At 69.3% G+C, this 57,671-nt stretch carries 50 protein-coding genes; 33 read left to right on the plus strand and 17 right to left on the minus strand.

Annotation, left to right across the window (positions count from 1 at the left end; translation table 11 throughout):
* Nucleotides 1-110: 110 nt before the first annotated feature.
* Nucleotides 111-563 (minus strand): YraN family protein, encoded by a 453-nt coding sequence (locus tag JHY01_RS21035; protein ID WP_205327660.1) that lies wholly within the window; start codon nucleotides 561-563, stop codon nucleotides 111-113.
* The gene (locus JHY01_RS21040) at nucleotides 560-1,114 is read right to left on the minus strand and encodes a M23 family metallopeptidase (protein ID WP_205327661.1); all 555 of its coding nucleotides are present in this window, start codon (nucleotides 1,112-1,114) and stop codon (nucleotides 560-562) included. The genes JHY01_RS21035 and JHY01_RS21040 overlap by 4 nt, the downstream gene beginning before the upstream one ends.
* 443 nt (nucleotides 1,115-1,557) lie before the next feature.
* Between JHY01_RS21040 and rpsB the strand changes: the two genes are divergently transcribed.
* The 7 genes from rpsB (at nucleotide 1,558) to JHY01_RS21075 (ending at nucleotide 9,232) form a co-directional block, all read left to right on the plus strand.
* Nucleotides 1,558-2,406: a 30S ribosomal protein S2 gene (gene rpsB / locus JHY01_RS21045; RefSeq protein ID WP_205327662.1), complete on the plus strand. Its 849-nt coding sequence runs from the start codon at nucleotides 1,558-1,560 to the stop codon at nucleotides 2,404-2,406.
* An 11-nt stretch (nucleotides 2,407-2,417) separates the two neighbouring features.
* Entirely contained in the window at nucleotides 2,418-3,230 is an 813-nt protein-coding gene (gene tsf / locus JHY01_RS21050) for a translation elongation factor Ts (RefSeq protein ID WP_205327663.1), read from the plus strand.
* Nucleotides 3,231-3,440: 210 nt separating this feature from the next.
* Nucleotides 3,441-4,163, plus strand: a complete 723-nt coding sequence (gene pyrH, locus JHY01_RS21055) for a UMP kinase (protein ID WP_240193061.1) — start codon at nucleotides 3,441-3,443, stop codon at nucleotides 4,161-4,163.
* Nucleotides 4,164-4,288: 125 nt separating this feature from the next.
* Nucleotides 4,289-4,846, plus strand: coding sequence for a ribosome recycling factor (gene frr / locus JHY01_RS21060; RefSeq protein WP_205327665.1), 558 nt, complete (start codon nucleotides 4,289-4,291; stop codon nucleotides 4,844-4,846).
* Complete coding sequence (locus JHY01_RS21065) at nucleotides 4,846-5,772, plus strand: phosphatidate cytidylyltransferase (protein WP_205327666.1); 927 nt, start codon at nucleotides 4,846-4,848, stop codon at nucleotides 5,770-5,772. Before frr ends, JHY01_RS21065 begins: the two co-directional genes overlap by 1 nt.
* A gap of 100 nt (nucleotides 5,773-5,872) precedes the next feature.
* Nucleotides 5,873-7,021 (plus strand): 23S rRNA (adenine(2503)-C(2))-methyltransferase RlmN, encoded by a 1,149-nt coding sequence (gene rlmN / locus JHY01_RS21070; RefSeq protein WP_205327667.1) that lies wholly within the window; start codon nucleotides 5,873-5,875, stop codon nucleotides 7,019-7,021.
* A gap of 21 nt (nucleotides 7,022-7,042) precedes the next feature.
* Nucleotides 7,043-9,232 (plus strand): DivIVA domain-containing protein, encoded by a 2,190-nt coding sequence (locus JHY01_RS21075; protein WP_205327668.1) that lies wholly within the window; start codon nucleotides 7,043-7,045, stop codon nucleotides 9,230-9,232.
* A gap of 89 nt (nucleotides 9,233-9,321) precedes the next feature.
* On the opposite strand, the gene JHY01_RS21080 is transcribed toward JHY01_RS21075, so the two are convergent.
* Nucleotides 9,322-9,540: a hypothetical protein gene (locus tag JHY01_RS21080; RefSeq protein WP_205327669.1), complete on the minus strand. Its 219-nt coding sequence runs from the start codon at nucleotides 9,538-9,540 to the stop codon at nucleotides 9,322-9,324.
* 129 nt (nucleotides 9,541-9,669) lie between these two features.
* On the opposite strand from JHY01_RS21080, the gene JHY01_RS21085 reads away from it, so the two are divergent.
* A complete protein-coding gene (locus JHY01_RS21085; RefSeq protein ID WP_205327670.1) occupies nucleotides 9,670-11,226 on the plus strand; it encodes a Rieske 2Fe-2S domain-containing protein in 1,557 nt (518 codons plus the stop codon).
* 1,781 nt (nucleotides 11,227-13,007) lie between these two features.
* Here JHY01_RS21085 and JHY01_RS21090 read toward each other — a convergent pair.
* Entirely contained in the window at nucleotides 13,008-13,775 is a 768-nt protein-coding gene (locus tag JHY01_RS21090) for a TetR/AcrR family transcriptional regulator (protein WP_205327671.1), read from the minus strand.
* A 156-nt stretch (nucleotides 13,776-13,931) separates the two neighbouring features.
* Here JHY01_RS21090 and JHY01_RS21095 point away from each other — a divergent pair, with 156 nt between their 5' ends.
* The 10 genes from JHY01_RS21095 (at nucleotide 13,932) to map (ending at nucleotide 26,406) form a co-directional block, all read left to right on the plus strand.
* Nucleotides 13,932-16,097 (plus strand): MMPL family transporter, encoded by a 2,166-nt coding sequence (locus tag JHY01_RS21095; protein WP_205327672.1) that lies wholly within the window; start codon nucleotides 13,932-13,934, stop codon nucleotides 16,095-16,097.
* A gap of 220 nt (nucleotides 16,098-16,317) precedes the next feature.
* Complete coding sequence (locus JHY01_RS21100; protein WP_374199561.1) at nucleotides 16,318-17,319, plus strand: carbohydrate ABC transporter permease; 1,002 nt, start codon at nucleotides 16,318-16,320, stop codon at nucleotides 17,317-17,319.
* Complete coding sequence (locus JHY01_RS21105) at nucleotides 17,303-18,196, plus strand: carbohydrate ABC transporter permease (protein WP_374199562.1); 894 nt, start codon at nucleotides 17,303-17,305, stop codon at nucleotides 18,194-18,196. The genes JHY01_RS21100 and JHY01_RS21105 overlap by 17 nt, the downstream gene beginning before the upstream one ends.
* 42 nt (nucleotides 18,197-18,238) lie before the next feature.
* On the plus strand, nucleotides 18,239-19,549 hold the full coding sequence (locus JHY01_RS21110) for an ABC transporter substrate-binding protein (protein ID WP_205327675.1): 1,311 nt from the start codon (nucleotides 18,239-18,241) through the stop codon (nucleotides 19,547-19,549).
* 189 nt (nucleotides 19,550-19,738) lie between these two features.
* On the plus strand, nucleotides 19,739-20,584 hold the full coding sequence (gene purU / locus JHY01_RS21115; RefSeq protein WP_205327676.1) for a formyltetrahydrofolate deformylase: 846 nt from the start codon (nucleotides 19,739-19,741) through the stop codon (nucleotides 20,582-20,584).
* Between the two features lie 36 nt (nucleotides 20,585-20,620).
* The gene (gene dxr, locus JHY01_RS21120) at nucleotides 20,621-21,805 is read left to right on the plus strand and encodes a 1-deoxy-D-xylulose-5-phosphate reductoisomerase (protein ID WP_374199563.1); all 1,185 of its coding nucleotides are present in this window, start codon (nucleotides 20,621-20,623) and stop codon (nucleotides 21,803-21,805) included.
* A gap of 15 nt (nucleotides 21,806-21,820) precedes the next feature.
* Nucleotides 21,821-23,083, plus strand: a complete 1,263-nt coding sequence (locus JHY01_RS21125; RefSeq protein WP_205327738.1) for a site-2 protease family protein — start codon at nucleotides 21,821-21,823, stop codon at nucleotides 23,081-23,083.
* A 28-nt stretch (nucleotides 23,084-23,111) separates the two neighbouring features.
* Nucleotides 23,112-24,293: a flavodoxin-dependent (E)-4-hydroxy-3-methylbut-2-enyl-diphosphate synthase gene (gene ispG, locus JHY01_RS21130; RefSeq protein WP_205327678.1), complete on the plus strand. Its 1,182-nt coding sequence runs from the start codon at nucleotides 23,112-23,114 to the stop codon at nucleotides 24,291-24,293.
* Between the two features lie 237 nt (nucleotides 24,294-24,530).
* A complete protein-coding gene (locus JHY01_RS21135) occupies nucleotides 24,531-25,061 on the plus strand; it encodes a hypothetical protein (RefSeq protein ID WP_205327679.1) in 531 nt (176 codons plus the stop codon).
* Nucleotides 25,062-25,509: 448 nt separating this feature from the next.
* Nucleotides 25,510-26,406 carry a type I methionyl aminopeptidase gene (gene map, locus JHY01_RS21140; protein ID WP_205327680.1) on the plus strand — a complete coding sequence of 299 codons (897 nt, stop codon included), beginning with the start codon at nucleotides 25,510-25,512 and terminating at the stop codon, nucleotides 26,404-26,406.
* 145 nt (nucleotides 26,407-26,551) lie between these two features.
* On the opposite strand, the gene JHY01_RS21145 is transcribed toward map, so the two are convergent.
* The 5 genes from JHY01_RS21145 to JHY01_RS21165 form a co-directional block, all read right to left on the minus strand.
* Nucleotides 26,552-29,368, minus strand: a complete 2,817-nt coding sequence (locus JHY01_RS21145; RefSeq protein WP_205327681.1) for an ABC transporter permease — start codon at nucleotides 29,366-29,368, stop codon at nucleotides 26,552-26,554.
* 13 nt (nucleotides 29,369-29,381) lie between these two features.
* A complete protein-coding gene (locus JHY01_RS21150; RefSeq protein ID WP_205327682.1) occupies nucleotides 29,382-30,104 on the minus strand; it encodes an ABC transporter ATP-binding protein in 723 nt (240 codons plus the stop codon).
* Nucleotides 30,105-30,125: 21 nt separating this feature from the next.
* Nucleotides 30,126-30,719, minus strand: a complete 594-nt coding sequence (locus JHY01_RS21155) for a PadR family transcriptional regulator (RefSeq protein WP_205327683.1) — start codon at nucleotides 30,717-30,719, stop codon at nucleotides 30,126-30,128.
* A 113-nt stretch (nucleotides 30,720-30,832) separates the two neighbouring features.
* Nucleotides 30,833-31,246, minus strand: coding sequence for a DUF4439 domain-containing protein (locus JHY01_RS21160; RefSeq protein ID WP_205327684.1), 414 nt, complete (start codon nucleotides 31,244-31,246; stop codon nucleotides 30,833-30,835).
* A complete protein-coding gene (locus tag JHY01_RS21165; protein WP_205327685.1) occupies nucleotides 31,243-31,638 on the minus strand; it encodes a hypothetical protein in 396 nt (131 codons plus the stop codon). Before JHY01_RS21165 ends, JHY01_RS21160 begins: the two co-directional genes overlap by 4 nt.
* Before the next feature lie 84 nt (nucleotides 31,639-31,722).
* Here JHY01_RS21165 and rimP point away from each other — a divergent pair, with 84 nt between their 5' ends.
* From rimP to JHY01_RS21190, 5 genes are all read left to right on the plus strand, one after another.
* Complete coding sequence (gene rimP / locus JHY01_RS21170; RefSeq protein ID WP_205327686.1) at nucleotides 31,723-32,184, plus strand: ribosome maturation factor RimP; 462 nt, start codon at nucleotides 31,723-31,725, stop codon at nucleotides 32,182-32,184.
* Between the two features lie 74 nt (nucleotides 32,185-32,258).
* Nucleotides 32,259-33,293, plus strand: a complete 1,035-nt coding sequence (gene nusA / locus JHY01_RS21175) for a transcription termination factor NusA (RefSeq protein ID WP_205327687.1) — start codon at nucleotides 32,259-32,261, stop codon at nucleotides 33,291-33,293.
* Nucleotide 33,294: 1 nt separating this feature from the next.
* Nucleotides 33,295-33,642, plus strand: a complete 348-nt coding sequence (locus tag JHY01_RS21180; protein WP_374199564.1) for a YlxR family protein — start codon at nucleotides 33,295-33,297, stop codon at nucleotides 33,640-33,642.
* A gap of 80 nt (nucleotides 33,643-33,722) precedes the next feature.
* Complete coding sequence (gene infB, locus JHY01_RS21185; RefSeq protein ID WP_205327688.1) at nucleotides 33,723-36,653, plus strand: translation initiation factor IF-2; 2,931 nt, start codon at nucleotides 33,723-33,725, stop codon at nucleotides 36,651-36,653.
* Entirely contained in the window at nucleotides 36,654-38,102 is a 1,449-nt protein-coding gene (locus JHY01_RS21190) for a methyltransferase (RefSeq protein ID WP_205327689.1), read from the plus strand.
* A gap of 106 nt (nucleotides 38,103-38,208) precedes the next feature.
* Here JHY01_RS21190 and JHY01_RS21195 read toward each other — a convergent pair whose 3' ends face one another.
* The 3 genes from JHY01_RS21195 to JHY01_RS21205 form a co-directional block, all read right to left on the minus strand.
* Complete coding sequence (locus tag JHY01_RS21195) at nucleotides 38,209-38,856, minus strand: response regulator transcription factor (protein ID WP_205327690.1); 648 nt, start codon at nucleotides 38,854-38,856, stop codon at nucleotides 38,209-38,211.
* Nucleotides 38,847-40,112 (minus strand): sensor histidine kinase, encoded by a 1,266-nt coding sequence (locus JHY01_RS21200; protein ID WP_205327691.1) that lies wholly within the window; start codon nucleotides 40,110-40,112, stop codon nucleotides 38,847-38,849. Before JHY01_RS21200 ends, JHY01_RS21195 begins: the two co-directional genes overlap by 10 nt.
* A 91-nt stretch (nucleotides 40,113-40,203) precedes the next feature.
* Nucleotides 40,204-40,734 carry a DUF6069 family protein gene (locus tag JHY01_RS21205; protein ID WP_205327692.1) on the minus strand — a complete coding sequence of 177 codons (531 nt, stop codon included), beginning with the start codon at nucleotides 40,732-40,734 and terminating at the stop codon, nucleotides 40,204-40,206.
* Nucleotides 40,735-40,889: 155 nt separating this feature from the next.
* Here JHY01_RS21205 and JHY01_RS21210 point away from each other — a divergent pair, with 155 nt between their 5' ends.
* The 4 genes from JHY01_RS21210 to truB all read left to right on the plus strand — a co-directional run bounded on the left by JHY01_RS21210 (nucleotide 40,890) and on the right by truB (nucleotide 44,284).
* On the plus strand, nucleotides 40,890-41,186 hold the full coding sequence (locus tag JHY01_RS21210; protein WP_205327693.1) for a DUF503 domain-containing protein: 297 nt from the start codon (nucleotides 40,890-40,892) through the stop codon (nucleotides 41,184-41,186).
* A 168-nt stretch (nucleotides 41,187-41,354) separates the two neighbouring features.
* Nucleotides 41,355-41,801, plus strand: coding sequence for a 30S ribosome-binding factor RbfA (gene rbfA, locus JHY01_RS21215; RefSeq protein WP_205327694.1), 447 nt, complete (start codon nucleotides 41,355-41,357; stop codon nucleotides 41,799-41,801).
* Nucleotides 41,798-43,123, plus strand: coding sequence for an MATE family efflux transporter (locus tag JHY01_RS21220; protein ID WP_205327695.1), 1,326 nt, complete (start codon nucleotides 41,798-41,800; stop codon nucleotides 43,121-43,123). Before rbfA ends, JHY01_RS21220 begins: the two co-directional genes overlap by 4 nt.
* 228 nt (nucleotides 43,124-43,351) lie before the next feature.
* A complete protein-coding gene (gene truB / locus JHY01_RS21225; protein WP_307814515.1) occupies nucleotides 43,352-44,284 on the plus strand; it encodes a tRNA pseudouridine(55) synthase TruB in 933 nt (310 codons plus the stop codon).
* Between the two features lie 167 nt (nucleotides 44,285-44,451).
* On the opposite strand, the gene JHY01_RS21230 is transcribed toward truB, so the two are convergent.
* Entirely contained in the window at nucleotides 44,452-45,264 is an 813-nt protein-coding gene (locus JHY01_RS21230; RefSeq protein ID WP_205327696.1) for a helix-turn-helix domain-containing protein, read from the minus strand.
* Nucleotides 45,265-45,448: 184 nt separating this feature from the next.
* Here JHY01_RS21230 and JHY01_RS21235 point away from each other — a divergent pair, with 184 nt between their 5' ends.
* A complete protein-coding gene (locus JHY01_RS21235) occupies nucleotides 45,449-46,096 on the plus strand; it encodes a disulfide bond formation protein DsbA (protein WP_205327697.1) in 648 nt (215 codons plus the stop codon).
* Nucleotides 46,097-46,207: 111 nt separating this feature from the next.
* Here the strand turns inward: JHY01_RS21235 and JHY01_RS21240 are convergent, their stop codons facing one another.
* Nucleotides 46,208-46,720 carry a DUF3145 domain-containing protein gene (locus tag JHY01_RS21240; RefSeq protein ID WP_205327698.1) on the minus strand — a complete coding sequence of 171 codons (513 nt, stop codon included), beginning with the start codon at nucleotides 46,718-46,720 and terminating at the stop codon, nucleotides 46,208-46,210.
* A 394-nt stretch (nucleotides 46,721-47,114) separates the two neighbouring features.
* Between JHY01_RS21240 and JHY01_RS21245 the strand changes: the two genes are divergently transcribed.
* Nucleotides 47,115-47,462, plus strand: coding sequence for a hypothetical protein (locus JHY01_RS21245; protein WP_205327699.1), 348 nt, complete (start codon nucleotides 47,115-47,117; stop codon nucleotides 47,460-47,462).
* A 209-nt stretch (nucleotides 47,463-47,671) separates the two neighbouring features.
* Here JHY01_RS21245 and JHY01_RS21250 read toward each other — a convergent pair whose 3' ends face one another.
* From JHY01_RS21250 to JHY01_RS21260, 3 genes are all read right to left on the minus strand, one after another.
* Nucleotides 47,672-49,486, minus strand: coding sequence for a protein kinase (locus JHY01_RS21250; protein WP_205327700.1), 1,815 nt, complete (start codon nucleotides 49,484-49,486; stop codon nucleotides 47,672-47,674).
* A gap of 67 nt (nucleotides 49,487-49,553) precedes the next feature.
* Entirely contained in the window at nucleotides 49,554-52,148 is a 2,595-nt protein-coding gene (gene otsB / locus JHY01_RS21255) for a trehalose-phosphatase (RefSeq protein ID WP_205327701.1), read from the minus strand.
* A gap of 65 nt (nucleotides 52,149-52,213) precedes the next feature.
* Nucleotides 52,214-53,644, minus strand: coding sequence for a trehalose-6-phosphate synthase (locus tag JHY01_RS21260; RefSeq protein ID WP_205327702.1), 1,431 nt, complete (start codon nucleotides 53,642-53,644; stop codon nucleotides 52,214-52,216).
* Between the two features lie 162 nt (nucleotides 53,645-53,806).
* On the opposite strand from JHY01_RS21260, the gene ettA reads away from it, so the two are divergent.
* The 4 genes from ettA (at nucleotide 53,807) to JHY01_RS21280 (ending at nucleotide 57,600) form a co-directional block, all read left to right on the plus strand.
* Nucleotides 53,807-55,486, plus strand: coding sequence for an energy-dependent translational throttle protein EttA (gene ettA, locus JHY01_RS21265; RefSeq protein ID WP_205327703.1), 1,680 nt, complete (start codon nucleotides 53,807-53,809; stop codon nucleotides 55,484-55,486).
* Nucleotides 55,487-55,488: 2 nt separating this feature from the next.
* Complete coding sequence (locus JHY01_RS21270) at nucleotides 55,489-55,890, plus strand: thioesterase family protein (RefSeq protein ID WP_307814516.1); 402 nt, start codon at nucleotides 55,489-55,491, stop codon at nucleotides 55,888-55,890.
* 7 nt (nucleotides 55,891-55,897) lie between these two features.
* A complete protein-coding gene (locus JHY01_RS21275; protein WP_205327704.1) occupies nucleotides 55,898-56,461 on the plus strand; it encodes a hypothetical protein in 564 nt (187 codons plus the stop codon).
* Between the two features lie 341 nt (nucleotides 56,462-56,802).
* On the plus strand, nucleotides 56,803-57,600 hold the full coding sequence (locus JHY01_RS21280; protein ID WP_205327705.1) for a YbjN domain-containing protein: 798 nt from the start codon (nucleotides 56,803-56,805) through the stop codon (nucleotides 57,598-57,600).
* Nucleotides 57,601-57,671: the final 71 nt, after the last annotated feature.

Raw genomic sequence — 57,671 nt, forward strand, 5'->3', positions numbered from 1 at the left:
AGAAAACGATCCGACAAGCTCAACCCGGCGGAAGCCTCCCACAGCGCCAAATCGAAGGCGACGATAGCCCAGAGGATGAAGATCCGACTCCCTAGCTCACCGAGACACGTCTAATGCCGGGATAACGTCGGTAACCCATGGCGGTTCCCCCGGTGGTGTTCGAGTGCGAGGCGCTGGCGGCCGGTGGCGGTGAGGGCGAGTCGGTCGATCCGCCAGGGCTGGTCGGTGCGGCAGTGCTGTTTGAGCCAGGCTCGGGCGAGCCGCTCGATTCGGTGGAGCTTCTCGCCGTCCACTGCGCCGAGCGGGCCTCCGTACCGGTGGGATCGGCGGGTCTTGACCTCGCAGAAGACGACCGTGTCGGCGGAGCGGGCGATGAGGTCGAGTTCGCCGAGGCGGTGCCGCCAGTTGCGGGCGAGGATCTGCATCCGGTCGCGTCGGAGGTGTGCTGCGGCGAGCCGCTCGCCGAGACGACCGAGCTGGTGGGGGCTGAGCCGTCTCAGGTTCACGGTGGGTTCGGTGCGCGGCGGTGCGGGCGCGAGCGCGGTCGGCGCGGATCGGTTCATCGGCGGGCCTCCGGCCTGCCGGGGCGGGGGAGGAGGCGGACCTTGCCCATGCCGAAGAGCAGCATCGGGTCGAGGTAGAGCGGGCCGCGTTTGAGTCCGAGGTGGAGGCACGTGTGGCCGGGGCAGGAGGCGTGGCCGGTCTGGAGGCGACCGATCGTCTGGCCGGCGGTGACGGTCTCGCCGGCGGCCACGAGCGGTTGGACCGGTTCGTAGGTGGTGCGGAGTCCGTTGTCGTGGACGATGCTGACGACGCCTCGTCCGGCGAGGTCGTCGGCGAAGACGACCGTACCGGGGCCTGCGGCGGTGACGGGGAGGTCCGCTCCCGCGGCGAGGTCGACGCCCCGGTGACCCGCCAGCCACGGTTCGGGCGGAGGGTCGAAGCGGGTGAGGAGGTCGAGGGCGCCGACCGGAGAGCGCCAGGGGCCGGATGCGGGGGTGTGCGGGGCGCCGGCCGGTTCGGCTCTGGTGATGGTGGGTGTGAGGATCGCGGCGGCGGCCAGGAGCGATGCGGTTATGAGACTGACGATCATTGCGTTGTGTAGTTGTCGCATGACTCAATGCTGACGCTGGTGCCCGGTTTCGGCAACAGAAAGTTCTCCGGCTGTGGATAACGCTGTTCGCGTGGTCCTCACCTGCTCGGACGCTTCATCATGTATCGAATTTCTTGAGTCTTTCGGCGTGCGCGGCCCGCCCTGGCCGTCCATTGCGTCTGTCACTGCGGTCCACCGCGTTCGTGGTGCGCGGGCGGGCCTGAGTACACTGATCGGAGCGGTACGGAGCCTTTGTGCGCCGAACCGACTTCGCGCGCTCACCGCGGCCCGACCTCCATCGCACGTCCTTCAGGGGCGCACTGCGATGGGCGCGGTCCGGCCCTAGCGATCTCCCAGGTCCGGGACTTCCCGGTTGCAGATCGTCGGAGGCGAGCGCCAGGCGCGGGACGCCCGGACTTCGGGCGCCTCCCGCGAATGAACCAGGGAACGAAAGGAACACAACCGTGTCGGTTGTCACTATGCGCCAGCTCCTCGAGAGCGGCGTGCACTTCGGTCACCAGACCCGTCGCTGGAACCCGAAGATGAAGCGGTTCATCCTCACCGACCGCAACGGCATCTACATCATCGACCTGCGCCAGTCGGTCGACTTCGCGGTCAAGGCTCACGACTTCGTCAAGAACGTCGTCGCCGAGGGCGGCGAGGTCCTGTTCGTGGGCACCAAGAAGCAGGCCCAGGAAGCCGTGGCCGAGCAGGCCCAGCGCGTCGGGATGCCCTTCGTGAACCACCGCTGGCTCGGCGGCATGCTCACCAACTTCCAGACGATCCAGAAGCGCCTCATGCGCCTCAAGGAACTCGAGATCATCGAGGCCAACGGTGCGGCCAACCGCACCAAGAAGGAAATGCTCCAGCTCATGCGCGAGAAGGACAAGCTCGAGCGCACGCTCGGCGGCCTCCGCGACATGGAGAAGACCCCGGCCGCGATCTGGATCGTGGACACCAAGAAAGAGCACATCGCCGTCGACGAGGCCCGCAAGCTCGGCATTCCGATCGTCGCGATCCTCGACACCAACTGCGACCCCGACGAGGTCGACTTCCCGATCCCCGGCAACGACGACGCCATCCGCTCCGTCGCCCTGCTGACCAAGGTCATCGCCGACGGTGTCGCCGAAGGCCTGCTGGCCCGCTCCGGCGGCCAGGTCGAGAAGGGCGAGGGCGAGCCGCTCGCCGACTGGGAGAAGGAACTTCTCTCCACCGACGCCGCCGAAGCCGCCGTCGAGGCCGCAGAGACCACCGAAGAGTCCGTGAAGGTCGTCGAGCCGTCCGGCGAGAAGACCGTCGAAGACGAGAAGTAAGAAGGGGAGCAATGGCCAACTTCACGATGGCTGACGTCAAGAAGCTCCGGGAAGCCACCGGCTCCGGGATGATGGACGTCAAGAAGGCCCTCGAAGCGGCTGACGGCGACTACGACGCCGCCCTTGAGGCCCTGCGCATCAAGGGTGCCAAGGACGTCGGCAAGCGCGCCGAGCGCACCACGGCCCAGGGCCTGGTGGCGCAGTCCGGCAACACGCTGCTCGAGCTGCTGTGCGAGACCGACTTCGTCGCCAAGAACGGCGCGTTCATCGAACTCGCCCAGACGCTGGTCGAGCTGGCCGACGAGGTCCGCCCCGCGGACTCCGAGGCGTTCGCCAAGGCCGAGCTGAACGGCAAGTCCGTCGCCGAGGTCGTCGCCGAGGAGTCGGTGAAGCTCGGCGAGAAGATCGCCCTCGGGCGCGTCGGCTCGCTCGAAGGCGATGTCGCGGTCTACATGCACCGCAAGGCCGCCGACCTCCCGCCGGCCGTCGGCATCATCGTCTCGTACACCGGTGACGCCGAGGCCGCCCGCCAGGTCGGTATGCAGGCCGCCGCGATGCGTCCGAAGTACCTCACCAGCGACGAGGTCCCGGCTGAGATCATCGAGGCCGAGAAGCGCGTCGCGCTCGAGACCGCCAAGGAAGAGGGCAAGCCCGAGCGCGCCTGGGACAAGATCGTGGAAGGCAAGGTCAACGCCTACTTCCGTGACTTCGCCCTGCTCTCGCAGACCTCGGTCCTCGACAACAAGAAGACCGTGTCCCAGGTGCTCGCCGAGGCGGGCACCGAGGTCACCGGATTCATCCGCTACGAAGTCGGCCTGGAGTAGCGAGTAGCCCGCACGCGCGGACTACACTGGCTCCAGCCGTGAGCAAGGAAGGGGCGGCGGCTCAGGCCGCCGCCCCGTTCCATGCCCGGGGAAAGCAGCCCCGGAACGCATCGCCGCCGCCGAGAGCGGCCGAAGCGAGCCGGGCCGGGCGCGGGCAGTACGGTCAACGGCAGCGCAGCCACCGAGCACACAGCAGAGCAGGGGAGTGCCATGAGTCAAGACACGTATCGCCGGGTCGTGCTGAAACTGTCCGGTGAGGCCTTCGGCGGCGGCGCCGTCGGCGTCGACCCCGATGTCGTCCAAGCGGTCGCGCGGCAGATCGCGGCCGGTGTGGCCGCGGGGGTCCAGGTCGCGATCGTCGTCGGCGGCGGCAACTTCTTCCGCGGCGCCGAACTCCAGCGCCGCGGCATGGACCGCGCCCGCGCCGACTACATGGGCATGCTCGGCACCGTCATGAACTGCCTCGCCCTCCAGGACTTCCTGGAGAAGGAAGGCGTCGACACCCGCGTCCAGACCGCCATCGCCATGGCCCAGGTCGCCGAGGCCTACCTGCCGCTGCGCGCCATCCGCCACCTCGAGAAGGGCCGGGTCGTCATCTTCGGCGCCGGCGCCGGGATGCCCTACTTCTCCACCGACACCGTCGCCGCCCAGCGCGCCCTCGAGATCGGCGCCCAGGTCGTCCTCGTCAGCAAGAACGGCGTCGACGCGGTCTACACCGCCGACCCGCGCACCGACCCCAACGCGCAGCGACTCGACGACATCACCTTCGATGAGGCCCTCAAGCGCGAGCTCATGGTCGTCGACCAGGCCGCCTTCAGCCTCTGCAAGGACAACGCCCTGCCGATGCTCGTCTTCGGCGCCGACGACGACGGCAACCTCCGCCGCGCCATCGTCGGCGAACAGCTCGGCACCCTCATCCACGCCGCCGACTGATCCGCGCGGACGCCGGCCGCCCCCACGAAACCGGCCGCGTCCAATGACATCCACGCCACCGAGCCACGCCGCCGGGACGGTACGGTCAGAAGTGCTGTCAGGCCGCGAGAGAATGTGAGAAAGCCGTGATTGACGACACCCTCCTCGAAGCCGAGGAGAAGATGGAGCGGGCCATCGAGCACGCCAAGGAGGAATTCGCCGCCATCCGCACCGGCCGCGCCTCCTCTTCCATGTTCAACCGGATCACCGTCGATTACTACGGTGCGCCGACCCCCATCCCGCAGGTCGCCTCCATCGCGATCCCCGAGCCGCGCATGGTGATCGTCAAGCCCTTCGACGCCTCCCAGATGAAGGACATCGAGGACGCGATCCGCAACTCGAACCTCGGCGTCAACCCCTCCAACGAGGGCACCCAGCTCCGCCTGAACCTGCCTCCCATGACCGAGGAGCGCCGCCGGGAGATGATCAAGGTGGCCAAGACCAAGGGCGAGGACGCCAAGATCGCCATCCGCAACGTCCGCCGCAAGGCCAAGGACGAGATCGGCAAGGCCGTCAAGGACGGCGAGGTCTCTGAGGACGAGGGCCACTCGGCCGAGAAGGAACTCGACGACCTCACCGGCCGTTTCGTCAAGAACGTGGACGAGCTCATGAGCTCCAAAGAGTCCGAGCTGCTCGAGATCTGATGAACGCCCTTCCCGACGGTTCGCCCGGCCGTCGCCCCCACCCGTCGCCGGACGGGCGAGGGCCCGGCGCCGCCGAGACCGACCACGAGGACCGGGGGCCCAAGGCCGGCCGCAACCTGCCCGTCGCCATCGGCGCCGGCCTCGGCATGGCCGCGGTCGTCCTGGCCTCGCTCCTGATCTGGCCGCCCGCCTTCCTCGGCGTCGCCGTCATCGCCGTCGCCGTCGCCTGCTGGGAGACCGGCGCCGCGATGCGCAAGGGCGGCAGGAACGTCCCGGTGATCCCGCTGGCCGCCGCCGGCGCGCTCATCGTGGTCCTCGCCTGGTTCGGCGGCGCCACCGGACTGCTGCTCGGCACCGCCGTCGGCGTGGCCGCCCTGTTCGTGTGGCGCCTCTCCGAAGGCGCCACCGGCTACCGCACCGACACGGCGGCCGCCGCGCTCCTGCTCGTCCAGGTCCCGTTCCTGGCCGGGTTCATCATGCTGCTGGCGACCGCCGAGAACGACGCCGCACGATGGATCGACGGCGCCGCCGCGCAGGTCATCATCGCGCTGTTCACCGTCGTCTGCTCCGACACCGGCGGCTACACCGCGGGTGTCCTGTTCGGCCGCCACCAGATGACCCCGCGCATCAGCCCCAAGAAGTCCTGGGAGGGCCTCGGCGGGTCCGTCGTGGTCGCCGCCCTGGGCGGTTCGGTCACCCTTTGGTGGTTCTTCGACGTGCCACTGTTGTTGGGCGTGGCGTTCGGCGTGTGCGTGGCACTGGCCGCTACGTTGGGGGACCTGTCCGTCTCGCTGTTGAAGCGTGATCTCGGTATCAAGGACATGAGCAATCTCATTCCCGGGCACGGCGGCATCATGGACCGGCTCGACTCGATCCTCATGGTCGCCCCGGTGGCTTACGTGTGGTTCCGTTACCTGCTCGGGTGATGTGTCCTGATTGGTGTATCCGTTGAAGGAGGACCCGGGGTGAATTCCATGATCCGGGGTTGGCGGGTTCCGGTCCTGTCATGCGAGACTAGGTCGTGACATGTCTGTAGCACTCACGTTGACCGAACCGCGCCCCCGCAAGGCTGCGCCGCGACACCTCGCCGACCTCGATCTGGCCGGGTGCCAGTCCGTTCTCTCCGAGATCGGGCAGCCCGCCTTCCGCGCCAAGCAACTGCGCCAGCAGTACTTCGGCCGCCACGTCGGCGACGCGTCCCTCATGACCGACCTGCCCGCCGCTTCGCGCGGGGCCATCGGCGAGGCGCTGCTCCCGCAGCTGCTCAGCCCGGTCCGCGTCGACTCGTGCGATGACGGGAAGACCGTCAAGGCGGTGTGGCGCCTCTACGACGGCGCGCTGGTCGAGTCGGTCATCATGGCCTACCCCGACCGCGTGACCGCGTGCGTGTCCTCACAGGCCGGCTGCGGCATGGCCTGCCCGTTCTGCGCCACCGGCCAGGGCGGCCTCGACCGCAACCTCACCACCGCCGAGATCGTCGACCAAGTGGTCGCCGCCGCGCGGATCGCCGAGGAGCGCGGCCTGGGACGGCTCTCGAACATCGTGTTCATGGGCATGGGCGAGCCGCTCGCGAACTGGGCCCGCCTCAAGAGCGCCCTGCGCCTCATCACCGAGCCGGTGCCCGACGGGATCGGGCTCTCCGCCCGCAACATCACCGTCTCCACCGTCGGCCTCGTGCCCACCATCAAGAAGCTCTCGGAGGAGGGGCTGCCGGTGACGCTGGCGGTCTCGCTCCACGCCCCCGACGACGAGTTGCGCGACGAGCTCGTCCCCATCAACACCCGCTGGAAGGTCGCCGAAGTGCTCGACGCGGCCTGGGAGTACGCTCGGGTGACGAAACGTCGTGTTTCGATCGAGTACGCGATGATCAGGGACGTCAACGACCAGCCTTGGCGGGCGGACCTCCTCGGGAAGCTGCTCGCGGGCAAGCTCGTGCACGTCAACCTGATTCCATTGAACCCGACTCCGGGAAGCCGCTGGGACGCCAGTCCCAAGCCGGTCGAGGCGGAGTTCGTACGGCGGCTGCGGGCCGCGGGTGTGTCCACGACGGTGCGCGATACGCGCGGCCAAGAGATCGACGGCGCCTGCGGGCAGCTGGCCGCTTCGGTCCGGGAGGCCGGCACGCCCGGCCGCGCCGGAGCGAAGCCGCTCGGCGCCTCTGGCACCGAGGATTAGGCGGAGAAGGGTGGCTGGGTAGTGGCGAGTCATGGTGACCGGTTCCGGCGCCGGGCGTTGAGCCGGGGCTACAAGGTCGACGAGGTCGACGCGTTCCTCGACCGTGTCGAGGCGACCCTCGCCGGGGAGCCGGTGGGCAGCCCCGTGTCGGCCGACGAGGTCGACGACGTCGTCTTCAGAGTCCGCTTCGGCGGCTACGACGAGTGGCAGGTGGACGTCTACCTCGACCGGGTCGCGCGCCAACTCGCCGAGCTCGAGGAGCGCGGCGTCCTCGGCACCGCCCCCGCCCCCGACTACGGGAAGGCCGAGGTCAACTCGGCGCCCGCCCCGCCGATGCAGGCGACCCCGGGCGCGCGACGCGCCCCCGAACCCCAGGCGACGCAGGTCATCCCCGCTGCGACCCAGGCGATTCCCGCGCACGAGGTGATGGCCGCCCGCGAGATGGCGTCCCCGCCCCCCGCCCCCGAACCCGTCGGCCGCGGACGCGGCGCCGCGCGCGCCGCTGCGGCCCCGCCCGACAGCGAGGGCTTCGGCGACCTGCGCGGCGGTGACGACGAGGGCTTCGGTTTCCTCGCCGGTCCCCCCGACGACGACTACGACGACCCGTTCGCCAAGCGCGGCGGAGCGAACCGCGGTGCGGGCCAGGACTTCGGCCGCGGCGGCCCGAACGACTTCGGCCCCGGTCAAGGCGAGTTCGGTCCCGGCCAGGGCGAATTCGGACGCGGCGGCCAAGGCGAGTTCGGTCCGGGCCAGAGCGACTTCGGGCGCGGGCAGGGCGAATTCGGTCCGCCCCGCGACGACTTCGCCCAAGGTGACTTCGGTCCGGGCCAAGGCGAGTTCGGCGGCCAGCGAGGCCCCAACGGCGGCAGCGGCTTCGGCCCGCGCGGCGGGACTCCCGAACCGGGCGGCTTCGGCAACGAGTACGGTGCCCCCCGCGGGCCCGAGCCCGTGCGCGGCGACTTCGCCCCGCCCACGCAGGCCGTGCCGCGCGCCGGGATGCCGATGCACGACGGCCCGCAGGCCGGTCCGATCCCGCACGGCGCCACCGAGCAGCTGCCGCTTCAGTCCGACCCGCGGCGCGGGGGCTTCGCGCAGAACGACGTTCCCGGCGGCCCGTTTAGCCAGAACGACGGCCCGGCCGGATTCGGCCCCGGTGAGGGTCCGGGCGGTTTCGCCCCGAACGACGCCCCCGGCGGTTTCGGTCAGAACGACGCGCCCGCCTACGGTCCCGGTGACGCCCCAGGCGTCTACGGCCAGGGCCGGCGGTCCGCTCCCGAGCCCGCCCCCGGGTTCGGCGCGGCCTACGACGACGAGTTCAGCGACACCGGGAGCCGCCGCGGCGCGCCGCAGCCGCCGCCGATGCAGCAGCCGCCCATGCAGGGAGGCCACCAGGGCCCGCCGTCCGGTGCGATCCCGCAGGCCGGTCGCTACAGCCAGCCCGAACCCGAGCCGATGCCGCCCGCGGCGCCCACCCAGGCGATCCCGCAGAACCTTGTGAACGGCATGGGGCAGAACCCGGTGGGCCGCCCCGAACCGCAGCAGTCCGACCCGTACGGGGCCCCTCGTGGCCGCGAATACGGGCAGGGCGGCTTCGGCCAGCAGCCGCCGCAGGAGGACACCGGATACGGTCGCCGCGCGGCCGCACCGAGCCCGCCGATGCAGCAGGGCTTCGACCGCGTCCCGCAGCAGCACGAGCCGACGGGCGGCTTCGGCGCCCCCGCCGGTCCGCCTCCCGGTCCCGCCGAAGGCGGCTTCGGCCAGCAGCCGCCGCCGCCCGTCGAGCCCGTCGGTGGCGGGTTCAGCCAGCAGGGCGCCCCGCGCGGTGCGGCGACCCCGCCGGACTTCGGCCGTCGCAACCCGTATGAAGGACGCGGCTTCGAGGCCCCCAGCCGCCATGGCCGCGAGGAGATGACGACCGAGATGCGGGCGTCCGACTCCCCGTTCACCCCGGACGACGTGCAGCGCCTGGAGCAGATGCGTCGGGCCTTCCAGCCGCGCCGCTTCGGCTCGGGCTACGACCCCGGCCAGGTGGACCAGATGTTCGACGCGGTCTCCGCGGCGATGACCGGGCGCAACCCGGTCCCGCTCTCGGACCGCGAACTCGACACGAGCCAGTTCTCCCTGGTCCAGGGCGGGTACTTCGAAGCCGAAGTGGACTCGGCGCTGCGCGAGGTGCGCGAGATGTTCGCCCGCCGCGGCATGATGCACTAGCCCAGACGACGAGGAAGGGGCGGGCCCGCGATCGCGGACCCGCCCCTTCGTGTTCGAGGCCCGGTGCGCGCCGCGCCCCGGGACGGCGCCTAGCGCAGGCCGGTCTTGCGCATCCAGGCGTCGGTGACGATGACGCCGAGGAGCACCACGACGGTGATGCCGATGAAGACGTCCTCGATCCAGCCCTGGTGGTTGCCGAACAGGTACGCCAGGTTGATGACGATGGCGACGCTCAGCGCGGTGTACAGGGCCTTGCGGCTGGTGGGCTTGCGCTGCGCGGGCGAGAGCACCTGCTCTTCTGCGGCCATGTGACTTCCTCCGACATCTTCGTTGTTCGGGCACAGTCTCCCACGCCACAAGGGCGAACGTCCCGGCCCCGTCGGAGCTGTGACTTGTAGGCTGGAACGGTCGTCGTCCACTTGTCCGGAAGGGTCACTGTGCGAATCACCGGTACTGGCCACGCCAGCATGTTCATCGAGACCGCCGCGGGGTCGATCCTGTGCGATCCCTGGGTGAACCCCGCCTACTTCGCCTCCTGGTTCCCCTTCCCCGACAACTCGCAGCTCGACTGGGACACGCTCGGCCGGGCCGACTACCTGTACGTCTCGCACCTGCACCGCGACCACTTCGACGAGGCGAACCTCTCGGAGCACATCAGCAAGGACACGACGGTGCTGCTGCCGGAGTACCCCACTTCGGAGCTGGAGTCGGAGCTGCGGGCCCTGGGCTTCCACAAGTTCATCAAGACCGTCTCCGAGGAGATCGTGGAGCTCCCCGGCGGCGTCAAGGTCATGATCCAGGCGCTCACGAGCCCCACCGACGGCCCGATCGGCGACTCGTCGCTGTGGGTCGAGGACGCCGACGGCACCCGCATGCTCAATCAGAACGACGCGCGCCCCACGGACATGAGCGTGTTCCTGCAGCACGGCAAGATCCACGCCCACCTGCTGCAGTTCTCGGGCGCGATCTGGTTCCCGATGGTCTACGAGCTGCCCGACAACGCCAAGCGCGCCTTCGGGAAGCAGAAGCGCGAGCGCGGCTTCGACCGCTCGCTGCGCTACATCGACGACGTCAAGGGCGACTGGGTCTTCCCGATCGCGGGCCCGCCCTGCTTCCTCGACGACTCGCTGTACCGGTTCAACGACGTGTTCGGCGACGAGGGCAACATCTTCCCCGACCAGATGTCCTACGTGGACTGGCTGGAGGAGCAGGGGCGCAAGCAGAACATCATCCTGCTGCCCGGTTCCGTGGCCGAGGTCAGCGCCGACGGCTCCGCCTCGGTCGTGCACCCCGTCGACGACCTGCGGGCGTGGTTCGACAACAAGAAGCAGCACCTGGACGAGTACAAGGAGCGGATGCGGCCGCGCCTCGAAGCCGAGAAGGCCTCCTGGTCGCACCCGGAGATCGACGTCCTCGAAACGCTGCGCGAGCGCATCGAGCCCCTTATGGAGTCGGCCGAGCACATCGCCACCGGCATCGGCGGACCCGTCCGGTTCGACCTCACCGCGGCCGACTCCGAAGAGGTGGTCGAGTCGATCGTCTTCGACTTCCTCGAGCGCAAGATCTACCACGACGACGGCGCGAAGGTCCGCTACCGCTTCCGCACCGAGCGGCGCCTCATCGAGCACCTGCTCCACATCCGCGAGGTCGACTGGGTGAACTCGCTGTTCCTGTCCTGCCGTTTCACGGCCGCGCGCATCGGCCAGTACAACGAGTACGTGTACGCGTTCTTCAAGTGCCTCTCCGAGGAGCGCCTGCAGTACGCCGAGGGCTGGTACGCCGAGCAGCGCCCCGACGACGAGGACATCTCGGTGCAGGGCTGGCAGTTCCAGCGCCGCTGCCCGCACCTCAAGGCCGACCTCTCGGTGTTCGGCAAGGTCGAGGACGGCGTTCTGACCTGCCAGATGCACGGCTGGAAGTGGAATCTGAGCTCCGGCAAGTGCATGACCTCGGTCGGGCACGACATCCGAAGCGCTCGCGCTGAGGATGCGTGAGTGGAGCCAAGCGCTCACGCTGAGGACACACGAGCTGAATAGCGATCCGAAGGCCGCGCCGGCGATGTCAGCGGGAGCAAATCCAGGGTGCGTTGCTGTCGTGGGGGTTGGTTGTCGGTCGCGGTTATCGCGGTCAGAGCGGTCAGAGCGGTCAGAGCGGTCAGAGCGGTCAGCGACGGAGCGGTGAGGATCGGGTCGGGGCGTGATGCCGCCGTGCGGGCTGGTTGCCGGTTGCGGTCAATGCGATCAGCGACTGGAGTGGTGGGATTCAGGAGCGTTGCCGTCACTGAGGCCCGACTCGGGGTCCTGGCAGGAGTTGGGGCCCTCTCCGCGATAGCGGCTCGGGCCGGAAACGGGACCCGGGCGGGACTTGGGTTCCTGGCCTTGCGGCGCACTGGGGCCCTCACCGCGCTTGAGGCCCCGGGCCGGAATCGAGCCGTTGCCCCTGTTGCTGTTGCTGGAGCGGTGCGCTCGTGTCGCTGACGACGTCGGTGGCGGTGGTGGCGCTGGTGGTGCGGGCCGGGGCTGGTGGTCGCTACCGGCAGGGCCGGGTGGGTCCGGCCTGATGCCGCAGCGGCGGGGCGGTTGGCGGCACGGGAGCGGTCAGCCGCCGAGTTCGGCTCGGTTGCGCTCTTGTCCATGTCCATGTCCATGTCCATGTTCGTGTGCATGGTCGTGGTCCTCACGCCTGTGTCGCCTCCTTCCCGCTGCTCTACTTGCTTCCCTCGCTGGCCCTGCTGGTCTTGCTGGTCTTGCTTCGGCTTCCGGTTCTGGCCCTTCGGCTTTCGCCTGGCCGCGCGCCGTTCCTACCGGGGACGCGTGCTGGTGCCTGCCGTCCCTGAGGGAGTGGTGCGGCCGCCCGGTGGTCTTCCGGGTGGTTGCCGGTGGCGGGTTCGCCTCCCGAGGATCGCTTTCTGTTCCTCGGGGTCCGTCCTGCAGTCGCGCGGGCTTGCGGGCGTGGCGCTGCCGGGACGGGGTGGTGTTCGCCATGGACGTGCTTGCGGTGTCGCCGTGCCGAGTCCTCTATTCGCTCGGTGTGGCCTCACCGCTGACGCTGGCGGGTCGTGCTCGAATCGCGTATGCCGTCGTGTACGGCATCGCCTTCTGGTTGGGGTGATCCCAACTAGGATCGTCCACCCAGTCACGGCCCATCGGGGGCGCGGACAGCTGCGGGCGATGGCACGGGGGTGAGATCGGACGCCTCCAGTGGAGGAGCACCCTGGCTTGCGGGGTCGTCGCCTCGAAACAAGTCGGTTTGTCGGATCGGCCAGAGGCTTGTCGTAGTCTGCATGCACCTACCCCGACACCTGTACAAATTCCCTGTCCCTGTACGTACTCTCAAGTATCCGCGTTCCCGGCTACGCCCGCAACACCCACACGGGGACAGAGTCCTCACGTTCCATCCCGGATCACCTGGGCCGCAAGCAAAGACGGCCCCGCACCCCGCGCCCGGGCGTGTCACTGCATGTCCGCCCGGCTCCACGGCCCGACCCGAGCTCCGAGGCAGGTCCTACGCCGCTACGCGCCTTGTCGTCGCCGCCCGGTTTGAGCGCAACCCGCTTCGCACCGGTAGCCCCTTTCGTGGGGCGGGAAGTCGTGTGCGAGGCAGGCGCCAGAGAGCACCGCCAGAGAGCACCGGGGCAAGCAGCGCGCTCGCTCGCCACATCAAGCAAGACGAGCGAGCCTCGAACGAGACTCACTCAACCGACCCGATGCACCGAATCGGGAGCGAATACTCTCCTAGGGCTTGGAGCACGGCCGGGCCGGTTCGGCCCGGCCGTTCACTCCTCCATGCCGAAGTCGCGCAGCATCGACTTGATCTGGGCCTTGTAGAACTCGTCGATGTTGTCCTGCACCGGCAGTGACCCGAACGCCTCCATGGTGACCAGGCCGAACACGCGCACCCAGGCCGAGGCGAACGCGTACACCCACGACACCGGCAGTCGTTCGCCGATGATCATCGCGGAGCAGCTCTCGACGAGCTCCTGCTTGAGCCCTTCCGACATCTCGGGCATCGCGGCCGCGCCGAAATCGAAGCCCTCGCCCTCGGTCTGACGGTAGAACCCGGCGAGTTCGCGCCCGCACATCTGCGCGTGCTCCATCGACTTCAGCGTCACCGGGTCGAATGCCCCGGAGTCGATGGTCTTCGGGTCGGCGCAGATCGACATCGCGCTGTTGCCCTCGGGGTAGCTGATCATGAGTTCGAATTCGCGGCGATTGCCCACTGACCAGGCACGGAACGCCCAAACCCAGGCCTTCATCCGTTCGAGGTGCGCCTCGGGCGGTGCTTCGTCCATCGCTTCGCGGGTAGCGGAGATAAGTTCGTCGTAGAGGTCGCAGCACAGCTCCATCAGGAGCGCGTCGAGGCTGTCGAAGTAGCGGTACAGCGCTGCGGCGGTGACGCCGACGTCGCGGGCGATGGCGCGCAAGGAGATGCCGCTCGGGCCATGTTGCAGCAGTTGGCTTCTGGCGCTCGCCTTGATCTCGGCGATCGTCTCGGCGCGCATCCGTTCGCGACGGGACGGGCCTCCCGCGGTGGTCGAGGTCACTGCTCTCCTCAGGCTACGACTTGGTAAACGGTGTTGACTCATTCAATGGGCGTTTATTAAAGTGAACATCGTTAGCTAACTAATCAACGCTCACCATCCTACCGCCAGGCGCCCCTCGTGCACCAGCGGTCAATGCCTCCCTTATAGGAGAAGCACATGTACTCCCTGCTAGGCAGAGCGGTCATCAAGGCCCGCTGGTTCATCGTCGCCGCCATAGCCGCGGTCTTCGCGGTCGGCGCGACTTGGGGCCTCGGCGTCTTCGACGAGTTCACGGACGGCGGCTACGTTTCCCAGGAGTCCCGGTCGGTGCTCGACGCCGAGGCGATCGAGGAGGAGTTCGGCTCCACCGGAGCCGAGGTCGTGGTCCTGTACGAGTCCGAGACTTTGACCGTGGACGACCCGGCGTTCGCCGCGGCCGTCGAGAGCGCCGTCGCCGACATCGACGCGATCGACGAGGTCGAGAGTGTGACCTCCTACTACGACACGCAGCTGCCCTCGTTCGTCTCCGAGGACGGGCACGCGACCTACGCGGCCGTCTCGCTCGCAGGCTCCTCCGACGAGGCCCAGGCCGAGGTGTTCGAGACGATCGAAGGCGAGCTGCGGGACGCCGGGGACACCGGCGACCTCACCGTCTCGCTCGGCGGCGGCGCGGCGATCTTCGCCGACCTGAACGAGCAGGTCCAGCACGACCTCGAGATCGCCGAGATGATCTCGATGCCGATCCTGCTGCTCATCATGATCGTGGTCTTCGGCGCCCTGGTGGCCGCCTCGCTGCCGCTGCTCATCGGCGGCATGTCGATCCTCGGCGGCTTCGCGATCACCCGCGTCATCACCGAGTTCACCGACGTCTCGGTCTTCGCCGCGAACGTCATCACCATCATCGGCCTCGGCATGTCCATCGACTACTCGCTGTTCGTCCTGCGGCGCTTCAGGGAGGAACTCGCCGCCGGCCGCGACAAGCGCCGCGCGGTGCTGAACACCGTCGCCACCGCCGGGCGCACCGTGATGGTCTCCGGCGTCATCATCGTGCTCTCGATGGGCGGTCTGCTCCTGGTCGACGTGCCGTTCCTGCACGGCATCGCGTACGGCGTCATGTCCGCCGTCGGCGTCGCCATGCTCTCGGCGCTCGTGGCGCTCCCCGCGCTGCTCTACCTGCTCGGCCACCGCGTCGACAAGGGCCGCCTGCCCTGGCGGAAGAACAAGGAGCCGAAGACCGACACCGGGTTCTGGCACGGCCTCGCGGCCGGTGTGATGCGCCGTCCCGTGCTCGTGCTGCTGCCCGTCCTCGCGTTCATGGCGCTGCTCGCCAGCCCGATCCTGGGCGTCCAGTTCGGCGGCGTCGACGAGCGCGACATGCCCGAGGACGCCGAGTCGCGCGTGGTCACCGAGACCATCGCCGCCGGTTTCCCCGGCGGGGACGAGGAGCGGTTCCAGGTCATGGTCACCGGTGGCCAAGAAGCCGCCTCGGAGGCCGCCGAAGCGCTTCTGGCGCTCGACAGCGTCGACGACGTCCTGCCTGCGGCCCAGCCGACCTCCGACGCCGCCCTCTTCGACGTCCTCTACGACCTCGACCCGTTCAGCGCCGAGGCCCGCGCCCTCATCGAGGACGCCCGCGCCATCGACGTGGAGGGCGCCGAGCTGTACGTGACCGGCGGCGCCTCCGACCGGGTGGACATGCTCGACGCCATCGGCGAGGGACTGCCCTACATGCTCGGCTACATCGTCATCGTCACCATGGTGGTGCTGTTCCTGGCCTTCGGCTCGATCGTGCTGCCGATCAAGGCGGTCCTGATGAACGCCGTCTCGCTCGGCGCCGCGCTCGGGGTGGTGGTGTGGATCTTCCAGGAAGGACACCTGTCCGGCGTGCTGGGCTTCACGCCCTCGGGCTACATCGACCCGTCGAACCTGCTGCTCATGATCGCGCTGCTCTTCGCCCTCGCCACCGACTACGAGGTCTTCCTGCTCTCGCGGGTGCGCGAGGAGTGGGACAAGGGGGCCGACAACCGCACCGCCGTGCTGCGCGGCATGCAGTCCACGGGCTCGATCATCACCGCCGCCGCCTTGATCCTCATCGTGGTGGTGGGGGCGTTCGCCTTCAGCGGCATCACCTTCATGAAGATGATCGGCCTGGGCATGGCGATCGCGATCTTCCTCGACGCCACGGTCGTGCGGATGCTCCTCGTGCCCGCCACGATGCGCCTGCTGGGCCGCGCGAACTGGTGGGTCCCGGGCCCGCTGGGGCGGCTCTACTCCAAATACGGGATCAAGGAGGGCGACGGCTCCGTTGCGCCCGTTGAGGAGCGGTCGCACGTTCGGGTCTGACCGCGGCCCGACACCAGCGTAGCGGCGGCCCGTCCGGAAACACTCCCGGACGGGCCGCTTCGCGTTTCAGAAGTGACGGTTGCGCACTACAGGAACGATTCCGCACTGCGGCCCGAAAGATATCGAGGAATTTAAGTCGGAGCATTGACAAGAGGCAAGCGGTTGCATAGCCTGATGTGATCTAGGAGCCGACCCCCCCTCCGAAAGGTCCCAATACCTTATGACCGACAACGATGTCGCTGTGGTGCGCCCGAAGCAGCGCAGCTCGGGAGCACCCCCCGGGCCCGCAGCCTCCGCACCCTCCATGAGACCCGAACGGGTTCGCGGGAGGGCCCGCAGGTCCATCCGCTCCCGCGAGCGGTGGGCCGCGCTGAGCTTCCTGTCGCCATGGCTGATCGGCCTCCTGGCCATCACCATCGGGCCCATGATCGCCTCGTTCTATCTCTCGTTCACCGACTACAGCCTCGGCTACGGCGAATGGGTGGGCGGCGAGAACTACGCGCGCATGCTCGACGACCCGCGCCTCGCCAACGCCATCAAGGTCACCGCCGTCTACACCTTCGTGTCGGTGCCCCTGCAGCTCGCGGCGGCGCTCCTCCTCGCGATCGTGCTCGACCGCGGACTGCGCGGCATGGCCTTCTACCGCTCGATCTTCTACCTGCCCTCGCTGCTCGGCGGCTCCGTCGCCATCGCGATCATGTGGCGGCAGGTCTTCGGCACCGAAGGGCTCGTGAACCAGGTCCTCGCGATCTTCGGCATCCAGGGCGAAGGCTGGGTCTCCCACCCCGACTACGCGCTCGGCACCCTGATCATCCTGCACGTGTGGACCTTCGGTTCGCCGATGATCATCTTCCTCGCGGGCCTGCGGCAGATCCCCACCATGTACTACGAGGCCGCCAAGATCGACGGCGCCGGCGTGATGCAGCGGTTCGTGAGCGTCACGCTGCCGCTGCTGACCCCCATCATCTTCTTCAACCTCGTGCTGCAGATCATCAACTCGTTCCAGTCCTTCACGCAGGCGTTCATCATCTCCAGCGGCAAGGGCGGTCCGGCCGACTCCACGATGTTCCTGACGCTGTACCTCTACGACCAGGGCTTCACCCAGTTCGACATGGGGTACGCCTCGGCCATCGCCTGGCTCCTGCTGGCCATCATCGCGATCTTCACCGCGCTCAACTTCCTGATGTCGAAATTCTGGGTGTTCTATGGCGACAATGACTGAGACTCCGACCCCCGCGCCGTCCAAGCCGCGCGCGAAGCAGAGCCCCGCGACCCTCGGGGTCAAGCGCTTCGTGTTCCACCTGGTGCTCATCGGTGCCGCGATGGTCATGATCTACCCGCTGCTGTGGATGCTCTCGGCCAGCCTCAAGCCGATCGACGAGATCTTCGCCGACCCCGGTCTCATCCCATCCACCTGGGAATGGGGCAACTACGCCGACGGCTGGAACGCCCTGCCCCACCCGTTCGAGAAGTACATCTGGAACTCGATGATCATCGTGGCCGGGTCCATCCTCGGCAACCTGGTGTCCTGCTCCATGGCCGCCTACGCCTTCGCGAGGCTCCGGTTCCCCATGCGCGGCATGCTCTTCGCGATCATGCTCGGCACCATCATGCTGCCGATCCACGTCGTGATCATCCCGCAGTACATCCTGTTCAACAACCTCGGCTGGGTCGACACCTTCTGGCCCCTCATCGTGCCGAAGCTGCTGGCGACCGACGCGTTCTTCATCTTCCTCATGGTCCAGTTCATCCGCGGCCTGCCGAAGGAGCTCGACGAGGCCGCCTCCATCGACGGCTGCGGCTACTGGGGCACCTACCTCCGCGTCATCATGCCGCTGTGCATGCCCGCGCTCGCCACCACCGCGATCTTCACCTTCATCTGGACCTGGAACGACTTCTACTCGCAGCTGATCTACCTGCGCGACATCGACCTCCAGACGGTGCCGCTCGCGTTGCGCCTGTTCATGGACTCGACGGGCACCACCAACTGGGGTGCGCTCTTCGCCATGTCTATTGTGGCTCTTGGCCCGATCTTCGGGTTCTTCCTCGCCGGCCAGCGCTACCTCGTTCGGGGTATCGCCACCACCGGCATCAAGTAAACCGGCAACCAACCCTCACGCAGTCCTGAAAGGACCACGACAATGAAGTCATCCAACCCCTCGGGCGTCTCTCGGAGAACGCTCGCCAAGGCCGGGATCTTCGGCGCCGCCTCCGCACCCCTCCTCGCGGCCTGCGGCAACGACGGCGGCGGCGGGGCCGACAAGGGCGACGGCGAACTGGACTTCTGGTGGTGGGGTTCCGACCCGCGCCACGAGTACACCCAGAAGATCGTCGACGCCTTCCTCGCGAAGAACGACGGCATCACGATCAAGCCCAGCCCGAACGAGTTCGACGCCTACTGGGACGCCCTGAACGTCTCGGTCTCCGGCGGCAACGCGCCCGACGTCCTCCAGCAGGACGAGCGCTACCTGCGCGACTACGCCGACAAGAACGCCCTTCTCGCGCTCGACGACATCGGCATCGACCTGTCGAACGTCGACGAGGCCGCCATCAAGGCCGGGCAGCTCGACGGCGAGACCTACGGCATCGCGACGGGTCTGAACTCGTTGTGCCTCATGGTCAACCCGGTCCTCCTGGAGGCCTCCGGCGTCGCCATGCCCGACGACAAGACCTGGACCTGGGCCGACTTCCAGCAGTTCATCGTCGACATCACCAACGGCGGCGACGCGATCGGCAACTCCGGCATCTCGTTCAACAACGAGTCGTTGTTCAACGTGTTCGCCCGCCAGAAGGGCGAGAGCCTCTACACGCCCGAAGGCAAGCTCGGCTTCAGCGACGCCACCATGAACGAGTGGTGGCAGATGGTCGTCGATCTGCGCGACGCGGGGGCCATCCCCGAGCCGAGCAAGATCGTCGAGGCCTACGCGGCCGGCCAGGACCAGGCCCCGCTGGCGACCGGCACCGGCGTCACCGAGTTCTACTGGACCAACCAGGTCGGCGCGATCCAGAAGGTGCTCGGCGGCGAGCTCGTGCTGCTGCGCATCCCGGGTGAGTCCGCGGGCGCGCAGCCGGGCATGTACCTCAAGTCGGCCATGTTCTGGTCGATCGCCCGGTCCACCTCGGACCAGGCCGCCGCCGCGAAGCTGGTGGACTTCCTGCTCAACGACGACGCCTCGATCGACCTCATGCTCGGGGACCGGGGTCTGCCGTCCAACACGGCGCAGCGCGACCGCGTGCTGCCGATGCTCCCGCCGGACCAGGCGCTGGCCGCGGACTTCATCGCGGCGCTCACCCCCGACCTGGTCGAGGGCCCGCCGGTGCCGCCGGTCGGCGCCGGCGGCGTGGCCGACGTGATGCTGGGCCTGTACGAGACCCTGCTGTTCGACTCGACCTCCGTCGAGGAGACCACGGCCGGGTTCATCGAGCAGACGAACGCTGCAATCGGATCCTAGAGTCACTTGACAATCACATCGAGTGAGTTATACTCAAGGGGAAGGGTGAACTCGAGAGAGTCCGCCCTTCCTCTTTGTCCGGCGCGAGTTCAGTTTCGATCCCCGGACGGAAAAGGACACCTCGTGACAAGCCGTCCGCAACGGCAGTCGATTTGTCGCCCGCTCGGACCGCTCCGTATGATTGGTAGGATGACCAGCCAGTTCGTGCTCACGCTCTCGTGCCCCGACCGCCTCGGCATCGTGTACGCCGTCTCGGGTTTCCTGACCCGCCGCGACGCCAACATCGAGGACTCCCAGCAGTTCTCCGAGCACGGATCGGGTCGCTTCTTCATGCGGGTCGAGTTCAACACCGCCGCTCAGCGCGACGAACTGGCCGTCGGCTTCACCGAGGTCGCCCGCGAATTCGACATGGACTGGCACCTCCACGACCGCGCCGTCAAGCGCCGCGTCCTCATCATGGCCTCCAAGCAGGGCCACTGCCTCAACGACCTGCTCTACCGCTTCCGCATCGGCGCCCTCCACGGCGAAGCCGCGGCGGTCGTCTCCAACCACCCCGACTGGGCCGACCTCGCCGCCTCCTCGGGCGTGCCCTTCCACTACCTGCCCGTCGGCCCGGAGGGCAAAGCGGTGCAGGAGCAGCGAATCCTCGACCTCATCGAAGAGGAACGCATCGACACCGTGGTCCTGGCCCGCTACATGCAGATCCTCTCCTCGGACTTCTGCGCCAAACTCCCCGGGAAGATCCTCAACATCCACCACTCCTTCCTGCCGAGCTTCAAGGGCGCCAAGCCCTACCACCAAGCCCATGAACGCGGCGTCAAGCTCATCGGCGCGACCTGCCACTACGTCACCGCCGACCTCGACGAGGGCCCCATCATCGAGCAGGAGGTCGCCCGCGTCGACCACGCGCACAGCCCCGAGGAGCTCGTGGCCGCCGGACGCGACCTCGAATCGACCTGCCTCGCCCGCGGCCTGGCCGCCCACCTGGACGACCGCGTCCTCATCAACGGCACCAAGACGGTGGTTTTCCGCTAGCGGATAATCATGCCCGTGACTGACCAACGCGAGATCGTGCTCCTGGGGTCCACCGGCTCCATCGGCACCCAGGCCATCGACATCGTCCGCGCCAACCCCGACCGCTTCCGCGTCGTCGGCATCGGCGCGGGCGGCGGCAACCCGGCGCTCCTGGCCGAGCAGGCGATCGAACTGGGGGTCGACGTCGTCGCGGTCGCCGACGCCAAGTCCCTCGAGGACATCCAATTGCGGCTGTTCGCCGCCGCCACCAAGGCGGGCTGGACCTCCGGCGACGCCAGAATGCCGAAGCTCATCGCCGGCCGCAGCGCCATGACCGAACTCGCGGCCTGGCCCTGCGACACCGTCCTCAACGGCATCAACGGCTCCATCGGCCTCGAACCGACGCTCGCCGCCCTCAAAGCGGGACGCCAAGTGGCCCTCGCCAACAAGGAGTCCCTCGTCGCGGGCGGTCCGCTCGTGCGAGATCTCGCGAAACCCGGCCAGCTGGTCCCGGTCGACTCCGAGCACTCCGCACTGGCCCAGTGCCTGCGCTCCGGTTCGATGGAACGGGTCGCCAAGCTCGTGCTCACCGCCTCGGGCGGGCCGTTCCGCGGGAAGACCCGCGACCGGCTCGCCGAGGTCACCGTCGACCAGGCCCTCGCGCACCCGACCTGGGCGATGGGCCCGGTCGTCACGATCAACTCCGCGACCATGGTGAACAAGGCCCTCGAAGTGATCGAGGCCCACGAGCTCTTCGACGTCCCGTATGACGACATCGAGGTCGTGGTGCACCCGCAGTCGGTGATCCACTCGATGGTCGAGTTCACCGACGGCTCCACCATCGCCCAGGCCTCTCCGCCGGACATGCGCCTGCCCATCGGCCACGCGCTCGCCTGGCCGGACCGCCTCCCCGGGTCCGCCAGTCCCGTCGACTGGACCGAAGCCGCCGACTGGCACTTCGAGCCGCTCGACGCGACCGCGTTCCCGGCGGTCGCCCTCGCCAAGGACGCCGGTCGCGCCGGCGGCCTCATGCCCGCGGTTTACAACGCCGCCAACGAGGAAGCCGTCGCGGCCTTCCGCGACGGGCGGCTTCCGTTCCTCGGCATCGTCGACACCATTGAAGCCGTCCTCGCCGCCGCCCCGAAGTTCGAGCGACCCTCCAGTGTCGCAGACGTACTCGAAGCGGAGAACTGGGCGCGCGCGTGCGCCCGACGGCTAGTGTTGGACGCGTCCGAGCGTTAGAAGGAGACCGAATTGCTGGCCTACATCACCGGGATCGTCCTGTTCGCGTTGGCGATCCTCATCTCCGTGAGCCTGCACGAATTCGGCCACATGCTCACGGCCAAGGGCTTCGGCATGAAGGTCACCCGCTACTTCGTGGGCTTCGGCCCCACCCTGTGGTCGTTTCACAAGGGAGAGACCGAATACGGCCTCAAAGGCATCCCGCTCGGCGGGTTCGTCAAGATCGTCGGCATGACCCCGCTCGAAGAGGATGAGGAAGACCTCGACGAGACGGACAAGAAGCGGGTGTTCTGGCGCAAGCCCCTGTGGCAGCGCACGATCGTGCTCGCGGCCGGATCGGTCACCCACTTCATCATCGGCTTCGTCGCCCTGTGGATCCTCGTCGCCTTCGTCGGCGTCACCCAGAACCCGGCCTACGCCGAGCAGGTGACCGAGTCGGAGCAGCACGCGCGGGTCTCCGTGGCCCCGTGCGTCGAGTCCGCCGACTCGGCCGCCGCCGCGGGAGCATGCCCCGAAGGCCAGATCGAGGGCCCGGCCTACGCCGCCGGCATCCAGGACGGCGACGCGATCACCTCGGTCGGCGGCACCGCCGTCACCGACTGGAAGTCGCTCGTCGCCACGGTCTCCGGCCTCACCCCGGACCAGCCGGTCGCCGTCACCGTCGACTCGGACGGCACCGAGAAGACGGCCGAGGTCGTCCCGTACGCCGCCACCGTCGAGAACGAGGACGGCACGACCGACACGGTCGCGCGCCTGGGCGTGTACATCTATGCCGACCCCGCGATCGCCCCGACCATCGCCGTCGGCCCGATCGACGGCATCGGCGAGACCTTCAGCACCACCGGGGACATGTTCAGGGAGACGTTCATCGCCCTGGGCCAGCTGCCCTCGAAGATCCCGCCGCTGTGGGACGCGATCATGGGCGGCGAGCGCAGCGCCGACTCGCCCGTCAGCGTCGTGGGCGCCTCGCGCCTCGGCGGCGAAATGGTCCAGTACGACCAGTGGGCGATGTTCTTCATGCTCCTGGTGGTCCTCAACTACTTCATCGGCATCTTCAACCTGCTGCCGCTCCTGCCGATGGACGGCGGACACATCGCCATCGCCTGGTACGAGAAGGCCCGCTCGTGGGTCGCCGCCAGGCGCGGCCGGCCCGACCCCGGGCGTGTCGATTACATGAAACTCATGCCGCTGACCTACGCTGTCATCGTCCTCCTGGGCGGCTTCATGCTGCTGACGATCACCGCAGACATCGTCAACCCGATCACTATCTTCAACTAACCCGCGAATCAAGGTGGAAGCTAGCCCCATGACCGCAGTGAACCTCGGTATCCCCACCAAGCGCCACGACCACGAGATCGAGCCGCTCGCCCCGCGCCGCCGGACCCGGCAGCTCAACGTCGGCGGCGTGCTCGTGGGCGGCGGCGCCCCCATCAGCGTCCAGTCGATGACCACCACCCGGACCTCGGACATCGGCGCGACGCTGCAGCAGATCGCCGAGCTCACCGCCACCGGCTGCAACATCGTGCGCGTCGCGTGTCCCACCCAGGACGACGCCGACGCGCTCAAGATCATCGCCAAGCAGTCGCAGATCCCGGTCATCGCCGACATCCACTTCCAGCCGAAGTACGTGTTCGCCGCGATCGACGCCGGGTGCGCCGCCGTGCGCGTCAACCCCGGCAACATCAAGCAGTTCGACGACCGCGTGGGGGAGATCGCCAAGGCCGCGAAGGACGCCGGGACGCCGATCCGCATCGGCGTGAACGCCGGCTCGCTCGACAAGCGCCTGCTCCAGAAGTACGGCAAGGCCACCCCGGAGGCGCTGGTCGAATCCGCGCTGTGGGAGGCCTCGCTGTTCGAGGAGCACGACTTCCGCGACATCAAGATCTCCGTCAAGCACAACGACCCGGTCGTCATGATCAAGGCCTACCGGCTCCTGTCGCAACAGTGCGAGTACCCGCTGCACCTGGGCGTCACCGAGGCCGGGCCCGCCTTCCAGGGCACCATCAAGTCCGCCGCCGCGTTCGGCGCGCTGCTCGCCGAGGGCATCGGCGACACCATCCGCGTCTCCCTCTCGGCCCCGCCGGTCGAGGAGGTCAAGGTCGGCAACCAGATCCTGGAGTCGATGGGCCTCAAGGAACGGGGCCTGGAGATCGTCTCCTGCCCCTCGTGCGGCCGCGCCCAGGTGGACGTGTACACGCTTGCCGAGCAGGTCACGGCCGGGCTCGAGGGATTGCCCGTGCCGCTGCGCGTGGCCGTGATGGGATGCGTCGTGAACGGGCCCGGCGAGGCCCGCGAGGCCGACCTGGGCGTCGCGAGCGGCAACGGCAAGGGCCAGATCTTCGTCAAGGGCGAGGTCATCCGGACCGTGCCCGAGTCGCAGATCGTGGAGACCCTCATCGAGGAGGCCGTGAAGCTGGCCGAGGCGATGGGCGCGGACCTGCCCGAGGAGCTCAAGGGCCTCGCAGGACCGGTCGTCCAAGTTCACTGACGGGACTGTCGGATCGCCGACTCACCCGTCGGCGATCCTTCCCTAGACTCAGCGGTAGCGCCAGTTGAGGGCCTCACGGCGCGTCATGGAAGCCGACATTCGTCCCATCTTGTGCGAGATTCCACAAAGGTGACTCAGGGGGATTCCGCCGAACCGCCGCCCGCTGCCGCGCATAATGACTTCCGTGCGTGTCAAGCGCAGCTCGACGGCTGCGTCCGCGAAAGGGGAGCGACCGGCATGGGGAAGTTCGAACGACAGATTTCCGAGGGCGTCACCAAGTACTACTGGTACCCCGGCGAGAAGATCGACTGGATCAGGGGCGTGCTGACCGTTCTCGGGGGCGGCCTGCTGTTCGTCCTGATCTTCGTGGTCACCAAGAACAGCCTCCTCGCCGCGGTCATCTCGGGCACCGCCGTTCAGGCGGTCGTCGGCGCCTACCTGGGTCGGCGCGACGCCGCGGGCCTCTCGGAGTTCCACGACCCGGCGACCGAGCGCCGCGAAGCCGTCGTGGACGGGACCCGCGCCGCCTGGCGCGGCACCTTGCAGGGCCTGCTGTGCGCCGGATCGGCCATGCTCGTGCTGAACATGCCGCACTCGGGGTTCCTCGCCGACTGGGTGCTGCCGTTCGTCCCCTCGATCGTCGGCGCGCTCGCGCATTCCGGTGGGATGCTCTGGGAGCGGCTGGCGCAGGAGGTGTCCTCCTCTGATGCGGTGGCCGCCGCGGAATCGGGCGCGGAAGTGCCCACGAAGGCGCTCGAAGCCGCATAATGCTCAGCGTTCGTGAAGGCCCGCGGCCGATGCGAAGGCTGCGGGCCCTCACGCGTGCAGGTGGGTGCGGTGAGCCGACGCGGGGCGACTGCACGCCGCCTGGGTTGGTCAGGCGGGGCGCTCGACCGCGGGAGGTGTCGTACACCGGGCCCGGGTTGAGCCGGGCCGTGGAACTCCTGCGGGAGCCGCGCCCCGCGCCGGCTCGGCAGGGGAGGCCTGAGCATCCTCGGAGAGTCGTGCGGGGTCCCGGACAGGCCCGTTCCGAAGTGCTCGGACACGGGTTCGCCGGTTTCCTCAGGATGCTGCCTGACGAGCCGGAACGCAAGCGTTTTTGGTGTGCGCGGAGGCGCCTTTCCGCGTCGTCTCGGTAACGGAGGCTCCGGGCGGTCTGCGGCTCACTCGTTTCGCCCCGGCCGGTCCCGCGCGCCACTCCGGTTAGGCTTGACCGATGCAAACCCGTCCCGCGCTGCGCCCAGGCAGGCAGAGCCCCCGCAGGAGCGTCCCCGACGCCATCGAGCGGCCCGAGTACGTCGGCAAGCCCGTGCCCACGCCGTTCACCGGCTCAGAGGTCAAGGACGCCGAGACGATCGAACGGATGCGCGTCGCCGGCCGCATCGCCGCCGACGCCCTCGAGACCGTCGGCAAGTCCGTCGTCCCCGGCATCACCACCGACGAGCTCGACCGCATCGTCCACGAGTACCTGTGCGACCTCGGCGCCTACCCGTCGACGCTCGGCTACCGCGAGTACCCGAAGTCCTGCTGCACCTCGCTCAACGAGGTCATCTGCCACGGCATCCCCGACTCCACCGTGGTCCAGGACGGCGACATCGTCAACATCGACATCACCGCCTTCATCGGCGGCGTCCACGGCGACTGCAACGCCACGTTCCTCGCGGGCGACGTCTCCCAGGAGGCCCGCGACCTCGTGGAGCGCACCTGGACGGCCACGTGGCGCGGCATCAAGGCCGTCAAGCCCGGCCGCCAGCTCAATGTGGTCGGCAAGGTCATCGAGGCCTACGCGAACCGCTTCGGGTACGGCGTGGTCCGCCAGTTCACAGGCCACGGCATCGGCACGGCCTTCCACTCCGGCCTCTACGTGCCGCACTACGACAACCCCGGACTCGAAGTCGAGATCGAGACCGGCATGACCTTCACGATCGAGCCGATGATCAACCTCGGCACCGCCGAGCACGAGATGTGGGACGACGGCTGGACCGCCGTCACCCGCGATCGCAAGTGGACCGCCCAGTTCGAGCACACGCTGCTCGTCACCGACGACGGCTTCGAGGTCCTCACCATGCCCTCCAGCGGCGTTCCGGCGGGCACCCCCGACGACAAGCGTTGAGTTGCATCGGGTTTCTAGGCTGGGCAGGGCGGCGCCGGTCAGAGAGATGCCGATGTCTCCGAGGGGTTGAGCCGGTGCCGCCTCCCCAGACGGACGAAGGGCCCCGGCACGAACATGTGCCGGGGCCCTTCGCTTCCTTGGAGTGTTACGTCAGCCGCCGCTCACTCGGCAGCCGCGCCTTGGTGAAGAGCAGCGCCCCGATCGCGGCCAGGACCGGCACGGCCACCACCATGATCGCGAAGCTGGTCCACGGCAGTTCCCACGTGTAGAGGACCTGGAACGGGTACTGGTTCATCAAGCTCCGGTTGAGGGCCTGGCGGATGAGCGCGTACCCGATCACCCCCGCCACCGTGCCGAGCGCGGAGCCGAACAGGGCGATCATGATGGTCTGCCACATCGCGAACCGTTTGCGCAGCCCCGGAGCGGCGCCGACCGCGCCGAGCGTGGTCATGTCCTTCCGCTGCTCGGCGATGATGAGCCCGGTCGACACGGCCGTCGACCCGAGCGTGATCAGCGCGCACAGCCCGGCCACGGCGAGCATCATGTAGAACGACGTCAGGTCGGTGTAGTCGGTCACCCGGAAGTTCGCCGAGATGTCGCCGTCCGCGATCTCGGCGTTCAGGTCCGACGAGATCGCTTCGCGGACCGCGCTGTCGACCACGGTCGAGGTCGAGACGAGATACTGCCGGCTCCAGAGGGATTCGGTCATGCCGAGCCGCTCGGCCGCGCCCGGGCTGAGCAGCACCTTGCTGTAGCCCAGCAGGTTCTCGTCGACCACGATCGCGGGCAGCTCGATCTCGGTCGCCTCCGATTCGGTCTCCTCGCCGGTCTCCTCGTCCCAGGATTCGATCCGCTGCTCGAAGACCACAGTGCCCTCGTCGGTGAGCGACAGCGCGTCCGAGATCAGGACGCCGCCGTCCTCGAGGAGCGCCACCGCCGCATCGAGCTCATCGCCTTCGAGCTCGCTGTAGGCGGCGACCACATCGGGGTCGGCGGACGTCGGCACCTCGTAGAAGCCGTACCCGTCCCCCGTCTCGTTGCAGTTGGGGTCCTCCCGGGCCGCGGCCACCGCCGCCAGCATCTGCTCCTCGGTATGCGTCTCCGTCTCCCAGAACGAGCACCTGTTCTCGGCGGGCCTGGTCATCGCCACGCTGCAGTAGGAATTCTCGGGATCGACGTCCTCCCTGCCGCAGGTCGCATCGGTTTCAGAGATCTGGATCTTCGTGATCTCCAGCTCGTCGAGGTGCTTGCCGAGCCTCGCCTCCGACTCCGCCAGCCCCTCCTCCCAAGCGGGATCGCCGATCGGCATCCCGGTCTCCGGGTCGTAATCCTCGCTGTCGTTCCACATGGTCAGCGTGAGCGCCCCCTGCGGCAGCAGGTGCTCCTTCAGCGCCTCGCCGCGCACGTTGTTGGCGGCGATGGTCATGCTGAAGGCCATGCCTCCCGCTACGACGCCGAGGACCGCCGCGATCGCCGGGGCGGCCGAGCCTCGGTTGCGTCCGGCCTCCCGCAGCGCCATGCGCGGCGCGAGCGGCATCCAGCGGCCGAGCTTCGCGGTGAGCGCGAGCAGCGCCGGCGTGCAGGCCACCAGGCCCAGCTGGAGCAGGACGATCGCGCCCGCCATGAGCGGCATGCTCCAGATCGTGATGCCCGCGAAGCCCGCGACCATGCCCCCGCCGACCATGACCAGCCCGATCAGCAGCCAGAGCTTCGAGCCCTTGCGGCCCGGCGTGCGTCCCATGAGGGCCGCGACGACGTTGATGCGAGAGGCGCTGATCGCGGCCGCGAGCGCCGAGAGCAGACCGGTGACGATCGCGGCGGCGACGAGCACCCCCTGGAGCCACGGCAGCACCTGCAGCCCGGGCGTGCGGTAGCCGACGATCTGTTCGAGCAGCGGCCGTCCGGCCGCGACCACGCCTATGCCCAGGAGCACCGCGACGACGGCCGCGATGACGCCGAACAGGACGCCGCCGGCCAGGACGATCGTCCTGATCTGCTTCGGGGTCGCGCCGGTGGCGCTCATGAGCGCGAACTCGCGGGTGCGCCGCCGGGCGCTGATGGCGAACGCGGGCCCCGCCAGGAGGATGACCTCCATGACCACGACCACCACGAGGAGGACGTAGAGCGTGAGCGTCGCCTCGTCGAAGTAGGTCACGGAGTACCCGTACTCGGCGGGGATCGTCGAGGGTCGGTCGATCAGCGAGGTCGCCCACACCGTCATCCCGGCCTCGTTGAGCGCCAGCGCGTCCTCATACGTGAACGGTTCGGGAGTGTCCACCAGCCACCCGCTGGCCTCGGTCGGGAAGAACGAGGCGATCGCATAGCGGCCGTTGATGTCCCAGGGGATCTCGATGATCCCGCTGACCTCGAACTCCTCGTCCGCGCCGCCATGGACCATCGTGATCGAGTCGCCGACGCCGACCTCCAGGTACGAGGCCGCGTCCTCGCTGAGGACCACCTCGTCGCGGATCGGCGCCGACCCGTCGAGGTAGGTGAATCCCGCGGCCTCGTAGTTCGGGTCGGTCAGGTCGTAGCCGAGGACGTCGATGTCGCCGATGCCGTCGGGGGTCTCGACCTGCGCCCGCTGCTCGCTCCCGTTCCAGAAGCTGTACGGGGTGATCCGAGAACCCAGCGGCAACTCGGCGAGCACGCCCATCTCGGTGATCGTCCCCGGCTCGCCGTCGTCCTCGGTCATCTCGCTTTCCCACCACGGGTACTGGCTGTCCCAGGTGAACTGAGTGAGCGGCTCCCCGGGATTGTCCGCGGAGATGTAGGCGTCGTTCTCGCCGAGGTACTGGATCGCGGTCTCCTCAGGAGACAGCGTGGCCGTGTCGTATGCGGAGGCGCCGATCGCGACGCCGAGCAGCGGCAGCCCCAGCAGCGTGATCGAGAGGACCGACCGTCCCTTGTATCGCAGCGCTTCGCGGCGCGCGATCCTGAAAGCGAGTCGTTGGCTCGCCACCAGTCTCCCCACCTCAGGAACCTGCGCCTTCGAGCAGGCTGTCGGCCCCGGCCAGCGGCGCGGAGGAGTCGACGATCTTGCCGTCGCGCAGGAACACCACGCGGTCGGCCCAGCCCGCGTGGCGGGCGTCGTGGGTGACCAGCAGGCCGGCCGCGCCCGCGTCGCAGCGGCGGCGCAGCAGCTTCAGCACCTCCTCGCCGGTGTGCGAGTCGAGCGCGCCGGTCGGCTCGTCGGCGAGCACCAGCCGCCGCTCGCCGATGAGGGCCCGCGCGATGGCGACGCGCTGCGCCTGCCCACCCGAGATCTCGTCGGGGAACCTGTCGGCCTGCTTGACGTCGAGCCCGACCTCCTCCAGCGCGGCGAGCGCCAGTTTGCGGGCCTTGCCCGCGGAGAGCCCGTCCAGTTCCAGCGGCAGCGCCGCGTTCTCGGCGGCCGTCAGGCTCGGCACCAGGTTGTAGTCCTGGAACACGTAGCCGACGCTGCGCCGCCGCAGCGCCGCGAGCCGCTTCTTGTTGAGCGAGGCGAGGACGGTGCCCTCCACGAGCACTTCGCCCGAGGTGGGGGCGTCGAGTCCCCCGGCGAGGTTGAGCAGCGTCGACTTCCCGGACCCCGAGGGCCCCATGATGGCGACGAGTTCACCGGCCTCGATCGTGAGGTCGGCGTCGACGAGGGCGTGGACGAGGTTCTCGCCGGTGCCGTGGGTGCGGCTCACGCCTTGCAGGTGCAGAACGGTCATAGGGGGGTACCGCGTTCTCTCTCAGTTGGTTCGGGATCGGTTGAGTTCGGGCGTCGCTTCCGCCGGGTCGGGCTCGCCGACCGCGAAGGGGAACGGCGCGGGCAGCTCGGCCCGGGCCACGACGGCCTCGGTGTGATCGAGCCAGCGGATCTCCGCTTCGGCGCGGAAGATCATCGACTCAAGCACCAGCCGCCAGGCCAGTTCCGCGTGCTCCTCGGCGGATTTGAGCCGCGTGTACTCCTGCAGCAGGCGCAGGGTCGCCCCCCGCTGCCGCTGGATGACGTCGGTGACGTCCACGCCGGGCGTGGTCACCGCCAGCGCCAGTTTGATCGTGAGCTCGTCCCGGGGCCGGTCGGCGGCCTGCACCGGCGAGGCGAACCAGCCCGCCAGGTGGCGGCGGCCGGTGTCGGTGATCCGGTACGGGCGCTGGCCGGAGTCGTTCTCCGGGAGGGCCTCGACGAGCTCGTCGCGTTCGAGCCGGTTGAGGGTGGTGTAGACCTGTCCGATGTTGAGCGGCCAGGTGTTCCCCGTGGCGCTCTCGAACGCGGCCCGCAGCTGGTAGCCGTATGCGGGTCCCCGTTCGAGCAGCGCGAGGAGGCTGTGTTTGACACTCATGTGCGACCTCGTATTGCTACTGGATCTCTCCAAGTGGAGAGATACCGAGTATGGCATAACTGGTATGCAGCATGGGGGCGCAGGGCACGGCGGAAAGGTGAACGGAGCCGGAACTACTCGGGCCGGCCGGGCCAGGGGTCGGCGGCGGGCCGGCCGAGCGCGAGCCGCCAGCGTGCCAGCGTCACCGCGGACTCGCCGTACATGCGCAGGCAGATCTCCCGCTCGTTCGGCTCGGACGAGGCCACGCCCGCCCGCCACGCGGTGGTCACGTCGGTCTCGACGGCGAGCAGCAGCTCTTGGGCCGCCGCGGCGTCGCTGATCGGCTCGATGTCATAGCCCGCCAAGGAAGGGGCCGCCTCGAGCTGGTGCTCGTCGTAGAAGTCGAGCAGCGCGTCGCGCCTCGAACGGTGCTCGGCCTCGAGCTCTTCGGCGATCCAGCGGGGGTCGCCGTCCAGGTGCACGGCGGCGGCGCTGTAGGCGTAGATCGCCGCGTATTCGGCGGCGAGGCCGGTGTCCACTGCGGTCATGTGAGCACCGCCGCGTGGGCGGCGCGGCAGGCCGCGATCTCGCCGAGTACCACGGCGTAGTCCGAATCAGTGGTGAGGCAGGCGTCGCCCGCCTCCCGGCTGCCCGAGGATTCGGCCTCGGCGAGTGCGGCGGGGTCCGCCGGGAGCTCGCCGGTCTCGTCGGCGACCACATTGGGCCGCAGGAGTCGCTCCAATGTGGCGGCGTGGGTCAGGTGGTCTTCGGCGAAGTCGCCGAATCCCAGTGCCTCGGCGGCCGCGGCCAGTGTGCGCGCGGTGTGGAGCGCGGCGGTGAGGTCCGCGTCTGACGTGATGATGTGCGCCGTCTCCCGGGTGCATCCGGCGGCCGTGAGAACGGCCGCCCCGACCAGGAGTCCGCGTCGGGTCGTGAACACCCACCCAGTTTCCCAGGCCGCCTTTCCATTCTGTCCCCGGGCGGTTAATCTCGGCCGAACAGGCATCTTGGAGGGGAAGTGCGCATGGGTTCTGAGCGGCAAGCCGAGGTAGAGGCGGTCCTGGCCCCGGCCGTGGCCAAGGTCGGGTTCGACCTGGAGGGGCTGCAGGTCACCAAGGCCGGTCGGCGGGTGCTCGTCCGCGTCCTCGTCGACAAGGACGGCGGGATCAGCCTGGACGATGTGGCGGTTGTCTCGAAAGCCTGCTCGAAGGCCCTGGACGAGTCGGACTCCACGGGCGGGCCCTTCGCCGACACCCCCTATACCCTGGAAGTGTCCTCGCCAGGCGTGGACCGTCCGCTGACCGAGCCTCGGCACTGGCGGCGTAATATTGGGCGCTTGGTAGCCGTGCACATCGGGGAGGAGCCCGTCACCGGGCGCGTCACGGCCGCCAGCGAGCGGGGGATTGAACTAGAAGCCGACGGCGTGCGCCGCTCGGCTACCTATGCCGAGCTGGGGCCCGGCAAGGTGCAGATCGAGCTGAGATGAGCGTCTGCTCGAAGACGCGGCTCGCACGCCTTGAACGGCCGCGGTGAGGACAACTCAAGACTTAAGGAGTACGGGTGCATATCGACCTGGCCGCGCTGCGGTCGCTGGAACGCGAGCGCGACATCCCTTTCGAGACCATCCTCGGCGCTATCGAATCGGCGCTGCTGACCGCCTACAAGCACACCCCCGGGGCCGATGAGCGCGCGCGAGTAGTGGTGAACCGTGACAGCGGTATCGCCAATGTCCTGGTGCCGGTGCTGAACGAAGAGGACGAAGTCGTCTCGGAGCGCGACGACACCCCCGAGGGTTTCGGCCGCATCGCCGCCCAGACCGCGAAGCAGGTCATCCTGCAGCGGCTGCGCGAGGCCGCCGACGAGGTCAACTACGGCGAGTACTCCGGCAAGGAGGGCGACATCGTCACCGGTGTCGTCCAGGCCCACGGAGAGCGCAACGAGCGCGGGATCGTCACTGTGGACCTCGGCAAGATCGAGGCCACCCTGCCCCTCAACGAGCAGGTCCCCGGTGAGAACTACGAGCACGGCAAGCGGATTCGCGCGATCGTCATCCAGGTGAACCGCACCGCCCGCGGCCCGCAGATCACGTTGTCGCGCACGCACCCCGCCCTGGTGAAGAAGCTGTTCGCGTTCGAGGTGCCCGAGATCGACGAGGGCGCGGTGGAGATTCCGGCCATCGCACGTGAGGCCGGTCACCGTTCCAAGATCGCGGTGCGCGCCACAACGAAGGACGTCAACGCGAAGGGCGCGTGCATCGGCCCGATGGGCTCGCGCGTGCGCGCCGTGATGAGCGAGCTCGGCGGCGAGAAGATCGACATCGTCGACTGGGACGCGGACCCCGCGCGCTTCGTCGCGAACGCCCTGTCCCCGGCGAAGACCCTGTCGGTGCGGGTGGTGGACGAGTCCACGCGCTCCACTGAGGTGATCGTCCCGGACTACCAGCTTTCGCTCGCGATCGGCCGCGAAGGCCAGAACGCCCGCCTCGCCGCGCGCCTCACGGGGTGGCGGATCGACATCAAGTCCGACGCGCATGTCTCCGGTGGCGCGAAGGAGGAGACCGGCCCGGCCGGTGGCGCTCGGCGCTCCGGGAGGTAGACTGATTAGCGGATCGCAACGTGACGCAGCGGTAGTCCGCACCTGTGTGGGATGCCGTAGACGCGCATCGGCCGCTGAGCTGCTGCGCGTCGTCGTTCAACGCTCTGAGGGCTCCCCGAACCGTTTGGTTCCGGACCCGCAGCGCCGCCTCAGCGGCCGCGGAGCACATGTGCACCACGACCTGAACTGCCTTGAACAGGCAGTTCGTAAGCGTGCGTTCGCCCGAGCCCTCAGAATCGAGGGAGCGGTAGACGTTGAAGCGGTGCGAACCCATGTCGAGTCGGAGTCGGCCGAGAGGCCGACTCCCGCACACGAAGCAGGTAGAGACCGAATGAAGACCACGCGATGAAGTTCTGCGAATGAACACGTTGCTAGTCGGTAGATAAGGTCGGCGGGCGCTGCCCGTACGACCTCGAATTGAGGAGTGCAGTGGCAGCAAAGCCCCGCGTACATGAACTTGCCAAGGAACTGGGCACGACGAGCAAGGAACTGCTCTCTCGCCTCGGTGACATGGGCGAGTTCGTGAAGTCAGCGTCGAGCACGGTCGAGGCGCCTGTCGCGCGTCGACTGCGGCAGGAATACGACGCCGCACAGGGCGCCCCGGCAGCGTCGGCCGGGAAGACGGAGTCCCCGACGCCCGAGCCCGCCAAGGCGGCGGCCCCCAAGGGCCCGCGCCCGGCGGCACCGAGCCCGTCCAAGATCATGCAGGCCAAGGTCGAGGCCAAGGACGCCAAGTCCGAGGCGAAGGCCGAAGCCGAAGCGAAGAAGGCCGTGAAGAAGGCCGCCCCGAAGCCGGGTGCGGCCGCGCCGAAGCCCGGGCCCAAGCCGGCCCCCGCGCCGGCCCCGGCCGAAGCCAAGCCCACGAGTGCCCGCGACATCGAGGTGGCCGCGGAGCAGAAGCGCGCCGAGGAACTGGTCAAGCGCCAGCAGGAGCAGGCCGAGGCCGCCAAACGCGCCGCCGCCGCTCCGAAGCCCGGCCCGAAGCCCGCTCCGGCCGCCCGTCCGGGCGGCCCGAAGCCGGGCCCCAAGAACCCGTTCGGCGTCGGCAACGCCGGTGCCAAGCCGCGTCCCGCTGCCGCTGACGGCGGCGGCGAGCGCCCGGGCGGTCCCCGTCCGAGCCCGCGCATGATGCCCCCGCGGCCGAACCCGGGCATGATGCCCGGTCGTCCCGCGGGCGGCGGTCGTGACGGCGGCGGACCCCGCGGGGCCCGCGGCGGCGGTCGCGGCGGACCCGGCGGCGGCGGTCGTCCCGGTGGCGGCGGCGGCGGTCGTCCGGGCGGTGGCGGCGGCAACTACCGCGGCACGTTCGGCGGAGCCGGTGGCGGTGCCGCCGGTGGCGCCGGTGGCGCGGGCGGTTCCGGTCCTTCGACCGGTGCGCCGGCCCCGTACCGCGGCGGCGGCGGTCGCGCAGGCGGCGGCGGCAAGGCCCGCGGCGGCGGTGCGGCCGGTGCGTTCGGTCGCGGCGGCCCCCGAGGCAAGAGCCGCAAGTCGCGTCGTCAGCGTCGCCAGGAGTTCGACAACCTCGCAGCGCCGAGGATGCAGTCGGGCGCTCCGCGCGGCAACGGCGAGACCATTCGCCTGGCCCGCGGCGCGTCGCTCTCCGACTTCGCCGACAAGATCGGCACCCTGCCGGGCACCCTCGTCCAAGAGCTGTTCGGCCTGGGCGAGATGGTGACCGCCACGCAGTCCGTGTCGGAGGAGACCTTCGAGCTCCTGGGCGCCCACCTCGACTGGGACATCAAGATCGTGTCCCCCGAGGAAGAGGACCGCGAGCTGCTCTCGCAGTTCGGCATCGACCTCGACGCCGAGGACAAGGACACGTTCGTCGCGCGTCCCCCGGTCGTCACGGTCATGGGTCACGTCGACCACGGTAAGACGAAGCTGCTGGACGCGATCCGCAGCTCCAACGTCGTGGCCGGCGAAGCGGGCGGCATCACCCAGCACATCGGCGCGTACCAGGTGCACGTCGAGCACGAGGGCGAAGACCGCGCGATCACCTTCATCGACACCCCGGGCCACGAGGCGTTCACTGCCATGCGTGCTCGCGGTGCGAACGTCACTGACATCGTGGTGCTCGTGGTCGCGGCCGACGACGGCGTCATGCCGCAGACGGTCGAGGCCCTGAACCACGCCAGCGCCGCGGGCGCTCCCGTCGTGGTGGCGGTCAACAAGACCGACCTCCCCGACGCGAACCCGGGCAAGGTCCGCCAGCAGCTGACCGAGTACGGCCTGGTCGCCGAGGAGTACGGCGGGCAGACCATGTTCGTCGACGTGGCCGCCAAGCCGCGCATCGGCATCGCGGAACTGCTCGAAGCGGTGCTGCTCACCGCCGACGCCTCGCTCGAACTGGAAGCGTCGGAGTCGGGCAACGCGCAGGGCATCGCGATCGAGGCGCACCTCGACAAGGGCCGCGGCCCGGTCGCGAGCGTCCTGGTCCAGAAGGGCACGCTGCGGGTCGGCGACTCGATCGTCGCCGGCGGCGCGCACGGCCGCGTCCGTGCGATGCACGACGCCGACGGCAACCGCGTCACCGAGGCGACCCCGTCGTTCCCGGTGCAGGTGCAGGGCCTCGCGTCCGTCCCGATGGCGGGCGACGTGTTCCTCGCCGCCGACGACGACCGCATGGTCCGCCAGATCGCCGAGCAGCGGCAGGCTCGCCGCCGCGCGGCGCAGCAGGCGTCCCGCGTCTCGCGCACCACGCTCGAGAACCTCATGGACAAGATCGCCGAAGGCGAGCGCACCACGCTCTCCCTCATCATCAAGGGCGACGGCGCCGGTTCGGTCGAGGCCCTCGAAGAGGCCTTGGTCGCGCTGGAGATCCCCGAGGAAGTGCACCTGCAGGTCATCCACCGCGGCGTCGGTCCGATCACCGAGAGCGACGTCAACCTCGCCGCGGCGGGCGACGGCGAGTCGGCGACGATCATCGCCTTCAACGTGCGGGCCGAGGGTCGCGTTCGCGACATGGCCGAGCGCGAAGGCGTGGACGTCCGGTACTACACGGTCATCTACCAGGCGATCGAGGAGATCGAGACCGCGCTCAAGGGCATGCTGAAGCCCGAGTACGAGGAAGTGGCGCTCGGTACCGCCGAGATCCGCGAGGTGTTCCGCTCCTCGAAGCTCGGCAACATCGCCGGTGCGCTGGTCACGAGCGGTTCGATCAAGCGCAACGCGAAGGTGCGCCTCATGCGCGACGGCAACGTCGTCATCGAGACGACCATCTCGTCGCTGCGCCGGTTCAAGGACGACGCGACCGAGGTCCGCGAGGGCTTCGAGTGCGGTTTCACCTTGAAGAACTACAACAACATCGAAGAGGGCGACATCATCGAAGCCTTCGAGATGCGCGAGAAGCCGCGCGCGTAAGTGCGGCTCCTCGAGACCGAGGCCGCAGCGCGGCTCGGCGAGGCCTTTCGGGGCTTCCGTCGGGCCGCGCTGTCGGCCGTCTACGGTCGCACAGCGATGGCCGCGGCCGACCGCGGCGACTACCGGGCGCTCCTCGCGCAGTGCGAGGACGACCGCCTCGGGGTGTGGACGCGCCTGTTCGTGATCGGTGTGCCGGTCCCCGCCGACGCCGCGTCGGCCGCTTTGGCGCCCTTCACCTTCGATGAGGCGCTCGACTGCGGCCTGATCGAGGCCCGGGATCGCGCCCGCCCCGCCGGCGAGGTCGCGGCGGGTTGGGGCGCCCAGTTCGACGGGGACCGGCTGCTGTTCTCGGACCAGCTCCCGAACACGACGGGCGGCCGCATGCGCGACCACGTGCTCGGCGTGGGCGGCGCCTCGAAGCTGCTCATGGACGCCACCCTCCGCGCCCCGGTCGGCAGCGCCCTCGACCTCGGCACCGGATGCGGCGTCCAAGCCCTGGCCCTGGTCGGCCACGCCGCAGCCGTGACCGCCACCGACCTGAGCGAACGCGCGGTGGCCTTCGCCGCGCTGAACGCCGTCGTCAACGGCATGGAAATCGAACTGCTGCAAGGCGACCTGCTCGCTCCCGTGGAGGGTCGCCGCTTCGACCTCGTGGTCGCGAACCCGCCGTTCGTGATCGCCACGCCCGGCTCGGGCTGGACCTACCGGGACGGGGGCCGCGAAGCCGACGGCATCGCCGCCGAGCTCGCCGGGGCCGCGGCGGATCTGCTGCACCCTGGCGGCACCATGCAGTTCCTCGCGAACTGGCTGCACGTCACGGGCGAGGACTGGTCCGAGCGCGTCGCGGGCTGGTTCCCGGACGAGGGCCTCCAGGTCTGGGTCGTGGAGCGCGAGCGCCTCGACCCGCTCGACTACGTGCGCACCTGGCAGCGCGACTCAGGCGAGACCCACGACGCCGAGCAGGCCGCGGCCTGGCTCGACTGGTTCGACCGGCGAGCCGTCGAAGGCGTGGGTTTCGGCTTCGTCAACGCCCGCCGGATCGAAGGCCCGACGACCGTGGTGTGCGAGACGGTCCGCCACTCGGTCGAGACGCCCTGGAGCGACCGCGTCGAGGACTGGTTCGCGGTGCGCGGCAGGGACCTCGAACCCGAGACGCTGTGGCGCGCGAAGCTCCGCGTGGCCGAGGGCGTGGTGCTCCGGCAGAGCGCCGCGATCGGCGAGGCAGGCTGGGACGTCGACCGCCAATGGCTACAGCAGGCGAACGGCATGCGCTACGCCGAGGAACTGGACCCGCTCGTCGTCGCGTTCCTGGGTGCCTGCAACGGCGGATCCGAAGTGCGCCTTCAGGTCCAGCTCCTCGCCGACACGTACGGCGCGGAGCCCGCGATGCTCTACGCGCAGCTGTACCCGTTCATCCGGCATCTCCTCGAACGAGGATTCCTGCACTAGCGGTGCCGGCTCGCATTCCCGCGTGTCCCTGCGACGGTGTTCGAACGCCCTCCGGCACCCCGTGGTCGAAGCCCGGCACGCCAAGGTCGGCGCAGCCTGAGGCCCGTCAGGACCGCAGGTAGGCGAGGACCGCTTTGACGCGGCGGTGGTGGTCGCCGTCCTCGCTGCTCAGTGTGAGCTTGGTGAAGATGTTGCGGATGTGCTTCTCGACCGCGCCGTCGGAGATGAAGAGCTTCTTGCCGATCGCCTTGTTGGAGTGGCCCTCGGCCATGAGGCCCAGGACCTCCTTCTCTCGCGGCGTGAGGGTCGCGACCGGGTCGTTCTTCCTGCGGCGCACCATGAGCTGGGAGACGACCTCGGGGTCGAAGACCGTGCCGCCCCCGGCGACGCGCTTGAGCGAGTCCATGAAGTCGTCGACGTCGATCACGCGGTCCTTCAACAGGTAGCCGACCGCGCCCCGGGCGTCCGCGAGGAGGTCGTCCGCGTAGGACACCTCCACGTACTGGCTCAGGATGAGCACCGGCGCGCCCGGCACGAGCTCCCGGGCGCGGGTCGCGGCCCGAAGACCCTCGTCGGTGAAGGACGGCGGCATCCGCACGTCCACCACCGAGACGTCGGGCCGGTGCTCGGCGACGGCCTCCACGAGGGCGTCGCCGTCGCCGACCTCGGCGACCACTTCGCAGCCGAACTCCGCCAAGAGCCTGACCAGCCCTGAGCGGATGAGCACTGCGTCATCGGCCACCACTACACGCACGGAACCTCCACGACGATCACGGTCGGACCGCCGTCGGGGGAGTCGATGGTCCACTGGCCCTCGACGGCTTTGACCCGGTCGGTGAGACCCGAGAGCCCGTGCCCCTTCGAGACGTGCGCGCCCCCGATCCCGTTGTCGCCGACCGAGAGCACCAGCCTATCTCCCCAGTCCTCGACCGCGATCGTCGCTTTGGTCGCCCGCGAGTGCTTCGCGATGTTGGTGAGGCACTCGGCGGTGACGAAGTAGACGGTGCTCTCGACGCTGGCCTTGTAGCGGCCGTTGAGGTTCGTCTCCAACTCGACCGGCACGAGCGAGCGCGCCGCGAGGGCCGCGAGTGCCGCGTCCAGGCCCCGGTCGGTGAGGATCGGCGGCGCGATGCCCCGCGAGAGCGAGCGGAGCTCGTCGATGGTCTCCCGGGTCTGCGCGATCGCGGCCTCCAGGGTCGCCTGCGCCGCTTCGGGGTTCGTGGCGAGCTGGCGCTTGACGCGGGCCAGCTCCATGCCCAGGCCCACGAGCCGCTGCTGCGGGCCGTCGTGGATGTCGCGCTCGATCCGGCGCAGCGCGTCGGCCTCGGCCGAAGTGGCCGCGTTCCGAGACTCCTCGAGCTGGTCGATCCGCTCGTGCAGGCCGCTGATGGAGGTGAGCATCCCCTTGGCGACGTAGCCCTGCGCCAGCGCCAGACCGCGCAGCACCGGGATGAGCGTGAGCGCCATGATCACGCCGCCGATCACGGCCAGGACCGACCGGGCCCCGTACGACGCCCCCCAGCCGAGCCATTCGGTCGCGTAGTGGAGACCGTCGTCGCTGTCGCCGCCGACCGCGGCCTCGATGATCCAGTTGTAGAAGGGGTAGAGCAGGGTCGCGGCGGTCACCGACCACCACACGATCGCGACCACGAAGCCCACGATCGCGATCGGCAGGGCCGCGACGGCCCACAGCACGTTGAGCCACGACTGCCCGTCGGTGAGCACGGTCAGGTACCGGCGCAGCGCGGACGCGTCCTCGCGGGCGCGCTTGTAGCGAGGACGGGGCAGGTCACGCCGCAGCACCGAGGGGAGCATCGACCGGCCGGCGGCCGCCATGCCGCGCATCGCGAAGAGCGTGGCGGCGGCGATGGGCACGCCGATCCAGATGACGGCGGTGCCGACGCCGAGCACCGTGCCGGTGACGCCGATGATGAAGGCGGGCAAGGCGATGAAGAACATCGACAGCAGATAGCCGGTGTCGACTCCCAGTTGCCTCAGGGTTGTTCGCATGCGTCAACACTAGGAAGGCCGGGTCGCCACCGCGACCCGGCCGTCCTGCGTCTTCCTGGTAGGGACAGCCCTACCGCACGCGGCAGCGCTCCTAGCCGACACCGGCTCCCGGCCCGCGCGGCTCCCGCGTCGCGATCCCGGCCACGGAGTTCAGCAGGCTCATGATGCAGATCCCGATCACGAAGTTCAGACCGGCGGTCGCGATCTGCGATTCCAGATCGGCCACGACCGTGAACGGGATGAGCACGCCCACCGCGATCACCAGCAGCATGATCCAGATGAAGAAGCTCATCGGCCGTGGCATCAGCAGTAGCAGCATGTGCACGACCCCGGTTGCGAGGATCGCGGTCCCGAACGCACCGAACGCGTACGTCGTCGTGGTCGCGTCGCCGTACGCCCCCGCATCCGACGGCGAGAGGATGTGGATGCCGAAGACGCCGCGCACGAGCAGGATGCCCACCAGCGCGACCAGCGCGGCGACCACGGCCGTGCCGAACCCGCCGGCCCATAGCTTCGCGGCGTCGACCGACGGCCGCTGCGATCCCGGGTGCGCCTCGGCCCCCACCGGGTATTGCCTCGTCGGGTCGTGGTTCCCGGCCCAACCGCCTTGCGGTGCCGACATGGTTCCTCCTTCTCGGCGAAGCTCGCGAACCGCCCGAAACGGCTCGCTTCTCGGCCTCATGGTGGCAGTTACCCGTGATGGAGGTCGCGAAACCGTTGTTTTCCGGCAGCTGAAAAGATCTTGGGGATGTCAGGGGCGGCGCGTAATCTAGAGCGGTGTTCACCGGATGCGCAGAATTCGATCTCCTTCTCCCACCGGACTCCCGCTCACTGAAGGCCAAGCGCTCCTACGTGCGCCCGATCGTCGCCTCGCTGCGGAAGTACGAGGTGGCGGTGGCCGAAGTCGGCGACCAGGACGTCCACGGCCGCACCACCATCGGCGTCGCCGCCGTGGCGGGCGAGAACCGGCACGTGCAGGAGCTCCTGGACGCCTGCGAGCACCACATCGCGGGACGACCCGAAGTGGAACTCCTGAAGGTCCGGCGGCGCGTCTTCGGCCCAGAAGACGAATAGCGCCGGTCGAACAGCAGGACCAGTAGCGGCTCGCCCGAGAGGCGAGTCGCAGAGCGGCCCCGTCGGGGCCGATTCACGGCTCGCAAGCGTCGCCGAGGCGGTTCAGGGCCGTGAATGACTATGGCGCATCCGAATCGAGGTGCGCGTGAAGCGGAAGGCAGGAATGCGATGGCAGACGCGTCGAAGCGGGCCCAGGTGTCCAAGCGGGTCATGGAGCTCACCGCCCAGGCGGTGCGCAAGCTCAAGGACCCCCGGGTCGGCATGGTCACCATCACCGACGCACGCATGACCCCGGACCTTCGCGAAGCGACGGTCTTCTACACCGTCCTCGGCGACGACGAAGCGGTCAAGGCCTCCGCGGCCGGGCTCGAACGCGCCACCGGGCACCTCCGCACCACCGTCGGACGCGCCCTCGGGATGCGGCACACGCCGTCCCTCACCTTCGTGGCCGACACCGTCCCCGACCAGGCCAACCGCATCGAAGAGCTCCTCGCGAAGGCCGCCGCGGCCGATGCCGAGGTCCACAAGATCGCCGAAGGCGCCACCTACGCGGGCGACGAGAACCCGTACATAGAGAAGGACGAAGAGGAGGACTCGGAAGAGTCCACCCGGTGACCCCGGCCTCGCGGGACGTCGCACCGCGACCGGCCTCGTACCGGCGCATCGCGTCCCTCGCGATCCCGGCCCTGGTCGTGCTCGCCGCCGAGCCGATCTACCTCCTGATCGACACGGCCGTCGTCGGCCATCTCGGCGCCGTCCCGCTCGGCGGCCTCGCCCTCGGCGGCGTCATCATGGGCCTCGCGCCGTTCATCGGCGCGGTCCTCGCCTACGGCACCACCGCCCGGGCCTCCCGCCGATACGGCGCCGGAGACCGGCCCGGCGCGGTGGCCGAAGGCGTCCAGGGCACCTGGCTCGCGCTGGCCGCCGGCCTCGCCATGATCGTGGCCTTCCAGTTCCTCGCGGGCCCGGTCGCCGGACTCATGGGCGACGACCCGGCCGTCGAGACCGCGGCCGCCGAATGGCTGCGCGTCGCCGTCCTCGGCGCACCGTTCCTGCTCGTGGCCGGCGCCGGCCAGGGCTGGATGCGCGCGGTGCAGGACACCAAGCGCCCCATGTGGTTCGTGACCGCCTCCTTCCTGCTCTCGGCCGCTCTCGCGCCGATCCTCGTGTACCCGGTCGGACTCGGCCTCGTCGGCTCCGCCTGGGCCAACGCCGTCGCGCAGGCCACCTCCGGCGTGCTGTTCCTCCTCGCGCTGCGGCGCGAAGGCGTCCCGCTCCGCATCGACCGGGCGCTCATGTCGAAGCAGCTCGTCGCCAACGGCGACTTGATCATCCGCGGCATCGCCTTCCAGGTCAGCTCCTTCTCCGCCACCGCCGTGGCCGCCCGCGTCGGCACGGCCGCGCTCGGCGCCCACCAGATCGGCATGCAGCTGTGGTTCTTCGCGGCGCTGGCGCTCGACGCGGTGGCGATCGCGGGGCAGGCGCTCATCGGCGCCGACCTCGGCGCGGGCAGGCCCGCCGCCGCTCGGGCCTCGGCGAAGCGGTTGACCATCGTGGGCCTCGGCTACGGCGCGGTCTTCCTGCTCGTGATCCTCGCGCTGCTGCCGGTCCTCCCGGACCTGTTCACGGCCTCCGCGAGCGTTCACGACCAGCTCGGTCACATCTGGCCGTGGCTCGTGGTGCTGCTGCCGGTGGCGGGCGTGGTCTTCGCGCTCGACGGCGTGCTCATCGGCGCGGGGGACCTGCGGTTCATGCGGAACATGACCGTCATCTCGATCGCGAGCGGCCTGCCGTTCACGTGGCTCACGCTCGTCTTCGGGTGGGGCCTCACCGGCATCTGGGGCGGCATCGCCGTGTTCATGCTCGTGCGCCTCGGCATGATCCTCTGGCGGCTGCGTTCGGGTGACTGGGCCGTCACCGGCGCCGAGCGCGACTGAGAACTCTCATCCCACTATGTGAATTCTGCGCGAAACGTCGCCTGAACCTTCGTTAAGGTCTCGAGGATGAAGACTCTTTCATCGACTCGACGGAAGCGCCGTACCCGTCCCGATAGTTGGGACGAGGAGAAGGCGGAGGCTCTGCGCGCCCTTCAGGAATCGCTCGACCGGCACCAGTAGCCACCCGCGCGGCGGGCGCGGTCCGAGGCGCGGTTAGCCTCTACGACCGTGACCACAGTGCCGCCCAGATCCGCGAAACCCGCCCGCCCGGTCGAGCCGGGCCTCATCGTCGTCGACAAGCCGCAGGGCATCACCTCGCACGGCGTGGTGTCCCGGATGCGCCGCATCTGCGGCACCCGCAAAGTGGGGCACGGCGGCACCCTCGACCCGATGGCGACCGGCGTGCTCATCATCGCGGTCGGCAAGGCCACCAAGCTGCTGACGTACGTGTCCGGCCTGGGCAAGTCCTACGCTGCGACGATCCGGCTCGGGCAGGCCACGGTCACCGACGACGCCGAAGGCGAGGTGACCGCGAGCGCCGACGCCTCGGCGGTGGCGGACGCCGCGGTCCGCGAGGGTCTCGCGGCGATGACCGGCGAGATCGACCAGGTGCCGAGTGCGGTGAGCGCGGTCAAGATCGACGGCCAGCGCGCCTACAAGCGCGTGCGCGAGGGCGAGACGGTCGCATTGAAGGCCCGGCGGGTCACGATCGCTTCGATCGAGGTCGAGGCGATCCGGCGCGAGGGCGCGTTCGTGGACGTGGACGTGGACGTCTCCTGTTCTTCGGGCACCTATATCCGCGCGATCGCGCGGGACCTCGGCGATGCGCTCGGCGTGGGCGGCCACTTGACCGCTTTGCGGCGCACCAGGATCGGTGGTTTCGGGATCGATAGTGCCGCTACTTTGGAAGCGCTGGCGGAGCGGTCCGAGGCGGGCGGGCCGCTGGGCACGCTCGCGATGGGCGAGGCGGCCGCGCGGCTGATGCCGACGCGCACGGCGACCGAAGCGGAGGCGAAGGCGCTGTCGTACGGCAAGCCGCTCGACGCGGCCGGCATCGAGGGACGCTACGCGGTCCTCGATGAGGGCGGCGCGCTGCTCGCGGTCATGGTCGAGCAGGGCGACAAGGCGAAGCCCGAGACGGTCTTCGCCGCCGCGAGCTGAGACCGTGTGGGTCGCGCGGGTCGTGCTGCGCGACCCGGCGGCGCAGGACCGCGGGGCGGCCGTGCGTGCCCCTCCCCGCCGCATCCGCCTCAAGCGAGGGACGACGCTCCCGCACGGGTCTGACATCGCAGTGTCCTCGCAGTTCGATGACACTGTGGCGGGTCTGGTCAGACCAGTCTCGGCGAGGCCGCTTCGCTGCGGAAGGCGATCGGGGTCATGCCGGTTCGCTGGGCGAAGAACTTGTTGAAGTTGGTGGCGCTGCTGAACCCCAGCCGTTCGCCGATGCGGGCCGCCGGGATCGGGGAGCACGCGAGCATTCGCTTGGCCTCCAGGATGACCCGGCGGTCGATGAACTCCTTCGCCGGAATCCCGGCCGCCGCGAGCGTCGCTCGCGAGAGGGTCCTGGGGGAGTAGGCGAGCGCCTCCGCGTAATCGCTGAGCCGCCGCGAGTTCGCGAAGTCCCGTTCCACCGCATCGCGAAACGCCAGGTACACCTCGCTCGGGTCCGGCCCGGCCTGCGGCGCGGGCAGGCTCGCGACCCGCAGAACCAGCACCGCGAGCAGATGCCGCAGCACCTGCAGCCGGGTGTCGTACGGCAGTCGGTCGGCCGAGTGCTCCCACTGCAACTGCGTGGTCGCGGCGCGCAGCAGCGCGTGGTCGTCGTTCTGGGGAACGCGCACCACCGGCGCGTGCGGGTCGTCGACGCACACCCCGATCGCGGTGTCAGGGTCCAGGAACCCGGTGGCGAAGCGGATGACGGTGCCCTCGGCCTGTTCGAGGCCGCCCCACTGCTGCACCTGTCCCGGCCGCGCCCACAGCCACTGACCCGGGGCGAGGGCGTGCTCGGTGAAGTCGACCGAATGCCGCATCGATCCCGAGGTCAGGGTGAGCAGGCAGTGCCGGTCGGACCGGAAGGGACGCGCCAGAGCGGGAGCGTCGCCGCTCGAGCGCAGGCGCGCGAGCGTCAGGATCTCGATCAAGGGGCCGTCGTGCGGGGCCGGCTCCGGGGCGGGCGCGAAAAAGCGGCCCGTTATGTCGTCTTGTCGCGTATTCACCAGCATCGACGGCAAGTTTATCCCTTTTATCGTGGTTCCACAGTGTGTCTCGATCATAGGGGCGAAACCGCCCGGGAAACTTGTTTAAATTTGAAGTAGTGTAGTGCCCATGGCTGAAACCAAGACTGTTGACTTCTGGTTCGACCCCGCCTGCCCCTGGGCGTGGATGACCTCCCGCTGGATCCTCGAGGCCGCGAAGCTCCGTCCGATCCACGTCCGCTGGAACGTGATGAGCCTCTGGGTGCTCAACGAGCCGAAGCTGGACGAGCTCCCCGAGTTCTACCAGGACCTCTTGCCGAAGACCGTCCCGGCGGTGCGCGTAGCGACGGCCGTGGCCCAGCAGTACGACAACGAGACCCTGGGGCGCCTCTACACCGCCCTCGGCAACCGCATCCACCTCGGCGGTGAGAAGGACTCCGAGGTCTACATCCCCGCCGCGCTCGAGGCCGCCGGCCTGCCTCTCGAGCTGGCCGAGGCCGGCAAGACCGAGGAATGGGACGAGGCGCTCAAGGCCTCGCACCACCGGGGGATCGGCCTCGTCGGCACCGACGTCGGCACGCCGGTCGTGGCGGTCCAGAACGACGAGGGCGTGCAGGTCGGCCTCTTCGGGCCCGTGGTCACCCCCGCCCCGATGGGCGAGGCGGCCGCGAAGCTCTGGGACGGCGTCTACGCCGTGGCCACCACGCCGGGCTTCTACGAGCTCAAGCGCTCGCGCACCGACGGCCCGAACTTCGACAACCTCACCGCCGACCTCTAGGCGGAACGAACGCCGACGCCCGCAACGCGAATGCGTTGCGGGCGTCGGCGTGCCCGGACGCGATCGGGCCCCGCGCGATGCGCGGGGCCCGAATCGGAACGTCTCGCCGGTCTAGCCGACCTGGGACAGCCAGGACTGCTCGGTGCCGCCCGCCGCCTGCCTGTAGGGCCGCAGTTCGCGGTCCCACTCGAGGCCGAGCAACTGGTCCAGCCCGTTGCGCAGCGCCTCGGCGCTGGTCGTGGTCGCGAGCAGCGCGCGGATGCGGTCCTCGGCGATCATGATCTCGCCGCCGGCGCTCATCGCCGCGCGGTAGATCCCCCGGCCGGGAACGTGCATGATCCGCTCGCCGTCGACGCCGGCGCTCGGGTCCTCGGTGATCTCGAAGCGCAGCATCGGCCACTGCGCGAGGGCCTTCGCGAACTCGGCGCCCATGCCGGCGTAGCCGGTCCAGGAGCGCTCGGCGCGCATGGTGCCGCGCTCGGCGTTCTGCGGGTTCCAGCCCAGCTTCACGCCCTGTCCCGCGGTGGAACCGGAGCGTTCCAGGACACGGCCGATCGCCCACTCGACATGCGGGCACACCGCAGACGGGCTGGAGTGGATGTAGATCACGCCGCGTGTCTGCATCGCGCACCTCCTTGGGAATCGGCGTCTCTGAGTACTGGCTCACTCCTTGTGGTCATTTCGCTACGACTAAAAGTCGTGCAACGAGCATCGGCCGGGATGAGAGTGGGATGAACTCGAACCCGGCACGCTATTTCGCTCAGTTACATACTGACAGCTTCCAAAGCATCGCGCTAGGCTTAAACCGCTCCGGGGGCTCACTTTTTCGATCATTCGATGCGTCACACCCGGTACGTGTGCTAGTCGACGCAGCCCGCACCTGAGCTACACTTGCGCATGACCGGCGGACTGTCGGTTTTCTTTTGTGGTCCAACCCAGGTTCAGCACCCGCGATTCGGGCTGCTCTCCCTGTGTCAGGCCGAAGATTCGTCTTACACGACATGGTGAGGAGACCGGCGTGGCAGCCAACACTTCCAAGACAGCACGCGCGTCCGTCAAGGCCGGCCAGGCCAAGGGCGGCGCGGGACTCAACGTCCTCGGCGAGTTCAAGTACCTGATCCCGCTCAACAACGGGAAGCACGTGTACCTGCGCAACCTGGTCGACGGCAAGACCCTGCACCTCGCCACCGGCTCCGAGGCGTTCACCGAGGCCGTCAAGGCCCTCGCCGCGGCCGGTCACGGCGCGAAGATCAAGGCCGAGATCGAGGGCCTCGCCGCCAAGCTCCCCGCGGAGCAGGGCTGGGACACCACCCTCAAGACCCTCGAAGAGGCGGACGCCTTCGCCGCCGAGGCCGTCGCCGCCTAGGTTTCGCACCCGCGAACTTCGCGCTCCATGCCCGCCAGGGCGTGGAGCGCTTTTTCGTCTCCGGGTTCCGCGGCTTCGCGGAATTGCTCGATCGCCTGTTCGATCGCGTCAATGCGAATTGCCGATCGGCGCTAATCGTAGGCACTCCGAATAAGCCCTTGAACGCATACGCCTCACCCGATCGGACGATCCCCAATGGGGCGGGCGCATCAGTCCCCGAGGTCCGAGGTGCAGACCGGTTCGGACATGGGGACCGTGTCGATGTTCCACAGCGCGCTCACCGTGAAGCAGTAGTTCTCGCCGGGGATCAGGCCGGCCGCGGCGAACTCGGTCGCGACGGTGCCCTCGGGGTTGAGCGCTTCGGCCTTCTCGTCGCCGACCCGTTGGGCGAAGACGATGTACCGCAGGCCTTCTTCGCTCTCAGGCGGGGCCGTCCAGGTCAAGGACACCGCGCCCTCGTTCCAGGACGCGATCGCCAGTTGCTCGACCGCGCCTCCGCCCTCGGTGTTCGCCTGGTCGAAGTCCTCAGGGCCCTGGTTCGGCGTGAGGAGCCACAGCCACACGGTCATGATCCCGCCGAGCAGCACGGTGATCGCGAGCCCGAGGTACACGTACGACTTGAGGCTCCGCTCGTCCTTCTGCTTCGGCTGGATCGGCTTGGGGGCCTTGTACGCCTTGGTCTTTCGCGGCTTCGCGCCCTCGCGGCCGATCACCGGCGGTGCGAACACCTGCTCCTGCGGGGCCGCCTGCTGCATGTGCGGCGACTGCTGGGCGGCCTGCGGGCTCCACGGCGTCGGCGGTGGCTGCATGCTCACCGGCGCCTGCGGCGGCGCCGAGTACGGCGCGACGTGCTGCGCCTGGTGCTGCAGCGCCTGCTGCGGTGCACCGGAGAACGGCTGGGCGCTCATCGGGACCCCCGAGAACGGCGCGGCCGAGACCGGGCCGCCCTGCGTACCGCCGTCGAGCTGTGCGTACCGAGGATCGACCGCGTGGCCGAGCTCGCCGCCGAATCCGCCGGTGCGGCCTCCCGTGAGACCACTGCCGAGGGTGCCGCCCCGTTCGGGCTGCGGCAGCGGCTGCACGGGCGCGAACGGGTCCAGCGGCACGCGCGTGCCGCGCGAGGCGACCTCGGGCCGGTAGACCGTCTCCTCGTTGCTCACGTCGCCGATCACTGCGGGCGCGGAGGCCTTGCCGACCCCGCCGCCGTACATGCCGCGCTGCAGCTCCTCGGCGAACGCCCGGCCCGAAGCGGGCCGGCGGGCCGGATCGCGCGAGAGGCCGCGCACGAGCAGGCTCTCCAGCCATTCCGGCACGTCCTCGCGCGGGAGCTTCGGCGGCGGCGCGTCGGAGGTGACGCGCTCGCGGTGCGTGTCAGGGTCGGTCCCGCCCGCGGGGTTCGCGAACGGCGCGTACCCGGCGAGGAGGTGCCACATGCTCGACGCGAGGCTGAACAGGTCGCTCGCGGAGGTCTGGGCCTGCCGCAGCAGCGCCTCGGGCGAGGCGTGCAGCGGCGTGAGCTTGTCGATCGCGGCGGTAGCGGCCAGGGAGGCGGGCGTGCGCGCGATCCCGAAGTCCGCCAGCGCGGGCCCGTACTGGCCGCGGAGGATGTTCTGCGGCTTGACGTCACGGTGGAGGATGTCCGCGCTGTGGGCGGCCTGGAGGGCCTGACCGATCTTGACGCCCACGTCGAGCACGTCTTCCACCGGCAGCGGCCCGTCGGCCTTCAGGATCGCCGAGTAGGACCCGCCTTCGCAGTACTCCATGACGATGTACGGCTGCCCGGTCTCGGTGTGGCCGGTGTCGATGATCGAGACGATGTGCGGGTGGTTCGAGACGGCGACGGTGGCCTCGAGTTCCTTCTCGACCGAGTCCGCGGTGGTCATGTCGTCGTCGACGAGCAGGACCTTGACGGCGACCGTCCGGTCGAGGCGCTCCTGGACGGCGCGGTAGACGAACGCGGTCGACCCGTGCGCGACCATCGCGAAGTCGCGGTAGCCGGGAATGGCAGGAGTGGGGGAGCTCAAGGCGAGGGCTTCCTGTCAGGAGGCGTGATTCCGTCCTGAACAGAGTAGCCCTCGCCTTGAGGACGACTCAGATGCGGTTGTTCTGGCCGTTCAGCAGATTCGCGACCCGGATGAGGCCCAGGTGCGAGTACGCCTGCGGGTGGTTGCCCAGGCCGCGTTCGGCGATCGGGTCCCACTGCTCGGGCAGGAGGCCCGTGGGGCCCGCGCACGCGAGGATCTGCTCGAACAGCTCCTCGGCGTCGGTGCGGCGGCCCACCTGCAGGTAGGCCTCGGCGAGCCAAGCGGCGCAGATGACGAACCCGCCCTCGGTGCCCGGGAGGCCGTCGTCGCGGTGGTAGCGGTACACCGTCGGGCCCGAGCGGAGCCCGGCCTCGATCTTGAGCACGGTCTTGAGGTAGCGCGGGTCGTCCGGCGGGAGCAGCCCGGAGAGGCCGACCCACAGCGACGCGGCGTCGAGGTCGTCGTGGCCGTAGGCGGCCGTGTAGGCCCCGGACTCGTCGTTCCAGCCCAGTTCCAGCACGTTCTTCGCGATCTGGTCGCGCAGCTCGTGCCAATTGGGGCCGTACTCCATGCCGAACTGGTCGGCGACCTTGAGCGCGCGGTCCACGGTGACCCAGCACATGACCTTCGAGTACACGTGGTGCCTCGGGGCCTGGCGGGCCTCCCAGATGCCGTGGTCGGGTTCGTGCCAGCGCTTCGCGACCGCCTCGACCATGCTGCCCATGACCTGCTGCTCGAATTCCGAGAGGTGCCCGCGGCGCTGCGCGACGGCTTCGACGAGCATCGCGACGGGGCCGAACACGTCCAGCTGGACCTGGTTCGACGCGGCGTTGTTGATGCGCACCGGCCGCGCCCCGGCGTACCCGGGGAGCGTGTCGATGATCGCCTCGGGGCTCGGGGGCATGCCCTCGATGTCGTAGAGCGGGGCGAGCCGCTCGGGGTGGCCCGCGGTGCGCTCGATGATCCCGGCGACCCACGTGAAGTACGACTCGGCTTCCTGGAGGGAGCCGAGGTCGACGAGGGCGTTGGCGGTCATCGCGGCGTCGCGGATCCAGCAGAAGCGGTAGTCCCAGTTGCGGACGCCGCCGAGTTCCTCGGGCAGCGAGGTGGTGCCCGCGGCGAGGATCGCGCCCGAGGGCTGGTAGCAGAGCGCCTTGAGCGCCAGGGCGGAGCGGGAGACCATCTCGGTCTCGACGCGGGGGAGCCGCAGCGAGTCCGACCAGTTGCGCCAGCCGGCCTCGGTCGTGCGGCGGCGGACGTTGACGGGCGGCTTCCACTCGTCGAGGCTCGCCGATCCGGCGCGCATCTCGAGCACCAGGGACCCGCCGACGGCGGCGAGGTCGACGACGGCCACGGCGAGCGAGTGCTGCCCGTCGTATTCGATGTGCCAGTCCACGCCCGGCGAGCGCAGGCTGATGGGTTCGCGGCCGCCGAGGACGCGCAGGCCGTCGTCGCCGACGGGCTGGAGCTGCACGGGCAGCTGCCCGAACTCGGGGCGGGGGGCGAAGGTGAGCTTGACGGGGACTTCGCCGGTGACCTCGCGGACGAGGACGGTGGCGTTGAGGTCGCCGCGGCGGCGCGGGGTCGAGTCGAGCCAGTCGGTGACGGCGAGGCCCGGCCAGCGGGTCTCGACGGTCATCGTGCCGGCCACGTAGCGCTGGCCGAGCGGGATGCCGGCGTTGACGGGCTGGACGCTGAAGTGCCCGGCGTGCTCGCCGCCGAGGAGGTCGGCGAAGACCGAGCCGGAGTCGGGGCGCGGGTGGCACATCCAGGTGACGCGCCCGTCGGGGGTGAGGAGCGCGTGGTTGGCGCCGTCGGCGAGCATCGTGTGCCGCTCGATGAGCTGCGCGGATTCGCCTTGGAGCCAGGCGCGCCGGGTGTCGACGAGGCGGGCGAGGAGCTTCGCGACGTCCTCGGGGTCGCCGATGCGGAACGCGGCGCGGGTGGGGCCGGGGCCGACGCGGACGCCGACGTCGGGGCCGTGCAGGTGCGCAAACGCATTCTCGTCGGTCACGTCGTCGCCCAGGAAGAGGACCGCGGAGGCCCCCAGCTGGTGGCGCAGCTTGTCGAGCGCGTCGCCCTTGTGCGTGGTGACCACGGACAGGTCGATGACGGCCTTGCCCTCGGTGGTCTGCACGCCGTCCCATGTGGACGGCCCTTCGCGGACGTCCTCGATCGCGCGCATCGCATCCGGTTCGGACGCTTCGCGAACGTGCAGTGCGCAGCCGGCCGGCTTGGGCTCGACCCGGGCGCCCTCGTAGCGTTCAGCGATCGCCGACAGCTCGGCGACGAGCTTGTCGCGCAACCGCTGGTCCTCGCTGGAGAGCGCCCGGGTGAAGCCGACGTCGAACTCGGACCCGTGGGACCCGACCAAGTGGATCTCGGAGGGCAGGCGGGAGAGCGCCGCCAGGTCCCGCAGGGCCCGGCCGGAGATGACCGCGACCTTCGTCTGCGGCAGGTTCGCCAGTGTCCGCAGGGCCGAGACCGACTCGGGAAGCGGCATGGCCTGCGAAGGATCGGTGACGATCGGCGCGAGCGTGCCGTCGTAGTCGCACGCGATCAGCAGTTGCGGAACGCGTGCGAGCAGTGTGAGGGCCGAACGCAGTTCTTCGGAGGAACTGAAGTCCTCCGACGCGTGGCTCTCAGGGCGTGGTGCGGTCATCGTGGCGTATCTCTCCAACACCGTCGTTGCGGAAATGTCTGTGCCTGCCGCCCGACCGCCGGGTATCAGACTTCGGCAGGCGGGCTGCCCGGATTGTACGCCGCGCTGCGCTCCGGAACTCCTAGCGCTGTGAGGAAGCTGCGCGCCCAGCGATTCACATCGTGCTTGCGCAGATAACGCCTCATGGCGCGCATCCTCTTCATCTTATCGTCGAGCGGCGCGTTCGCAGCTGTCACAAATCCGTCTTTCAAATCGGTCAAATCATGCGGATTCACCAGGAACGCCTGCCGCAGATCGCCTGCGGCACCGGCGAACTCGCTCAGCACGAGCGCCCCGCGGTTGTCGATCCGGCTCGCCACGTACTCCTTCGCCACCAGGTTCATGCCGTCGCGCAGCGGGGTCACCGCCATCACATCGGCCGCCTGGTACAGCGCCGCCAGCTCGTACCGGTCGAAGCTCTGGTGCAGGTAGTGCACCGCCGGGAGGCCGACCTGCCCGTATTCGCCGTTGATGCGCCCGATCTGGCGCTCGACCCGCTCGCGCAGCGACCGGTACTGCTCCACGCGTTCGCGACTGGGGGTCGCGACCTGCACCATCACCGCGTTCGGCACCTGCAGGCGGCCGTCCTCGAGGAGTTCGTGGAAGGCCTTGAGCCGCTGCTCGATGCCCTTGGTGTAGTCGAGCCGGTCCACGCCGAGGATGATCGTCTCCGGCTCGCCGAGCTCGGCGCGGATCTCCTTGGCGCGCTGGCGGACCCGCTCGCTGTTCGCGACCTCTTCGTTGTGGGCGGTGTCGATCGAGATGGGGAAGGCGTCGGCGCGCACGAGCCGGTCGTCGACGGTGACGTAGTGCCCCCGCGGCCGGTAGCCGAGGAGGTGCCGGGTGAGCGCCAGGAAGTTCTGCGCCGCCAGGGGCCGCTGGAAGCCCACCAAGTCGGCGCCCAGGAGGCCCTTGAGGATCTCCATGCGGTGCGGGAGCTGCATGAACAGCTCCACGGGCGGGAACGGGATGTGCAGGAAGAACCCGATCCGCAGGTCGGGGCGCCGCTCGCGCAGCATTCCGGGGACGAGCTGGAGCTGGTAGTCCTGCACCCATACGACCGCCCCGGGGGCGGCCTCGCGGGCGCAGACGTCGGCGAAGCGCTCGTTGACCTCGTAGTAGGACTTCCACCAGGAGCGGCGGAAGACGCGCGGTTCGACCGCGTCGTGGTAGAGCGGCCACAGCGAGGCGTTCGAGAACCCCTCGTAGTAGCGCAGGACTTCGTTCTCGCTCAACGGGACCGGCATGAGCGTCACGCCGTCGGACTCGAAGGCGTCAGGGGCTTCGCCGGCGGTGCCGGCCCAGCCGATCCACGTGCCGCGATTGGCCTGGAGAACGGGTTCGAGGGCGGTGACGAGGCCGCCAGGGGATCGGCGCCAGGTTCGGTTTCCCTCGTCGTCGACCACAGAGTCGACGGGGAGGCGGTTGGCTACGACAATGAAGGATGCGTTGCTCAATTCGTATTTCCTCCTTTTCGCAAGCCTACCGGGGCGGGGTGCCCGGCGGTCGCGGTGACGCAGACGGTCCCCGCGACGGCCCGATTGGCGGGTACCCGCCCGGACTTGACATTATTGAGACCGGTCAGTTCAGTACGGCTCGTCCCAAAGCGAAGGATCAGCGTGGCGCAGTTCATCTACACCTTGGAAAAGGCGCGTAAAGCGCACGGTGACAAGGTCGTCCTCGACGACGTCACCCTGTACTTCAATCCGGGTGCGAAGATCGGCGTGGTCGGCCCCAACGGCGCGGGCAAGTCCAGCCTCCTGCGCATCATGGCGGGCCAGGACCAGGTCTCCAACGGCGAGGCGAAGCTCGCCAACGGCGCGACCGTGGGGATGCTCGCGCAGGAGCCGCCGCTGAACGAGTCGAAGACCGTCATGGAGAACGTCCAGGAGGCCGTCGCGCCGATCCAGGCGAAGCTCGACCGGTTCAACGAGGTCGCCATGGAGATGGCCACCGACTACACCGACGAGCTCATGGCCGAGATGGGCCGCCTTCAGGAGGAGCTCGACGCCGCGAACGCGTGGGAGCTCGACTCCAAGCTCGAACAGGCCATGGACGCCCTGCGCTGCCCGCCCGGCGACTGGCCCGTCACCAACCTCTCCGGCGGTGAGCGCCGCCGCGTGGCGCTCTGCAAGCTGCTGCTCGAGGCGCCCGACCTGCTGCTCCTCGACGAGCCCACCAACCACCTCGACGCCGAGTCCGTGCTCTGGCTGGAGCGCCACCTCGCCGCGTACGCCGGCGCGGTGATCGCGATCACCCACGACCGGTACTTCCTCGACAACGTCGCCGAGTGGATCCTCGAGCTCGACCGCGGCCGCACCTACCCCTACGAGGGCAACTACTCCACCTACCTGGAGAAGAAGGCCGAGCGCATGAAGGTGGAGGGCCGCAAGGACTCCAAGCTCCAGAAGCGCCTCAAGGACGAGCTCGAGTGGGTCCGCTCCAACGCCAAGGGCCGCCAGACCAAGTCCAAGGCCCGCCTGGGCCGCTACGAGGAGATGGCCGCCGAAGCCGAGAAGACCCGCAAGCTCGACTTCGAGGAGATCCAGATCCCGCCGGGCCCGCGCCTCGGCTCCACCGTCATCGAGGTCAAGGACCTGGTCAAGGGCTTCGACGGCGAGACGCTCATCAACGGCCTGGACTTCAACCTGCCGCGCAACGGCATCATCGGCATCATCGGCCCGAACGGCGTCGGCAAGACCACCCTGTTCAAGACCATCGTCGGCCTCGAGAAGCCCGACTCCGGCACCGTGAACATCGGCGGCACCGTCGAAATCTCCTATGTGGACCAGAACCGCTCGGGCCTCGACGGCGACAAGTCGGTGTGGCAGGTCGTCTCGGACGGCCTCGACTACCTCATGGTCGGCAAGGTCGAGATGCCCTCGCGCGCCTACATCGCCGCGTTCGGCTTCAAGGGCCCGGACCAGCAGAAGCCCACCAAGGTCCTCTCGGGCGGTGAGCGCAACCGCCTGAACCTGGCGCTCACCCTCAAACAGGGCGGCAACGTCCTCCTGCTCGACGAGCCCACCAACGACCTCGACGTCGAGACGCTCTCCAGCCTGGAGAACGCCCTCCTCGAGTTCCCCGGCTGCGCCGTGGTCATCAGCCACGACCGGGCCTTCCTCGACAAGGTCGCCACCCACATCCTCGCCTGGGAGGGCGAGGGCGAGGACGGCCTGCCGAAGTGGTTCTGGTTCGAGGGCAACTTCGACTCCTACGAGAAGAACAAGATCGAGCGCCTCGGTCCCGACGCCGCGAACCCGCACCGCGTCACCCACCGGAAGCTCACCCGGGACTAGCCGTGGCGCGATTCAAGACCGACGTCCCGCTGCGCTGGTCGGACATGGACGCCTTCGGGCACGTGAACAACAACCAGTTCATGGTGCTGCTCGAAGAGGCACGCGTCGCGATGATGTTCTCCGCCGCAGCGGAATCCGGCATCCCCGGGTTCCGCGAGGGCGTCGTCGTGGCCCGCCACGAGGTGGACTTCCTGCTGCCCGTGGTCGTGCCCGCCGAGACCCGCGTCGAGCTGTGGGTCGAGCGGATCGGGAACTCCTCGTTCTCGTTCGCCTACGAGCTCATGGCGAACGACAAGCTCGCGCTGCGCGCCAAGACCGTGATGGTGCCCTTCGACGTCGCCAGCCAGCGGCCGCGGCGCATCACCGCCGAGGAGCGGGCCTACCTCGAGCAGTGGACCGACTGACGCTCCGATGACCGACCCGACCACCGCCGGGGACGACGAGGCCTTCGCGGCCCGCGCCGCCCGCCTCGACCCCGACACCCCCGTGCTCGCGCAGGGCGGCCGACTCTGGGCCGCCCTGCCCATCGGCGTCCTCGCCGTCCGCGACGCCGGTGAGGGGGGCCTCGCCGACGGCCTCTACCGCGCCGGCGACCTCGTCTCCGGTGAAGCGGCGGCCCGGCCCGCCGCCGAATGGCGCGGGCGCCTCCCCAAACAGCCGTGGACGACCGTCGAGAGCGTCCCGGCCGCCGACATCGCCGACATCGACCGCAAGGCCGCACAGGCCCTGCGGGAGCGGCGCGGACAGGGCGTCGGCGACCGGCGCCTGCGCGACGCCATGCTCGAGCACGTCACCCTCCGCGTCGAACACGACGGCAGGATCTACCCGGTCGAATTCCGACTCGTCGCCGCCCTGTGCCGCATGGGCTTCCTCGGGGACGACCCCGTGCGGGTCCTCAAGGCCGGCCGCCGCGTCGGACTCGCCGCCACGTACGGCACCGTCTGGGACAGGGACCGCGGCCTGCCGATGCTGTGACCGATTCGGAACACACGGTGATGTCACTCTGATCGGTGACGGATACCCGACGTCCGGAGGATGGGACGGGCCATCTCGTTCTGATACATATGAAACCGGTGACAGTACCCCGTACGTGCCTGCGAACAAACGCTCGACGGTTCATACTTTTGGTCAGGATTGCTTGACGGTTGTGCCATGTCAGTGGCGAGCCCTAGTCTGCTCACTGCAACACGACGTAACTTGGCTATGCCCCGCGAAGCACGACCAATCACATCCAATGGTTCAGCTCAGCATGAATGCCAACGTATTACCCAACACTGCCAGTGATTCGCATTTTGGGTGGGAAGGCGGACAACACCATGGCATGGTGGCGCAGCAGAAAACGCGACGCACAGCAAGAATCGATCGCCGAGACGGTCGCGGAAGCCGACACCGAGCTCGGCGGAGCCGTTGAGCGCGCTCAGGCGCGCGGCAGCCAGCCCAGCGCGGTCCCGACCCCGCGCGCCGAGCGGCAGGATGACCCCGAGCTCGACACCGAGGAGTTCGAGGTCGACCTCGAGTTCGCCTCCCGGGAGCTGCGTCACGAGCTCACCGCGGAGCAGCTCCTGCTCGGCCCCGAGCGCGAGCAGATCTCCGAAGTCGACCGCTGGCATCTCATCAAGCGCGACCTCGAGGAGATCGACCCGGACTTCATCACCGACCTGGAGCAGATCGCCGCGGACGCGGTGGCCCAGGAGACCGATGAGGCCGCGCCGCTCGACTCGGACCGCATCATCGCGGCCCTGAGGAACCTCGACATCCGTTACCTCGTCGACGAGAACGGCGGCATCGTGGCCCTCTGGGAGCGCCACATCGTCCAGGTCCGCGCCGAGGGCCCCGACGCCGACATCCTGGTCCTGCGCGCCCGCGCCTACCAGACCGTCCCCCGAGAGTGGTCCGAGCGCGGCTACGCGGCCATGAACGAATGGAACCGCACCCGCCGCTTCCTCAAGGCCTACCTGGGCGAGCCGACCGATTCGGGCGCGCTCCCCGTCTTCGGCGAGATCCAGGTCCCCGTCCGCCCCGGTATCACCACCGCCCTGCTCGAAGAGCTCATCGACTGCGGCACCGCGATCTCGGGCACATTCGTCGAGTGGCTCGAGGGCGAACTGCTGTAACCCTGCCGGTCCGACCGTTGCGCACCGCCGCCCCGGGCTCCCATCGGAGCCCGGGGCGGCGCTTTGAACAG

Origin of the sequence: Glycomyces sp. YM15 (assembly GCF_016918015.1) — a bacterium.
Taxonomy (GTDB): Bacteria; Actinomycetota; Actinomycetes; order Mycobacteriales; family Micromonosporaceae; genus Glycomyces.

Bases quoted from the DNA above. Each gene is read 5' to 3' on its own strand.
- JHY01_RS21035 (WP_205327660.1), bottom strand. From the start codon at position 563: ATGAACCGATCCGCGCCGACCGCGCTCGCGCCCGCACCGCCGCGCACC.
- JHY01_RS21040 (WP_205327661.1), bottom strand. From the start codon at position 1,114: ATGCGACAACTACACAACGCAATGATCGTCAGTCTCATAACCGCATCG.
- tsf (WP_205327663.1), top strand. From the start codon at position 2,418: ATGGCCAACTTCACGATGGCTGACGTCAAGAAGCTCCGGGAAGCCACC.
- pyrH (WP_240193061.1), top strand. From the start codon at position 3,441: ATGAGTCAAGACACGTATCGCCGGGTCGTGCTGAAACTGTCCGGTGAG.
- JHY01_RS21065 (WP_205327666.1), top strand. From the start codon at position 4,846: ATGAACGCCCTTCCCGACGGTTCGCCCGGCCGTCGCCCCCACCCGTCG.
- rlmN (WP_205327667.1), top strand. From the start codon at position 5,873: ATGTCTGTAGCACTCACGTTGACCGAACCGCGCCCCCGCAAGGCTGCG.
- JHY01_RS21080 (WP_205327669.1), bottom strand. From the start codon at position 9,540: ATGGCCGCAGAAGAGCAGGTGCTCTCGCCCGCGCAGCGCAAGCCCACC.
- JHY01_RS21095 (WP_205327672.1), top strand. From the start codon at position 13,932: ATGTACTCCCTGCTAGGCAGAGCGGTCATCAAGGCCCGCTGGTTCATC.
- JHY01_RS21100 (WP_374199561.1), top strand. From the start codon at position 16,318: ATGACCGACAACGATGTCGCTGTGGTGCGCCCGAAGCAGCGCAGCTCG.
- JHY01_RS21105 (WP_374199562.1), top strand. From the start codon at position 17,303: ATGGCGACAATGACTGAGACTCCGACCCCCGCGCCGTCCAAGCCGCGC.
- JHY01_RS21110 (WP_205327675.1), top strand. From the start codon at position 18,239: ATGAAGTCATCCAACCCCTCGGGCGTCTCTCGGAGAACGCTCGCCAAG.
- purU (WP_205327676.1), top strand. From the start codon at position 19,739: ATGACCAGCCAGTTCGTGCTCACGCTCTCGTGCCCCGACCGCCTCGGC.
- ispG (WP_205327678.1), top strand. From the start codon at position 23,112: ATGACCGCAGTGAACCTCGGTATCCCCACCAAGCGCCACGACCACGAG.
- JHY01_RS21135 (WP_205327679.1), top strand. From the start codon at position 24,531: ATGGGGAAGTTCGAACGACAGATTTCCGAGGGCGTCACCAAGTACTAC.
- map (WP_205327680.1), top strand. From the start codon at position 25,510: ATGCAAACCCGTCCCGCGCTGCGCCCAGGCAGGCAGAGCCCCCGCAGG.
- JHY01_RS21150 (WP_205327682.1), bottom strand. From the start codon at position 30,104: ATGACCGTTCTGCACCTGCAAGGCGTGAGCCGCACCCACGGCACCGGC.
- JHY01_RS21155 (WP_205327683.1), bottom strand. From the start codon at position 30,719: ATGAGTGTCAAACACAGCCTCCTCGCGCTGCTCGAACGGGGACCCGCA.
- JHY01_RS21160 (WP_205327684.1), bottom strand. From the start codon at position 31,246: ATGACCGCAGTGGACACCGGCCTCGCCGCCGAATACGCGGCGATCTAC.
- rimP (WP_205327686.1), top strand. From the start codon at position 31,723: ATGGGTTCTGAGCGGCAAGCCGAGGTAGAGGCGGTCCTGGCCCCGGCC.
- JHY01_RS21200 (WP_205327691.1), bottom strand. From the start codon at position 40,112: ATGCGAACAACCCTGAGGCAACTGGGAGTCGACACCGGCTATCTGCTG.
- JHY01_RS21205 (WP_205327692.1), bottom strand. From the start codon at position 40,734: ATGTCGGCACCGCAAGGCGGTTGGGCCGGGAACCACGACCCGACGAGG.
- rbfA (WP_205327694.1), top strand. From the start codon at position 41,355: ATGGCAGACGCGTCGAAGCGGGCCCAGGTGTCCAAGCGGGTCATGGAG.
- JHY01_RS21235 (WP_205327697.1), top strand. From the start codon at position 45,449: ATGGCTGAAACCAAGACTGTTGACTTCTGGTTCGACCCCGCCTGCCCC.
- JHY01_RS21240 (WP_205327698.1), bottom strand. From the start codon at position 46,720: ATGCAGACACGCGGCGTGATCTACATCCACTCCAGCCCGTCTGCGGTG.
- otsB (WP_205327701.1), bottom strand. From the start codon at position 52,148: ATGACCGCACCACGCCCTGAGAGCCACGCGTCGGAGGACTTCAGTTCC.
- JHY01_RS21275 (WP_205327704.1), top strand. From the start codon at position 55,898: ATGACCGACCCGACCACCGCCGGGGACGACGAGGCCTTCGCGGCCCGC.
- JHY01_RS21280 (WP_205327705.1), top strand. From the start codon at position 56,803: ATGGCATGGTGGCGCAGCAGAAAACGCGACGCACAGCAAGAATCGATC.